General features: G+C 35.4%; 50 protein-coding genes (2 of these 50 running past the window's edge). 38 read left to right on the forward strand and 12 right to left on the reverse strand.

The genetic code is table 11. The features are described from left to right. The 7 genes from BLT22_RS01630 to BLT22_RS01660 form a co-directional block, all read left to right on the forward strand. Nucleotides 1-1172 carry the end of a glycoside hydrolase family 31 protein gene (locus tag BLT22_RS01630; protein WP_091759962.1) on the forward strand. 1240 nt of this gene lie to the left of the window's left edge, so 1172 of the gene's 2412 nt are visible here — the last part of the coding sequence; its start codon lies off the left edge, out of view; its stop codon occupies nucleotides 1170-1172. 179 nt (nucleotides 1173-1351) lie between these two features. Then, a complete protein-coding gene (locus BLT22_RS01635) occupies nucleotides 1352-2179 on the forward strand; it encodes a Cof-type HAD-IIB family hydrolase (protein WP_091759964.1) in 828 nt (275 codons plus the stop codon). Between the two features lie 244 nt (nucleotides 2180-2423). After that, nucleotides 2424-4463 carry a methionine--tRNA ligase gene (metG, locus tag BLT22_RS01640; RefSeq protein WP_091759968.1) on the forward strand — a complete coding sequence of 680 codons (2040 nt, stop codon included), beginning with the start codon at nucleotides 2424-2426 and terminating at the stop codon, nucleotides 4461-4463. Nucleotides 4464-4586: 123 nt separating this feature from the next. Then, on the forward strand, nucleotides 4587-5354 hold the full coding sequence (locus BLT22_RS01645; RefSeq protein ID WP_087058748.1) for a TatD family hydrolase: 768 nt from the start codon (nucleotides 4587-4589) through the stop codon (nucleotides 5352-5354). A gap of 16 nt (nucleotides 5355-5370) precedes the next feature. After that, nucleotides 5371-5934: a ribonuclease M5 gene (gene rnmV, locus BLT22_RS01650; RefSeq protein WP_087058750.1), complete on the forward strand. Its 564-nt coding sequence runs from the start codon at nucleotides 5371-5373 to the stop codon at nucleotides 5932-5934. After that, nucleotides 5927-6832 (forward strand): 16S rRNA (adenine(1518)-N(6)/adenine(1519)-N(6))-dimethyltransferase RsmA, encoded by a 906-nt coding sequence (rsmA, locus tag BLT22_RS01655; RefSeq protein WP_087058752.1) that lies wholly within the window; start codon nucleotides 5927-5929, stop codon nucleotides 6830-6832. The genes rnmV and rsmA overlap by 8 nt, the downstream gene beginning before the upstream one ends. Before the next feature lie 522 nt (nucleotides 6833-7354). Next, complete coding sequence (locus tag BLT22_RS01660) at nucleotides 7355-7600, forward strand: Veg family protein (RefSeq protein WP_087058754.1); 246 nt, start codon at nucleotides 7355-7357, stop codon at nucleotides 7598-7600. Nucleotides 7601-7729: 129 nt separating this feature from the next. Here the strand turns inward: BLT22_RS01660 and BLT22_RS01665 are convergent, their stop codons facing one another. From BLT22_RS01665 to BLT22_RS01675, 3 genes are read right to left on the reverse strand one after another with little or no spacing between them, the layout of a single operon-like run. Continuing rightward, the gene (locus tag BLT22_RS01665) at nucleotides 7730-8131 is read right to left on the reverse strand and encodes a VOC family protein (RefSeq protein ID WP_091759971.1); all 402 of its coding nucleotides are present in this window, start codon (nucleotides 8129-8131) and stop codon (nucleotides 7730-7732) included. Between the two features lie 46 nt (nucleotides 8132-8177). Next, the gene (locus tag BLT22_RS01670) at nucleotides 8178-9293 is read right to left on the reverse strand and encodes an NAD(P)/FAD-dependent oxidoreductase (RefSeq protein ID WP_091759974.1); all 1116 of its coding nucleotides are present in this window, start codon (nucleotides 9291-9293) and stop codon (nucleotides 8178-8180) included. After that, nucleotides 9283-10407, reverse strand: a complete 1125-nt coding sequence (locus BLT22_RS01675) for an ammonium transporter family protein (protein WP_091759979.1) — start codon at nucleotides 10405-10407, stop codon at nucleotides 9283-9285. The genes BLT22_RS01670 and BLT22_RS01675 overlap by 11 nt, the downstream gene beginning before the upstream one ends. Nucleotides 10408-10649: 242 nt before the next feature. Between BLT22_RS01675 and ispE the strand changes: the two genes are divergently transcribed. The 11 genes from ispE (at nucleotide 10650) to BLT22_RS01725 (ending at nucleotide 21429) form a co-directional block, all read left to right on the forward strand. Further along, complete coding sequence (ispE, locus tag BLT22_RS01680) at nucleotides 10650-11501, forward strand: 4-(cytidine 5'-diphospho)-2-C-methyl-D-erythritol kinase (RefSeq protein WP_091759982.1); 852 nt, start codon at nucleotides 10650-10652, stop codon at nucleotides 11499-11501. Nucleotides 11502-11650: 149 nt separating this feature from the next. Beyond that, entirely contained in the window at nucleotides 11651-12622 is a 972-nt protein-coding gene (locus BLT22_RS01685; RefSeq protein ID WP_236048745.1) for a ZinT family metal-binding protein, read from the forward strand. A gap of 184 nt (nucleotides 12623-12806) precedes the next feature. After that, nucleotides 12807-14345, forward strand: a complete 1539-nt coding sequence (locus tag BLT22_RS01690) for a metal ABC transporter solute-binding protein, Zn/Mn family (protein WP_143020612.1) — start codon at nucleotides 12807-12809, stop codon at nucleotides 14343-14345. A gap of 151 nt (nucleotides 14346-14496) precedes the next feature. After that, nucleotides 14497-15213 (forward strand): metal ABC transporter ATP-binding protein, encoded by a 717-nt coding sequence (locus BLT22_RS01695; RefSeq protein WP_091759986.1) that lies wholly within the window; start codon nucleotides 14497-14499, stop codon nucleotides 15211-15213. Next, the gene (locus BLT22_RS01700; protein ID WP_091759990.1) at nucleotides 15150-15968 is read left to right on the forward strand and encodes a metal ABC transporter permease; all 819 of its coding nucleotides are present in this window, start codon (nucleotides 15150-15152) and stop codon (nucleotides 15966-15968) included. The genes BLT22_RS01695 and BLT22_RS01700 overlap by 64 nt, the downstream gene beginning before the upstream one ends. Nucleotides 15969-16230: 262 nt before the next feature. After that, nucleotides 16231-16500 (forward strand): 30S ribosomal protein S14, encoded by a 270-nt coding sequence (rpsN, locus tag BLT22_RS01705; RefSeq protein ID WP_087057043.1) that lies wholly within the window; start codon nucleotides 16231-16233, stop codon nucleotides 16498-16500. Nucleotides 16501-16544: 44 nt separating this feature from the next. Then, nucleotides 16545-17582 (forward strand): CobW family GTP-binding protein, encoded by a 1038-nt coding sequence (locus tag BLT22_RS01710; protein WP_176935264.1) that lies wholly within the window; start codon nucleotides 16545-16547, stop codon nucleotides 17580-17582. A 20-nt stretch (nucleotides 17583-17602) separates the two neighbouring features. After that, nucleotides 17603-17728: a putative metal homeostasis protein gene (locus BLT22_RS12285; protein ID WP_171034356.1), complete on the forward strand. Its 126-nt coding sequence runs from the start codon at nucleotides 17603-17605 to the stop codon at nucleotides 17726-17728. Between the two features lie 12 nt (nucleotides 17729-17740). After that, entirely contained in the window at nucleotides 17741-17890 is a 150-nt protein-coding gene (gene rpmG / locus BLT22_RS01715) for a 50S ribosomal protein L33 (protein ID WP_091759996.1), read from the forward strand. 188 nt (nucleotides 17891-18078) lie between these two features. Then, nucleotides 18079-19164, forward strand: coding sequence for a GGDEF domain-containing protein (locus BLT22_RS01720; RefSeq protein ID WP_176935266.1), 1086 nt, complete (start codon nucleotides 18079-18081; stop codon nucleotides 19162-19164). Between the two features lie 24 nt (nucleotides 19165-19188). Next, entirely contained in the window at nucleotides 19189-21429 is a 2241-nt protein-coding gene (locus tag BLT22_RS01725; protein ID WP_091760002.1) for a glycosyltransferase, read from the forward strand. A gap of 149 nt (nucleotides 21430-21578) precedes the next feature. On the opposite strand, the gene BLT22_RS12175 is transcribed toward BLT22_RS01725, so the two are convergent. After that, nucleotides 21579-21743, reverse strand: a complete 165-nt coding sequence (locus BLT22_RS12175; RefSeq protein ID WP_371861787.1) for a hypothetical protein — start codon at nucleotides 21741-21743, stop codon at nucleotides 21579-21581. A gap of 208 nt (nucleotides 21744-21951) precedes the next feature. Between BLT22_RS12175 and BLT22_RS01730 the strand changes: the two genes are divergently transcribed. Next, the gene (locus tag BLT22_RS01730) at nucleotides 21952-25383 is read left to right on the forward strand and encodes a pyruvate carboxylase (protein ID WP_091760005.1); all 3432 of its coding nucleotides are present in this window, start codon (nucleotides 21952-21954) and stop codon (nucleotides 25381-25383) included. Nucleotides 25384-25631: 248 nt separating this feature from the next. Then, nucleotides 25632-26456: a pur operon repressor gene (purR, locus tag BLT22_RS01735; RefSeq protein ID WP_087057037.1), complete on the forward strand. Its 825-nt coding sequence runs from the start codon at nucleotides 25632-25634 to the stop codon at nucleotides 26454-26456. A gap of 56 nt (nucleotides 26457-26512) precedes the next feature. Here the strand turns inward: purR and BLT22_RS12290 are convergent, their stop codons facing one another. Beyond that, nucleotides 26513-26650 carry a hypothetical protein gene (locus BLT22_RS12290; protein WP_171034358.1) on the reverse strand — a complete coding sequence of 46 codons (138 nt, stop codon included), beginning with the start codon at nucleotides 26648-26650 and terminating at the stop codon, nucleotides 26513-26515. A 90-nt stretch (nucleotides 26651-26740) separates the two neighbouring features. Next, nucleotides 26741-27142, reverse strand: a complete 402-nt coding sequence (locus BLT22_RS01740) for a general stress protein (RefSeq protein ID WP_087060032.1) — start codon at nucleotides 27140-27142, stop codon at nucleotides 26741-26743. Nucleotides 27143-27435: 293 nt separating this feature from the next. Between BLT22_RS01740 and glmU the strand changes: the two genes are divergently transcribed. The 3 genes from glmU (at nucleotide 27436) to BLT22_RS01755 (ending at nucleotide 30496) form a co-directional block, all read left to right on the forward strand. Further along, nucleotides 27436-28809, forward strand: coding sequence for a bifunctional UDP-N-acetylglucosamine diphosphorylase/glucosamine-1-phosphate N-acetyltransferase GlmU (gene glmU / locus BLT22_RS01745; protein ID WP_091760008.1), 1374 nt, complete (start codon nucleotides 27436-27438; stop codon nucleotides 28807-28809). A gap of 111 nt (nucleotides 28810-28920) precedes the next feature. After that, nucleotides 28921-29895, forward strand: a complete 975-nt coding sequence (locus tag BLT22_RS01750; RefSeq protein WP_087060028.1) for a ribose-phosphate diphosphokinase — start codon at nucleotides 28921-28923, stop codon at nucleotides 29893-29895. Nucleotides 29896-30052: 157 nt separating this feature from the next. Next, nucleotides 30053-30496 (forward strand): NusG domain II-containing protein, encoded by a 444-nt coding sequence (locus tag BLT22_RS01755; protein WP_087060026.1) that lies wholly within the window; start codon nucleotides 30053-30055, stop codon nucleotides 30494-30496. A gap of 61 nt (nucleotides 30497-30557) precedes the next feature. Here BLT22_RS01755 and menA read toward each other — a convergent pair whose 3' ends face one another. The 3 genes from menA to BLT22_RS01770 form a co-directional block, all read right to left on the reverse strand. Beyond that, nucleotides 30558-31499, reverse strand: a complete 942-nt coding sequence (gene menA / locus BLT22_RS01760) for a 1,4-dihydroxy-2-naphthoate polyprenyltransferase (RefSeq protein ID WP_091760011.1) — start codon at nucleotides 31497-31499, stop codon at nucleotides 30558-30560. A 2-nt stretch (nucleotides 31500-31501) separates the two neighbouring features. Then, on the reverse strand, nucleotides 31502-32572 hold the full coding sequence (locus tag BLT22_RS01765; RefSeq protein ID WP_091760014.1) for an FAD:protein FMN transferase: 1071 nt from the start codon (nucleotides 32570-32572) through the stop codon (nucleotides 31502-31504). 136 nt (nucleotides 32573-32708) lie between these two features. Then, complete coding sequence (locus BLT22_RS01770; RefSeq protein ID WP_091760018.1) at nucleotides 32709-33257, reverse strand: FMN-binding protein; 549 nt, start codon at nucleotides 33255-33257, stop codon at nucleotides 32709-32711. A gap of 339 nt (nucleotides 33258-33596) precedes the next feature. On the opposite strand from BLT22_RS01770, the gene BLT22_RS01775 reads away from it, so the two are divergent. From BLT22_RS01775 to BLT22_RS01785, 3 genes are all read left to right on the forward strand, one after another. Next, nucleotides 33597-35438, forward strand: coding sequence for an NAD(P)/FAD-dependent oxidoreductase (locus tag BLT22_RS01775; RefSeq protein WP_087060018.1), 1842 nt, complete (start codon nucleotides 33597-33599; stop codon nucleotides 35436-35438). A gap of 107 nt (nucleotides 35439-35545) precedes the next feature. Next, nucleotides 35546-36526 carry a polyprenyl synthetase family protein gene (locus tag BLT22_RS01780; RefSeq protein ID WP_091760022.1) on the forward strand — a complete coding sequence of 327 codons (981 nt, stop codon included), beginning with the start codon at nucleotides 35546-35548 and terminating at the stop codon, nucleotides 36524-36526. 15 nt (nucleotides 36527-36541) lie between these two features. Continuing rightward, nucleotides 36542-37084 (forward strand): Gx transporter family protein, encoded by a 543-nt coding sequence (locus tag BLT22_RS01785; protein WP_087060014.1) that lies wholly within the window; start codon nucleotides 36542-36544, stop codon nucleotides 37082-37084. Between the two features lie 161 nt (nucleotides 37085-37245). Here BLT22_RS01785 and BLT22_RS01790 read toward each other — a convergent pair whose 3' ends face one another. Next, complete coding sequence (locus BLT22_RS01790) at nucleotides 37246-38022, reverse strand: helix-turn-helix domain-containing protein (protein WP_176935268.1); 777 nt, start codon at nucleotides 38020-38022, stop codon at nucleotides 37246-37248. A gap of 110 nt (nucleotides 38023-38132) precedes the next feature. Here BLT22_RS01790 and BLT22_RS01795 point away from each other — a divergent pair, with 110 nt between their 5' ends. Further along, nucleotides 38133-39485 (forward strand): MATE family efflux transporter, encoded by a 1353-nt coding sequence (locus BLT22_RS01795; RefSeq protein WP_091760028.1) that lies wholly within the window; start codon nucleotides 38133-38135, stop codon nucleotides 39483-39485. Between the two features lie 279 nt (nucleotides 39486-39764). Here BLT22_RS01795 and BLT22_RS01800 read toward each other — a convergent pair whose 3' ends face one another. Then, nucleotides 39765-40745: an L-lactate dehydrogenase gene (locus BLT22_RS01800; RefSeq protein WP_091760031.1), complete on the reverse strand. Its 981-nt coding sequence runs from the start codon at nucleotides 40743-40745 to the stop codon at nucleotides 39765-39767. 356 nt (nucleotides 40746-41101) lie between these two features. On the opposite strand from BLT22_RS01800, the gene BLT22_RS01805 reads away from it, so the two are divergent. The 4 genes from BLT22_RS01805 to celB all read left to right on the forward strand — a co-directional run bounded on the left by BLT22_RS01805 (nucleotide 41102) and on the right by celB (nucleotide 47413). Further along, complete coding sequence (locus tag BLT22_RS01805; protein ID WP_236048744.1) at nucleotides 41102-43057, forward strand: S9 family peptidase; 1956 nt, start codon at nucleotides 41102-41104, stop codon at nucleotides 43055-43057. A gap of 250 nt (nucleotides 43058-43307) precedes the next feature. Beyond that, nucleotides 43308-44882 carry an aspartate 4-decarboxylase gene (gene aspD, locus BLT22_RS01810; protein ID WP_091760037.1) on the forward strand — a complete coding sequence of 525 codons (1575 nt, stop codon included), beginning with the start codon at nucleotides 43308-43310 and terminating at the stop codon, nucleotides 44880-44882. A gap of 193 nt (nucleotides 44883-45075) precedes the next feature. Beyond that, nucleotides 45076-45621: a GNAT family N-acetyltransferase gene (locus BLT22_RS01815; RefSeq protein ID WP_091760040.1), complete on the forward strand. Its 546-nt coding sequence runs from the start codon at nucleotides 45076-45078 to the stop codon at nucleotides 45619-45621. 454 nt (nucleotides 45622-46075) lie between these two features. Then, entirely contained in the window at nucleotides 46076-47413 is a 1338-nt protein-coding gene (gene celB / locus BLT22_RS01820; RefSeq protein ID WP_091760043.1) for a PTS cellobiose transporter subunit IIC, read from the forward strand. A 390-nt stretch (nucleotides 47414-47803) separates the two neighbouring features. On the opposite strand, the gene glmS is transcribed toward celB, so the two are convergent. Beyond that, the gene (glmS, locus tag BLT22_RS01825; protein ID WP_091760046.1) at nucleotides 47804-49612 is read right to left on the reverse strand and encodes a glutamine--fructose-6-phosphate transaminase (isomerizing); all 1809 of its coding nucleotides are present in this window, start codon (nucleotides 49610-49612) and stop codon (nucleotides 47804-47806) included. 430 nt (nucleotides 49613-50042) lie between these two features. On the opposite strand from glmS, the gene BLT22_RS01830 reads away from it, so the two are divergent. The 7 genes from BLT22_RS01830 to mfd form a co-directional block, all read left to right on the forward strand. Next, nucleotides 50043-51503, forward strand: coding sequence for a PTS mannitol transporter subunit IIBC (locus tag BLT22_RS01830; RefSeq protein ID WP_091760049.1), 1461 nt, complete (start codon nucleotides 50043-50045; stop codon nucleotides 51501-51503). A gap of 125 nt (nucleotides 51504-51628) precedes the next feature. Next, complete coding sequence (locus tag BLT22_RS01835; RefSeq protein ID WP_091760051.1) at nucleotides 51629-53719, forward strand: BglG family transcription antiterminator; 2091 nt, start codon at nucleotides 51629-51631, stop codon at nucleotides 53717-53719. A gap of 17 nt (nucleotides 53720-53736) precedes the next feature. Next, on the forward strand, nucleotides 53737-54180 hold the full coding sequence (locus tag BLT22_RS01840) for a PTS mannitol transporter subunit IIA (protein WP_091760054.1): 444 nt from the start codon (nucleotides 53737-53739) through the stop codon (nucleotides 54178-54180). After that, nucleotides 54180-55331, forward strand: a complete 1152-nt coding sequence (locus tag BLT22_RS01845; RefSeq protein ID WP_091760057.1) for a mannitol-1-phosphate 5-dehydrogenase — start codon at nucleotides 54180-54182, stop codon at nucleotides 55329-55331. Before BLT22_RS01840 ends, BLT22_RS01845 begins: the two co-directional genes overlap by 1 nt. A 194-nt stretch (nucleotides 55332-55525) precedes the next feature. Beyond that, nucleotides 55526-55927: a hypothetical protein gene (locus BLT22_RS01850; RefSeq protein WP_087056876.1), complete on the forward strand. Its 402-nt coding sequence runs from the start codon at nucleotides 55526-55528 to the stop codon at nucleotides 55925-55927. 149 nt (nucleotides 55928-56076) lie between these two features. Next, the gene (pth, locus tag BLT22_RS01855; RefSeq protein WP_087056875.1) at nucleotides 56077-56637 is read left to right on the forward strand and encodes an aminoacyl-tRNA hydrolase; all 561 of its coding nucleotides are present in this window, start codon (nucleotides 56077-56079) and stop codon (nucleotides 56635-56637) included. A 65-nt stretch (nucleotides 56638-56702) separates the two neighbouring features. Next, nucleotides 56703-57671, forward strand: partial view of a transcription-repair coupling factor gene (gene mfd / locus BLT22_RS01860; RefSeq protein ID WP_236048743.1) — the start only. It continues 2574 nt past the right edge of the window; only the first 969 of its 3543 coding nucleotides appear in the window; it begins with the start codon at nucleotides 56703-56705; its stop codon lies off the right edge, out of view.

The raw sequence follows: 57671 nt of genomic DNA on the forward strand, positions 1-57671 counted from the left end.
TTCAGCCTTATTTCACATCAACTGCTTCAAATGTAGGGTATAATTGGTGGAGCCATGATATTGGTGGCCATATTGGTGGAGTGAAAGACAGTGAACTATTTATCCGGTGGGTACAGTTTGGCGTCTTTTCTCCAATTAATCGACTGCATAGTCAAGACGGAGAGTTCAGTGGAAAAGAACCTTGGCGTTATGGGTTGAAAGCTGAAAGAATTGTGACCCAGTTTATGCAATTACGACACAAACTGATTCCTTATTTATATACAATGAATGTTTTAACCCATACAGATAACTTTCCGTTGATTCGTCCGATGTACTATCACCATCCGAGAGAAGAAGAAGCATATGAAGTGCCAAATCAATATTTCTTTGGGACACAGTTGCTAGTTGCACCTATTACAACACCACTACGAGGAGATTTACGTCTTGCACAAGTCAAAACATGGCTCCCAGAAGGTATGTGGATTGATTTCTTTAATGGACGAATGTATGAAGGTGGCAGGGTATTAGATGTCTACCGTCCGATTTCGACAATGCCGGTTTTTGCCAAAGCAGGTGGAATCGTTCCTATGGATCAATCTTTTGATAATAGCGTAGATAATCCTCAAAAAATGGATGTACGTATTTTTGCTGGAGCTGACGGTAGTTTTACAATGTACGAAGATGATGGTCTAGGTAAAAATGATGAACATGCTACGACTAAATTTTCTCTGAAATGGCACGAAGAAGATACTGATTGGTCTTACTTCCAGATTCAAGAACCAGAAGGAGACTGGGAATGTCTGCCGGAAAAAAGACAGTACACTTTGACATTTGTGGGGTTCTCATACGATGAGGTTCCTGAAGTATATGTAAAAGACAAATTAGTGGATGTCAATTTTACTAAAAGAGGGAAATTTACTACTGTTGAAATTCCTGAACAAGAAATTGATTCCTGGTATTTCGTTAGATTTAGAGGAGTATCAGCTAAGAAAAATGATATGTATGGAGAAATTTTCAGATTTTTAGATCGTGCACAATTATCGACTAGCTTGAAAGAGAAAATTTATACGACTGTTCGTAAGAGTCGAAATAGTGCTAGAGTGATTAGTGGGCTACTTGCTTTGGATATTGATCCTGATTTACTTGAAGCACTAAGTGAATTGATTTGGGCTAATCCAGGAGATATAGAGTGATAAAGGAATGACACAAATTAGGGACTAGAGTGAAATCTAGTCCCTTTTGCTTCTTATGAAAACAAAGTATACAATAATGGTAAGAAATTTCTACCCCAATTTATTTGTATATTGAAAGACACTTTGCGATCCAACGTGATATAGTGGTAAAAATCCTTTTTTAGAAAGCGAGTTTATCTATGAAGAAAGTTGTGTTTTTTGATATTGATGGCACACTGGTCTCAAGACAAAATTATATCCCTGAATCTACTAAAAGAGCGATCAAAGAACTTAAAAAACGGGATATTTTACCTGTTATTGCAACGGGTCGTGCGACTGTGTTGTTAGAGGAAGTTAAAGATGAATTAGAGATAGACAGCTATATTGCAATGAATGGACAATATATTGTCCTGGAAGGTAAGCCTATTTATACTAATCCTATTTCGGAGGATCTACTAGTCAAGTTGATGGAACAAGCTTCAGAAGATAGAAAAGGGATTGTTTTATGTGGGACGGAAGATATTTTTAGTAATTCAATCATTTCTTTAGTACAAAGAAGTTCGATATTGAAAGTACTCAAAAGTATAGGGAAAATTATTCCTAATAAAATTCAGATGTCCTTATTCAGCCGTTTGATTCGTAAGCCACCCAAACCCGAAGATTATAAAGGAAAAGATATCTGTCAAGTAATTCTTGAAATTCGAGAACAAGACGAAGCTGCTTATAGAGAGAATTTTCAAGAGCTTCATTTTACGAGATCAAACGATTATACAATTGACGTAATCAGTTCAGGAGTTTCTAAAGCTACTGGAATAGAGCGAGTAATTCAAGCGCTTGGTGTTGATCTAGAAAACACATATGCTTTTGGAGATAGTCTGAATGACTTAGAAATGATCCAATACGTTGGAACAGGTGTCTCTATGGGCAATGGTTGGGATGAACTGAAAAAAGTGGCTGATATGATAACAGCAGATGTTTCAGAAGATGGAATCGAAAAGGGTCTGAAAAAGTTGAACTTGATTCCTTAAAACAATTGTTAGAATGACTGTTCTCTTTAAGAGGACAGTCATTTTTAAATAAAAAAAACAAAATATACATTTCAGGATGAAGGTGTTTTTCGCACCTTCATTCTGCTGTTTTTGTATGCTATACTATTTAGGTATATCGAACAGGGAATACTTATTTAAGAAGAATTATCATGCTGCTGAAGCAGTACTTCAATAAATAAAAACTTATGAGTTATAGAATCTAATTATCTAGGAGGACACAGAATTGTCTGAACAAAATTCATTTTATATTACTACACCAATCTATTATCCAAGTGGTAAATTGCATATAGGAAATGCTTATACGACCATTGCTTGTGATGTAGTGGCTCGCTATAAGAGGCTACAAGGATTTGATACTTTTTATCTAACAGGAACTGATGAACATGGACAGAAAATCGAAACAAAAGCTCAAGAACTTGGTCAAACACCTCAGGAATATGTAGATGGTATGGCAGAAGGAATACAAGAGCTTTGGAAGACACTTGCAATTACAAACAATCAGTTTATTCGTACCACGGATTCTTACCATAAAGAAGTTGTTGCAAAGATTTTTGAGAAATTATTAGCGCAAGGGGATATTTATCTAGGAGATTATGCAGGCTGGTATTCTGTTTCGGATGAAGAATTCTTTACAGAAACACAACTAGAGGAAGTTTACCGTGATGCAGAAGGTAATGTGACGGGTGGAATTGCACCAAGTGGACATGAAGTAGAATGGGTGAAAGAAGAGTCTTATTTCTTCAAGATGAGCAAATACGCAGATCGTTTACTTGAGTATTACGAAAATCATCCCACCTTTATCTTGCCAGAGTCAAGAAAAAACGAAATGATTAATAACTTTATTAAACCTGGATTGGAAGATTTAGCGGTGTCTCGTACCACATTTGATTGGGGAATTCAGATTAAATCAAATCCGAAACACGTTATCTACGTATGGATCGATGCACTGACAAATTATATTACTGCATTAGGTTATGACCCCGATTTAGGTGGGTTTGACGATCAACCGGAACAATTCAAAAAATTCTGGCCGGCTGATGTACAAATGGTTGGAAAAGAAATTGTACGATTCCACACGATCTACTGGCCAATTATGTTGATGGCGCTGGATCTCCCGTTGCCGAAACAAATTTTTGCGCATGGCTGGTTATTAATGAAAGATGGAAAAATGTCCAAATCAAAAGGAAATGTTGTTTATCCTGAATTTTTGGTAGAACGTTATGGACTAGATGCATTGAGATATTATTTAATGCGAGAAGTAACATTTGGCAGTGACGGAATTTTTACGCCCGAAGAGTTTGTCAATCGAATGAATTATGATTTAGCTAATGATTTAGGGAATCTGTTGAATCGTACAGTTGCAATGATCAATAAATATTTTGATGGACATGTGCCGACGTATAATGGTGACGTTACGGAGTTTGACGAGATTCTTCGTCAGACAGCTACTCAAAGTATCACAGAATATAACCAGCATATGGATACCATGCAGTTCAGTTCTGCTTTAGCTTCGGTCTGGACATTGATCTCACGTACAAATAAATATATAGATGAAACAAAACCTTGGGTATTGGCTAAGGAAGAAACAAGTCGTGAAGAATTAGGGAGTGTCATGGCGCACTTAGCTGAGAGTTTAAGAGTTGCAGCGATTCTATTACAACCAGTACTAGTAGAAACACCAGCGAAAATTTTTGAACAATTAGGTATAGATAAAGAAAATTCAGGATGGGATACAGTAGCGTTTGGACAGTTTCCAGCGGATTCTAAAGTCACGAAAAAAGGCGAGCCAATTTTCCCTAGATTAGATAGAGAAGAGGAAATCGCAGCTATTCAAGAAGCAATGTCTGGGAATGCTTCGAGTGTAGAAACGAAAACTGAAGAAGAAAACTGGAACCCAGAAGAAATACAGCTATCATCTGTTAAAGAAAAAGAAATCAAATACGATACCTTTGATAAGGTAGAGTTGAAAGTTGCTGAGATCATTAGTTGTGAGAAAGTTGAAAATGCAGATAAGCTATTGAAGTTTCGGTTAGATGCAAATGATGAAGGTGGACATCGTCAAATCTTATCAGGAATTGCTGAATACTATCCTGAATTTGAGCAGTTGATTGGCAAAAAAGTCGTGATTGTTGCGAATCTGAAACCACGGAAAATGCGCGGAGAAATCAGCCAAGGTATGATCTTGTCTGCAGAGGATGAAGATGGAAATCTGACTATTGTCGACGCACCGGCGCATATGCCTAATGGATCCATCGTTGCTTAAACTTTTATGAATCAGACAAAGAGCTAGGCTAAACCCTAGCTCTTTCATTTGTTTTTAAAAGTGCATCTAAGTGAGGCATCTGGTAGTATGAAGATAACATAGTATAAAGGAGAAGATCATTAAATGTTTTTTGATACACATACTCATTTAAATGTAGATAAGTTCAAAGGTGAAGAAGCAGAATTGATAGCAGAAGCAAAATTGCATAATGTAAATAAGATGGCGATAGTAGGATTTGATGCCCCTACTATTGAAAAGTCATTAGAATTAAGTCGTGATTATGAAGATGTTTATTCTATTATCGGCTGGCATCCAACGGATTCTGATACGTATACAGATGAGATAGAACAGATGCTGATTCAAAAGCTGCAGTTACCTAAAGTTGTTGCAATGGGAGAGATGGGACTCGATTATTATTGGGAAAATGTTCCTAAAGAGATTCAACATGAAGCATTTAGACGGCAGATCAGAGTAGCTAAACAATTGAATCTTCCGGTTAGTATCCATAACCGTGATGCAACAGAAGATACGTATAAAATCTTGAAAGAAGAAAAGATCGAAAAAATCGGTGGGATTATGCATAGTTTTAATGTTAATACCTATTGGATGGAAAAATTTCTGGATCTTGGTATGCACATTTCATTAAGCGGTGTCGTAACATTTAAGAATGCGCCTGAAGTTAAAGAAATAGCTAAAGCAGTACCTTTTGATAAATTACTGATCGAAACAGATGCACCATACCTGTCTCCAATGCCTTATCGTGGCAAGAGGAATGAACCGAGCTATGTACGTTTTGTAGCAGAAGAAATTGCCCGGTTAAGAGATATTTCTATTGATGAAGTTGGAGATCAGACTACTATGAATGCTGAAAAGCTTTTCAGATTAATTTAGATAGGAGCTCCAGATTTTGAAAAAGATCAATGAAGTGATTGTCGTTGAAGGAAGAGACGATACGAAGCGCATTCGAATGGCGGTTGATGCAGATACAATCGAAACCAATGGTTCAGCGATTGATGAAGAGACATTAACTAAAATCGAACATGCTCAAAAGAAACGCGGAGTAATTGTTTTTACAGATCCAGATGTGCCTGGGGAAATGATTCGTAAAACAATCTCAAGAAGAATACCAGGTGTGAAACATGCTTTTTTAAATCGTGAAGAAGCAAAACCGAATAAAAAAGGTAGTTTAGGAATCGAACATGCTTCTATTGAAATAATTCAAAAAGCACTAGAAGGATTATATAATGAGCGACCAGAAGCTGAACCAACGATAGATCGATTATTTTTACTAAATGAAGGACTAATGGGAAAGCCCCATTCTAAAGAACTTCGAATAAAATTAGGGAATGAATTGAGAATTGGTTATACCAATGGAAAACAATTGGAAAAAAGATTGAATATGTTTGGGATCACACAAGAAAAAGTTGAAAAAGCTTTAAAGAAGATCAGAAAGGAGGAAGCAAATGAGTGAGTATAAAGATATTGCAACACCAGCTCGAACCAAAGCTATATTAGATAAATATCGGTTATCTGCCAAGAAAAGTTTAGGTCAGAATTTTATAGTGGATACGAATATATTAGAAAAAATTGTAGCTACTGGATCAATCGATAAAGAAACAACAGTAATCGAAGTCGGTCCGGGAATTGGCGCTTTAACGGAACAGATTGCGAAGAAGGCAAAAGAAGTCATTGCTTTTGAAATTGATGACCGACTGCTTCCTGTTTTAGAAGATACGCTATCACCATATAATAACGTGAAAATCATTCATCAAGATATTTTGAAAGTAGATATGAAAGATTTTGAAAAAGAATACCTAAAAGAAGCAGAACGGGTTGTTGTCATTGCAAACTTGCCTTATTACGTAACGACGCCCATTATCTTAAATTTCTTAGCATCATCACTTCCAATAGACAGTATGGTACTGATGATGCAAAAAGAAGTAGCCAATCGTTTATCAGCAATTCCGAGTACCAAAGCATATGGATCATTATCAATAGCGGTTCAATATTATATGGATGCAGAGGTCGCTTTCATCGTGCCTAAAACAGTATTTACTCCGCAACCGAATGTGGAGTCAGCAGTCATTCGGTTATCACGCAAAGCGATTCCCGAAGTTGTCGTCAAAGATGAAAAGGTCTTTTTCCAAGTAACTAGATCGGCCTTTGTCCAAAGACGGAAAACACTTTGGAATAATCTTCAGAGCGCATATGGGAAAGAACCAGATATAAAAGAGAAACTTCAAAAAGCTCTGGACACTGCCAGGATTGATCCGATTAGAAGAGGAGAAACTTTGTCACTTAAAGAGTTCGGCCGTCTTTCAGATGCGATAGTTACTCAAAATCTTGAGTTTCAACAACAAAACAAATAATCATTTTATAATTTATTTACAATGAAGACTTTCTTATAAAAAGAGAGAGTCTTCTATTTTTTTACAAAACAATATAGATTCATTGATTAAAGAGAAAATAGTTCGGATATAAGGAATTGAATAAATACGTAATAGCTATATCTTATCGTGTGATAATAAGGAGATTAGTCACTTAATAAATAAATTATCTAATTATTTTAAAAAAACAAATAATTTTGAAGAGGAATATATTAACTTGAGAATTAAAGATATAGAAATAGGTTAAACTGTAAATTTATTGTTAAGTTAACATGTTTTTTGTGTTCAGGTAAATGAATTGATGGAGATGTTCATTAATTTTTTACTTAATCGATTATTTTAGACACTTATTAAGTACGCTAGAGATTATTATTTAGGGGAGATTATTAGAAAAAAACCATTTTTAAAAACTGTATTGGAAAAAACCTTTTCCTTTCAAATAAACTTTTAATTTTCGGTTTTTTGTGTTATACTTAATTTATAACTTTGTGAGGTGAATAGATTATGCCAATTACTATAGCAAGTATTAAGCAAAATCTTGACGGTCAGTTAGGTAAACAAATCAAATTGACAGCTCAAGCCGGACGGAAGAAAACCACAGAACGTAAAGGAATACTGACAGATACATTTCCAGCGGTATTTATTGTGGAATTAAATAAAGATGAAAATGCATTTGAACGTGTTTCATATAGTTATGCCGATGTCTTAACACAAACTGTTGAATTAGAATTTTTAGGAACTGAAGTTTAATCAAATTATTTAAATATGTACTTAGCTTATGAATTAAAGCCCGATTGTGAGGCTTTTTTTAATACCTGAGGCCAGACATGAAAAATAAAAAACTGTCTATCACTTTGTTTGTTAGTGATAGACAGTTTTTTAGTCTTTTGGAGCTACTACTTCAACTTTGATCCTATCTGGATCTTCAAAGTAAACAGCATAGTGCATATTTCCTCCAGCGTACGGATGCTGATCTTTGTATAGAACATTAATTCCGCGATTTTCTAAGCGAACCGTTAAGTCATCGATTTGTGCGCGTGATTCTCCATGAAAAGCAAGATGATTCAATCCTACTCTACATCTATGATAAGGGATATCTAAAAAACGTTCCTCAGTTTGAACGAATACGATGTAGGTTTCGTCCAGTTTCCAGCTTCGGCCTTTTTCCCATTTTTGAAAGGGTTTATATCCTAACGCTTCAAGCAACCATCCCCAAAACTCAACCGTGCGATCTAAATCTGAAACATATAATTCTAGATGATGTAGTACTCCTTTTGACATCTTCAGTTCTCCTTATCACTTGATACCTTTAATGATAACATTTATATCAGCAAGCGCAATCCGTTTCGCAACAAGATAAGTCGTTCAAGAACATCTGGTAATCTTTGTACAACTGCAGTTCTGCTTCATCTATCGAGATACCTTCTCTAGAAGCAATTTCATTTGCTATAAAAGCAAAACGCTGACGGTATTTATAGATAAAACATAAGATTACGCCTTCGTGCTCCACTTGAGAGCCAACCATGAACAAATTCGGCGATAGCGTAGACTCATCCCATTCATTTAAAACTGCTCGATTTCCTTTTACATCAAAATAATCTTTGATTAAAGGGGACTTGACATTGGAAAACCCAGTGGCAAGAATGGGCGGCGTTTCTGACATAAAAACAGTACCATCGTCTGTAGTCAGATAGTAGCTCTGTTCAAAGGGCGTGATTTCCTTGATTTTCACTCCTGAATGAATGGTAATTAAGTCAGCATATTTTCTGTAACGGCCTTTTGTATACAAGGACAAAGATTGACTAGGATCAGATGATTCTGAATCTATACCAGCAGTATGTGTATAAATGATGGAACGTTTACCACGACGGGCTAATTGAATCGCTGCATCAAACCCAGATTCATTTCCTCCAATAATAGAATAAACAGATGAATCTTTTAAATGAGTATAGTCTCCTAAGTTAGTATAGAAGATTCCATGTTTACTGCCAATAACTTTATTTACATCCGGATAGGCAACATCTCCTAAGGCCACAATTAAATAATTTGTTTCATAATCGTTTTGTTCACTTGATAGTAAATAACCATCTTCTTTTTTGTGAATTTTGAGGATTGTTTCATTCGTTATAACAGGTATCTGAAAAAATTCAGCTACTTGCTGTAAATAGTCTGCGTAATCAACACCGGATAGATGCTCTTTATCAATAAACTTTCCTGGAGAGGTATCTGGAGTAATAGCATTATAATCAGGAAATCCGAAACCGTTAGTATTAAAAGAAGGGGTGATAAATCGGGTTTCAGTATTCCAGTCAAGAAAAGATTGACCGATCTCGCCTTTATCGATAACTTGTATATCTTCAATTCCTAGACGCTTCAAAGCAGTAGCAGTTCCGATACCGGCTGCGCCTGCTCCGATGATTGTCACAAGTGACTTAGTTTTCATAAACGATTTCCTTCTTTCTAAATAAGATTAATTTTGTAAGTGATATAGAAAATTGTGCACCTATGAGTGAGATTAGTAGCGTAAAAGCTAGTCCCAAAAGTTCTATTAACGGAAAATTAGTTAAGTTTCCTCCTGAAACCAAACCAGTCTGGCCATTAGGTGTGAAAATTGGATTAGCAAAAAGTATCAACCCAATTGTTCCAATTATTCCACCTATTCCATTCAAAATAAATGAATCGACAGGATCGTTAATGAGTGACTGATTGCGGTAATAACAAGTAATCAAACCACTGATGATAGAGGTAAATAAAATGGCAAGAGGAGAAGCGTACCCGACTAAAGCGGTACTTGTAACTAAACCGACCATCATACCAGTCAGCAAGTCTTCACTGACCACTGATTTCCATTGGAGTAACAGGTAGCCCGACGAACCTCCGATAATAGCTAAAATTGTGTTCAAAATAACTAAGCCAGTTAACTCGTTGACTGTTCCCAAAGGGCCTAAATTGAATCCAAACCATCCAAAGCAAATTAAAGTAGTTGCAATATAATTTACTGGCAGATCCGAACTTCTTTCTTGTACTTCAAGGGGGTCGTCAGTAAATTGATGTGCCAAAAGTAAGCTCGTTACACCAGCCGTAATATGAACTACTAATCCTCCTGAGAAGTCCAGAGCACCTAACTGACTTAAAAATCCATTAGTATTCCAAAAACTAAAAGCAATAGGTACGTATACAACAAGCAGCCAGATTGGAATAAAGACTGTAAAAAATTTCCAGTCGACTTTGTGTATTAAGGTACCTATGAACATGCCGGCTGCATATAAGAAAAAGCAGGCTTGCAATACCATATTTAATATGAGAGGTCCGTCTCCTTGTTGGATACTTGAGAAATAAGAATCGATGCTTGAAAAAAAAGAACTTTCAATACCAAAAGTAAGCACATAACCAAATAGCATCCAAGCCATAAAAGCTGTAAACAGACCGACAGATGTCATAGTGAGTGTTTCACTGATGCTGGTCTCTTTCGAACTGCTTCCGTATAGAATAGGGACACTAAACAACATCGGCCACATAATTAGAATACATAAAACGACAAAAAGTATATCTACCACTTTGTTTTTCACTCCTAAATTTATTTAAAACGTAACGATTACGATTTAGAATCCAGTATAGCATACCTTGTCAAGTGAATGTTTGAGGGCTTTTATTTATAGAGGTAGTTTATAAAATAAATAATTAGCCGGTTTAGAGGTTATAAGCGTCTTCTTTTTATATTTAACATGAATTTCGATAAACTGTATTTAAAGAACAGAGCAAGTTAGGAATAAAAATATGTTTAGAAAGGAGAGAAGAATTGGAAATTGTAGAGAAAGCACCGGCAAAAATCAATTTGACCTTAAATGTATTAAATAAAAGACCAGATGGATTTCATGAAATGAGAATGGTTATGACCTCCGTTGATTTGTCAGATCATCTTACATTTAATGAACGTAATGACCAGCAGATAACTTTAACTTCAAATGCTGCATTTATACCCCTGAATAGAAAAAATATTGTATATCAAGCAGTTCACTTATTGAAAGAACGATATGAAATCCAAAAGGGAGTTGATATTAATATTGATAAGCAAATCCCTGTAGCTGCTGGACTGGGAGGAGGGAGTAGTGATGCTGCAGCCACTTTGAGAGGGCTTAATCGTCTCTGGGAGCTTGGGCTTACTCTAGAAGAACTAGCGCTTATAGGAGAACAATTAGGTTCTGATGTGCCTTTTTGTATATACAATAAGACAGCTTATGCAACAGGGAGAGGAGAGGTGATCAAACTAATCCATGAGATTCCACAGTGCTGGGTGATTTTAGTGAAGCCTCCTAAAGGTATTTCAAGCTGGACTGTTTTTGAAGAATTAGACTTAGCATCACTTCCTCATTATAATCACGATAAGATGATTGAGGCCATTAATGAGAATAATTACGAAGAAATGATTCGATACGCCGGAAATGCTCTGGAAGAAATCTCTGGAAAATATCGGCCTGATATCAAAATGATCAAAGGAAAGATGGAAAAGTTTGGAGCAGATGTAGCGATTATGAGTGGCACAGGTCCTACGGTATATGGGTTGACGCAAAAATACTCAAAAGCACAGAGAATTGTTAATGGATTGAAAGGTTTCTGCAGAGAAGTGTATCTGGTTAGAACATTGAAATAATAGAGAATTAAGCTAGGTTGTGTATCTGAAAAAAAGATGCACACCTTTTATTTTTTGAAAAAGATTATTGACAGAAAGTTCTTTTCCCTGTAGTATTTTAAATCGTAGCGATTACGATTTGCAAAAAATGGAAGAGGATGAGGATATAAGTGAATAGATTGGTTAAGTTTTCAGGGATTTTATCTGTAGGAATGCTTCTAGCAGCATGTCAGGATACAGGTGCAAAAGATGCAAATGGAGAAAATGCATCATCAGATAAGAATAGTCAAGAGAGTGCTGAAACAAGTGCAGTAGCTGTTGAAGGGATAGCAGACCACTATCATACAGGAGACGAAGTAGAACTAACTGCAGTACCAGAAGAAGAGACAGAGCTTACAAGCTGGCAATGGTATATAAAAGAAGATGAAGCAAGTGACTGGGAAACTATAGCAGGAATGACTTCTGATGTCTTCTCTAGAGAAGCGACAATCAGCGGGTTACAAGTTAAAGCGGAATTACTTAATGAAGAGGATAAAGCAGTTGCAGAATCAGAACCAGTTGAAGTAGTAATAGATGACCATGGGGCAAATGATGAAGTCGGAAGAAGAATTTATAATGGGTTCTTCTATAATGATGAGATTGAAGACCGTACATTAGCGGATTGGGAAGGCGAATGGCAATCGATTTATCCATATTTTGAAGCTGGAGATTTGGATGTAGTATTCGAGGACAAAGCAAGCCATAGTGATACAATGAATGCTGAAGAGTATAAAGAATATTACAAAATAGGATATGTAACAGAAGTTGACGGTATGAAAATTGAAGACAACAGCTTCACTTTCCAAAACGCCGACGGAACTGAAATGACAGCGGAATATGATTATGATGGCCATGAAGTGCTTGAATATGAAAGAGGAAATAGAGGTGTCCGCTTTATTTTTACTCGCGTAGGTGGATCAGAAGAAATGCCACAGTACATTCAGTTCAGTGATCATTCTATTGCACCGCAAGATGCTACTCACTTCCATATTTACTGGGGAGACAATAAACAAGAATTGTTAGACGAAGTAGATAACTGGCCGACATATTACCCCATAGACTGGAATAAGGAAGACATTGTAAGAGACATGTTTGCGCATTAAGAAAGTTTATAAACTTTCCATTGACTTTGACAGGTGAAAGGTGATAAAGTTTAAATCGTAATGTATACGATTTTGACTTGTTTAAACTAATTTTATAGATAAGTAATTTGGATATAGTGCTACTTTCAGTTTTTTGAAAGGGCGCTGTATTCATGTAAAAGGTAAGCTAAAAGGAGAATTAAATATGAAATATAAATGGTTAAGATCTGCAATGCTGACACTGGTTGCAGGAACAGCGTTGACAGCATGTTCAACTGGAGAGACTGAAAAAAATTCTGCTGAAGAAGACAAAGTATCGATTGTTACTTCATTTTATCCAATGTATGAATTCGCAAGTCAAGTAGCTGGTGATCGAGCAGACATCACAATGATGGTCGGTGGCGGGGATGATCCTCATCATTATGAACCCAGTGCCAAAGACGTTGCCACTGTCAATGAAGCTGACTTATTTGTTTATAGTAGCCCGGAAATGGAATTTTGGACAGAAAGCCTGTTTGAAACAGTTGAAAATGATGATTTGAAAATTGTCAGTGCAGCAGAAGGAATAAATCAGCCTGTACACTCTGAAGAAGAGCACGATCATGCTGAGGAAGAAGTTGAAACTGGAGCCATTACAATTAAAGGTGCAGCCGAGCACTATCATAGTGGGGATATGGTCGAATTAACAGCGGGAATGGAAGGGAACACTTCTCTAGATCATTGGCACTGGTACACTCGTTCTAACGAAGAAGCAGAGTGGGAAAACATTCCAGATGAATTTGATTCTGAATTGAGCTACTTGGTTCTTGATGAAAATTTTGAAATTAAAGCAGAGCTTTATGGTGAAGATCATGAAGTTTTAACTGAATCAGAACCTGTTACCATAACAGTAGATAATCATGAAGGTGAAGAAGCGCATGATCACGAAGCTGAAGTTACAGAAACATCAGGAGACGTAACAATTGCCGGTTTAGCTGGACACTACCATACTGGTGATACAGTAACGATCGTAGCTGAGACAGAAATTGAAATCAGTGAATGGCAATGGTCAACACGTGAAAACGAAGAAGCAAAATGGTCCGTTGCCTCTGATCAGACAACCGAACAATTTAGTGAAGAAGCAGGTACAGAAGGTTTCGAACTTCAAGGAGTCGGACTTGATTCGGAAGGTAATGAGGTTGTAAATACTGGAACAATAGAAATTATGGTTGAGAATCATGAAAATGAAGATCCACACAGCTGGCTTGACCCAGTATTGGTTCAGGAACAAGTCAATGAAATTCGTGATGCACTGATTGAAATCGATCCTGAGGGAGAGGAAATATACACGGAAAATGCTGCAAACTTTAACGATAGATTAAAAGCTCTTGACCAAGAATTTCAAGAGGCATTCGAAGGAGCAGAAGACCGTACATTCGTTGTTCAACATCAAGCGTTTGGATATATTGCAGAACGTTATGACTTAGAACAAATCGCAGTTGGAGGTTTATCTACAGAAGTAGAGCCGAGCCCTTCAAGAATTGCAGAAATCGGCAAGTTGGTTGAAGAGTACAATGTACCAGTAATTTATTACCAGCAAGGCTCAGACTCATCAATCGCTCAGACGATTGCTTCTGAAACAGGCACAGAAACAGCCGTTCTTCATGATCTGGAAAGTCTTTCTGAAGAACTTCAATCAGAAAACTTGGGCTATATCGAAGCAATGGAACAAAATATCGAATCCTTGAAGTTAAGTATCAAGTAAACTAAATAAGAAATCGTGAGGACCACCTTTTAGGCTTATACAGATAAAAAGCGTGTGTCCTTTTGTTCCTTTAGAATATCTATTGCAATGCTCACAGTATTAAAGTAGAATACCGAAAGAGAGCGCAACGCTCTATGGAGAGGGTGTAAAAATGCAATATATAGAAGTAGATGATCTTGCTTTTCATTATGAGAATGAACCCGTGCTGGAGAACATTTCTTTTGAAGTGAATTCTGGAGAATTTGTTATGCTGACTGGCGAAAATGGCGCGGCCAAAACAACGCTTTTACGAAATATACTTGGACTATTGAACCCATCTAAAGGGAATGTAACCTTATCAAAGAAAAATAGACACGGCAAAAAGCTGGTCGTTGGATATGTACCGCAACAAGTAGCTTCTTTTAATGTAGGGTTTCCAAGTACTGTACTGGAGCTTGTGCAGTCGGGACGTTACCCTAGGGGGAAATGGTTTAAAAGATTGAACACTGAAGATAAAGAACATGTTCGTCGTTCGCTGGAATCAGTTGGAATGTGGGAAATGCGCAATAAAAAAGTTGGAGAACTATCTGGTGGTCAGAAGCAACGTATATCGCTAGCGCGCGTTTTTGCTACGGATCCCGACCTTTTTGTCCTGGATGAACCAACTACTGGTATGGATGTTCAATCGAGAGAAGAATTTTATAAGTTATTAAAACATAACAGTGAAGTGCATGGTAAAGGCATCTTGATGGTGACACACGATCATGACGAACTGAAACAATATGTAGATAAACATATTGAACTGATCAGAAAGGAGAATTCACCTTGGAGATGTTTTTCTATGGATTTATGCAAAGAGCCTTCCAAGCATCATTCCTCATTTCATTAATAGCGCCTATACTTGGTCTGTTCTTGATCTTGCGTAGACAATCTCTGATGGCAGATACTCTTTCACATGTTTCTCTTGCCGGAGTTGCTTTAGGAATGCTGATAGGCGTAAACCCAACGGTCACGAATATTCTGGTTGTTGTTGCGATCGCTATTTTATTAGAATACCTCAGACTGATCTATCGCTCTTATTCAGAGATTTCAATCGCTATTTTGATGTCTGGTGGGATGGCTGTGGCATTAGTTTTAATGGGATTGAATGGTGGCGGTGCTACCTTGACAGTCGACCAGTTTTTATTCGGGTCGATCGTTACGATCAGCCAGGAACAAGTCTGGATGCTGCTTACCTTAACAATCATTATCGGGATACTCTATTCAATTTTCCGTAAGCCAATGTATATTCTGACATTTGATGAAGACACAGCCTTTACTGCTGGACTACCAATTAAATTAATGTCTATTTTATTTAACGTATTAACGGGTGTAACCATAGCAGTCATCATGCCAATCGTAGGAGCGCTGCTAGTATCTGCAATACTGATTTTACCAGCCGCTATTTCGATGCGTCTAAGCAAAAGTTTTACAGGGGTTATATTGATTGGAATTGTGATTGCTGTTTTTGGAATGATTACAGGGCTCATATCTTCTTACCAATATGGAACACCACCGGGAGCAACGATTACGCTAATCTTTATAGGCGTATTTGTAGTCACGCTCGTTTTTGAAAAGTTTAAAGTAAAGAAAAAATCAATCTAAATAAAGTTCAAATCAGTGCAGATTTCTAGGGCACTGATTTTTTTCTTTGAACCTAAACATATAACTTTAAAACAAAGAGGAGCGGCGAATAAGTAGTTAAACAGATAGATTTATATTCAAATGAGACATTTTCAAGAAAGATTCCTTTCATAAGGAATCTTTTTTTGCTTGAATCGGAAAGATAGGCTTGACGGAAAGCGGAAAAGAGGGTAAGATGTAAAACGTAACGTTTACGATTTAGAATAATTATGGAGGGATAATATTGGCTAAAAAAAGTAAAATCGAAAAACACAAACGACAACTTCGTACCGTAGAGAAATATGCAGCCATTCGAAAAGAATTGAAAGAGAAGGGGGACTATGAAGGACTCTCGAAACTACCTAGAGATGCTTCCCCAACAAGAATTCAAAACCGTGACAGATTAGATGGTCGTCCGCATGCGTATATGCGTAAATTTGGTTTATCCCGAATTAATTTTAGAAAATTAGCGCATGAAGGAAAGATTCCTGGCGTTAAAAAAGCAAGCTGGTAATCTGTCGAATCTGAAGTCACAAGCAGATTGAAAGGATGATTTATTTGCAAAAAATACCTGTTACGATTATCACTGGGTTTTTAGGATCTGGTAAGACGACTGTGATCAACCAGTTGCTCCAGCAACCTCATCAGGAAAGAATTGCAGTGATCGTAAATGAATATGGAGAGATTGGCGTAGATCATCAGCTCGTCATTAATAGTGAGGAAGAAATTTTTCAGATGAACAATGGCTGTCTATGTTGCACTTTGAGATCTGACCTGTCTAACGTTTTGCATTCGATTCTTGAAGTTTCAAAGGAACAGGAGACTGTTTTCGACCGGATCATTATCGAAACAACAGGTTTGGCGGAACCTGGCCCGATTGTTCAAACCTTTTTCCGTCTTCCTTATCTACAAGAGTATTTTGTGATTGATAGCGTGATGACTCTGGTCGATGCCGTTAACGGACTTCACCAGATTGCACATTACGAAGAATCTGTTGATCAGATTGCTTTTGCAGATAAAATATGGCTGACAAAACTGGATGAAGCAGACAGTCGCGCAGAGTATTTTTTGAGACAAAAATTAGTATCATTGAACCCACATGCTGAAATTGAGAGATTAGACAAGACTGATTTACCTTTTGATCATTTTTTTGGACAGCAGCTTTTCGAGGCTGCTAATCTTAGCCATTTGGATGAAGCAAAAGAAGACAGCTGTGAAATCAATCAAACGGATACTCACTTTCATGATCATGAAGAGTCGGGTGAACATCATCACAGTCATACTCATGCAATAACCAGTATTTCCTTAAGAACAGACCGGCCCCTGCATCCAGTTAGGCTAGACGAATGGATCAGCGAACTCGTCATGACATTCAATATGGATCTTCTGAGATATAAAGGAATCTTGCAATTATATGATGAACCCAACAAAATAGTCTATCAAGGAGTCAATATGGCGATGCAGTTTTATCGAACAGAACCTTGGGAAAATGAGAACCGGGAATCTGTACTAGTATTAATAGGAAAAGATTTACCCGAAAAAGAAATAAAACGTTCATTTAAAGCTTGCATTATGGACGAAGAACTGATTAAATAAAGAGAGGAATGTTTATCAACATGCCTGAAAAAACTGACTTAGCAACTGCACGCAGAATGATGAAAAGTCCTAATAAGAAAACAGCCAGACGTGGACTTAAAATAATTAAAGAAACAAAACGCTTAAAAAGAGGCTTGAAGAAATAGGAGGTTTGACCCATGAGAGTTAATATTACTATGCAATGTGTTGAAACAGGAGAAAGACTGTATATCACAACGAAGAATAAAAGAAATAATCCTGAAAGACTTGAATTAAAGAAATATTCTCAGAAACTACGCCGTAAATCATTATTTAGAGAAGTGAAATAATCTTTCTTATATGAAATTTATAAATAAACTTTGAAGCTACTAGTTAGCTCAAAGTTTATTTTTTTCTTTTTTATTAAAAAAATGTTACAATTTTGTTGATAGTTATTTATTAGTATAAAAGTATATATTTATTTATTAGAATTTAAAAAAGTAAGAGTCTGAAATAGTGGCACTTTATGGAGGATAATATGGCGATAATTGAAGATTTGTTTATCAATGTTTGTATAGTTACAACCCTTGTATTTGTGTATATGAAAATTAGATGGGGTCATGCAGATAAAAAGAAAAATATTAGAGTTTCGTATTTGATCGATGGGCTATTAGGTGGAATTCTGGGGTTAATATTAATGGAATTTTCGATTAGAGTTACAGATGAAACTATTGTGGATTTAAGATATATTCCGATATTATTAATGTTGCTTTTTGTCGGGAAACAGCCAGCTTTTATTACAACTTTCTCAATTACTCTTTTTCGTTTTCTGTTTGGATTTAATCTTTCCTCATATACTGCAATTTTTTTTAACGTTACCATAATAATCGGATTTTTAATTATAGATAATTTAAAGAAAAAGGAAGAAGATTTTTTAGTTAAGGGTATGTATATGGTCGTCTATTCTAATATTGTGATTGTTTTTTTCTTATTTTATTTAATTCGTGATATAAGTGTGTTAATACCATTATCTATTATATACTTTATCGTTTCTACTATAGGTGGATTTATTTCAATTTTTTTAATGAGATATTTACGAACTTCGGAATATCTATATAAGAAATATGAAAGTGAATCTACGATTGACTTTCTAACGGGGCTGAAAAATGTAAGAAATTTTGAAGATCTTTGGAATTATTCTATAAAAATGACAAAGCAAAAGGAAATACCTCTTTCGTTATTGATGTTAGATATTGACCATTTCAAAAATATTAACGATACATATGGTCATGGCAATGGAGACTTTGTGCTGATGGAGATCTCTCGCATAATGGAAGAAGCAACCTCTGAAATAGGGACTGTTTTCAGAAAAGGAGGGGAAGAATTTGCTATTATTCTTCCTGGGGTGGCTAAAAATCAGGCATTAGATATAGCAGAAAAAATCCGGGTTACAGTTGAAAGACATCAATTTAGCATAGATAAGAATACAAGGATTATGGTGACAATATCTATTGGATTAATTAGTTATCCAGAAACGACAACAGAACTGGATCTTATGGTAGAGGATGCAGACGCTGCTTTATATCTTGCGAAAGACAGTGGAAGGAATCAAGTCGCTTTTTAAATTGTTTAGAAAGGAAGGTTTAAAATGATTGATTTTCAATTTATTTACTTAATAGTTGTAGTTGCAATTTTAATAGCTTGCTATAAATATGGACGAGAAAATCAGAATGTCTTGAGAATAAGTATAGTATTTTTTCTGTTTTTTCAAGCGGCCTATTTGTTATGGAGAACCTTTTACACACTTCCGACACTTTCAATAATAAGTATTATGGCAGGTCTCTTACTTCTTTTTACGGAGTGGATGGGATATTTGCAAAGTATTGTTACTTCAATTTTATTCTGGAAAAAAAATAAGAGAAAAAAAGTTTTCCTCTCCTCTTTTGAACTACTACCCACAGTAGATGTAATGATTGCTACTTATAATGAACCAATTGATCTTTTGAAAAGAACGATAGTTGCAGCTCAATTAATGGATTACCCGGATCATTTGTATGAAATATTAGTTTGTGATGATGGGCGTCGTGAAGATGTTAGGAAGCTTTGCGAAGAATTGAGTGTTCAACACATTACTAGAAAAGACAATAAGCATGCAAAAGCAGGAAATCTAAATCACGCTATGGAAGTCTCTCAAGGAGAGATTATTGTAACAATGGATGCAGATATGATTCCTAAAGTTAATTTTATGAAAGAAACATTAGGGTATTTTTCTGATCCCAAAGTAGCATTTGTCCAAGCTCCGCAAGCTTTTTATAATGATGATCCTTTTCAATTCAATCTTTTTGCTAGTGATCGAGTTAATAATGAACAAGATTTTTTCATGCGAATGTTAGAGGACAAAAAAGATCGCTTTAATGCTACTATGTACATAGGAAGTAATGCATTATTCAGGAGAGATGCTTTAGAAAAAATCGGAGGATTTGCTACAGGAGTTATTACTGAAGATATGGCTACTGGAATGCTGATACAAGCAGATGGCTGGCAAACTGTGTTTGTAAATAAAGTTATTGCAGTTGGATTAGCACCTGAAACTTATAAAGACTTGTTAAAACAGCGAGATAGATGGTGTAGAGGGAACATTCAAGTGATGAGAAAATGGAACCCTCTAAAAGCTAAAGGGTTATCATTTATGCAAAAGTTACTTTATTTAGATGGGATTCATTACTGGTTCTTTGGAGTATATAAAATTGTTTATTTAATTTCACCGATTTTATATCTTGTCTTTGGTATAGTAGTTTTAAATGCAACTTTTTTAGAGCTGCTAATTTTTTGGATTCCAGCATTTTTGTCGGCGCAAGTTTTTGCTAGTATAATTTCTGATAAAAAAAGAACAACAATGTGGACAAATGTTTACGATTCAGCTTTAGCACCTTCAATGGCGTGGTCAGTTTTATCAGAAGCGTTTTTAAAGAGGAATGTTAATTTTAATGTTACAAGAAAAGGAATTCAAACAAGTGAAAGACAATTTTTATGGAGAGCGAGTGGTTTCCATATTGTCTTAGGTGTTCTGTCTATAGTTGGAATTTCTAGGGTTATTCTATCTTTAATTGCACCTGAGATGGTTTCACTTAATCCGAATAGTGTGTTGATTAATTTGTTTTGGGTATTTTATAATCTGATTGGAATTGTAATAGTTATTATGATTTTTTTTGAAAGACCAAGATATAGAACAGCTGAAAGATTTGCAGTTGCAAAAAAAGCTGTAATTGAAAAAGAAAATGAGTCAAAATTAATAAAAGTTGAAGTTGCAGATTTGAATGAATATGGTGCTCGCTTAACAGTGAATGAGTATATGATTAAAGGGAAACTTGAAAATATTAAATTAAGAATTCAAGATGGCCCAACTATAGAAGCTGAGGTGCGTTGGATTGATAAATATGCTTCGGGACATATAGAAATTGGTATACGGTTTAAAGAATTGAGTCAAGAGCAATATAGATTTATAATAAAAACTGTTTATAGTGACATCAAGAAAATAATTGGAGATAAAAGTTATAAGAACGCAGGCGTTGTTCCAACAGTTATTGGATTTTTTAGACAAACTAAAAAAGTACCAGCAGCAAAATCAAGATTGTTGCTACGAGAAAGAACCAAAGCAAGAGGGATTATAACATTCAAGCATTTAAAATATTCAGCCTCTATTGTTGATTTAAGTGAAGAAGGCACCCAGATCAGAACAAAAGCTAAATTAAAAGTAGGAGATAAAGTTAGTTTAGAGGTGCCAGAAAAAAATCTAGTAGATTATTTTGGTGAAGTTCGTTGGGTAAAGCGTTCTATTAATAATTATTATGCTGGAGTATTATTTAAAAAGAAAACTGAAGAAGAATAGTATTCAAAAAAAGGGTGCAATATCAGGAAAGTCAATGGGACTTTCTAATATCTGTAGCCTTTTTTTAATTATAGATTATTTCATTGAACGTTCATCTGGAACAATATGTTTCTTGAGTAACCAAGAATGGAAGAACCACTCAAAAACTGTTATTCAGCTGAAATAACTAGCCTTTCTAATAAGTCTCCGATAACATAAACCATCACTGATATGATGACGCCCCCAATTACAGCATCCACAATCGGGATATTCCATTGTAAGGAAAGAATGATCCATGCAATTAAGATAATTGCGCTTGCTTTAACCTGTTTCACTCCGCGCCCCTCCTTTTAATTAAGATAAAATTATTTTGTAACTAATATTTTGATTAAAAAAATAATAGAACTTGTTCTTTAAAGACTATCTTAAAAAATTAGTTAGAAAATTTTATCCAGATTGTTAAACTTATTGATATAAACTCTGGTAAAATGGTAAAGTGATAAAATATTCATGGGAAGAAATTAAAGATTAGAGGTGAAAGCATTGAAAAAAGTACTTGTAGCAAATAGAGGCGAAATTGCTATTCGAATTTTTAGGGCGCTGACTGAATTAGGAATTAGTACAGTAGGCGTCTATGCTCAGGAAGATGAAAAAAGTGTTCATCGGTTTAAAGCAGATGAGGCATACTTAGTTGGAAGAGGAAAAAAACCAATCGATGCTTATCTAGATATAGAAGGATTAATTCATATTGCGAAAGATTCTGGAGCAGATGCAATCCATCCAGGTTATGGATTTTTATCTGAAAATCTTGATTTTGCGAAAAGATGTAAAGAAGAAAATATTACGTTTATTGGACCGACAACTACTCAATTAGATGTTTTTGGAGATAAGTTAAAAGCTAAGCAAGTAGCTCTTGAAGCAGGAATACCAACAATCCCTGGCACAAAAGATCCGATTCATTCTATTAATGAAGTGATTGAATTTGCTAATCACAATGGGTACCCAATTATTATGAAAGCAGCACTTGGCGGCGGCGGAAGAGGCATGCGCGTCGCATATAATGAATCAGAAGCTGTAGAAGGATTTAAACGTGCACAAAGCGAAGCCATCGCTGCTTTTGGACGAGGAGATATCTATGTAGAGCGATATATTCAAAATCCTAAACATATCGAAGTACAAATTTTAGGAGATACTCATGGGAATTTAGTTCATTTATATGAACGAGATTGTTCAGTACAAAGACGTCATCAAAAAGTTGTTGAAGTAGCACCTTGTGTAACTTTAACGGAGGAAGTCAGAGAACAGTTATGTCAGACAGCAGTTAAATTAATGAAACATGTAGGATACGTGAATGCTGGAACTGTCGAATTTTTACTTGAAAATGACCAATTTTACTTTATAGAAGTAAACCCAAGAGTTCAAGTTGAACATACTATTTCTGAAATGGTTACAGGGATAGATATTGTTCAGTCTCAAATTTTGATTGCGCAAGGAAAAGATCTACATAAAGAAGTAGGTATTCCTTTACAAAAAGATATTCATCTTGTAGGTGCTGCAATTCAATGTAGAATTACGACTGAAGACCCGTTAAACCAATTCTATCCTGATACTGGAAAGATCAATACCTATCGATCACCAGGTGGTTTCGGAGTAAGGTTAGACGCGGGAAATGGATTTCAAGGAACCGTCGTCACGCCATTCTTTGACTCCTTGCTTGTTAAAGCTTCTGTTCATGCAGTAAACTTTCCTGGAGCGATTCAAAAGATGAGTCGGGTATTAAAGGAATTTCGTATCAGAGGCGTTAAAACAAATATTCCATTCTTGGCAAATGTGGTTAAACATCCCGATTTCATTAGTGGAGCAGCATCAACTACATTTATTGATCAGACTCCTGAGTTATATGAGTTCCCTAAAGGTCAAGATAGAGGAAATAAAACGTTACATTATATCGGAAACGTTACAGTTAATGGGTTTCCAGGAATCGGGAAAATTGAAAAGCCCCCATTTGAAATACCCAGAATGCCAGATGAACTGATTATTCCAAACAAGCAAATGACCAGTCCGAAACAATTGCTAGATCAGAAGGGACCAAACGCTGTAGCAAAGTGGGTAAAAGAAAAAGATGCTATTCTATTGACGGATACAACTTTCCGAGATGCACATCAGAGTTTACTTGCTACTAGAATGAGAACAAAAGATATGCTTGCGATAGCAGAGCAGATGGAAAAAGGGATTCCTGAGTTATTTTCAGTAGAAATGTGGGGAGGAGCGACTTTTGATGTTGCCTATCGATTCTTAACAGAAGACCCTTGGGAACGATTGAAAAAATTGAGAAAAAAAATGCCGAATACACTCTTCCAAATGCTTTTTAGAGGGTCAAATGGTGTTGGTTATGAAAACTATCCTGATAATGTTTTGGAAACTTTCATTCAAGTAGCGGCTAAAAATGGGATAGATGTTTTTCGTATTTTTGATAGTCTAAACTGGATTCCTCAAATGGAAAAAAGCATCCAGTATGTTAGAGATAACAACAAAATTGCAGAGGCCACAATTTGCTATACGGGAGACTTAAATGATCCTTCTCAAACAAAATACACAATGGATTATTATAAAAATATGGCAATTGAGCTAGAACAAATAGGGGCACATATCATTGCCATTAAAGATATGGCAGGTTTATTAAAACCACATGCTGCTTATCGCTTAATCAGTGAATTGAAAGAAGTAATTGATATACCGATACATCTGCATATGCATGATACAAGTGGAAATGGTGTCTACACGTACGGAGCTGCAATACGAGCGGGCGTTGACATAGTTGATGTTGCGCAAAGCGCTTTGAGTGGAAAAACAAGTCAGCCAAGTATGGGTAGTTTGTACTATGCACTGGAAAATACTGCCAGAGAACCTGAAATTAATATTGAAAATGTTGAATATATAAATCGTTATTTTGAAGACGTTCGTAAATTCTATTCTGTTTTCGAAGAAAGTATGCCCGCTGCATCAACGGAAGTATATAAGCATCAGATGCCTGGTGGACAATATACTAACTTGAAACAGCAAGCTAAAGGTGTAGGCTTAGAAGATAGATGGGATGAATTGAAAGATATGTATGCTGTCGTGAACAAAATGTTCGGGGACATTGTTAAAGTAACGCCTTCTTCAAAAGTGGTTGGAGACATGGCTTTGTTTATGCTCCAGAATAATTTGACAGAGCAAGATATATTCGAGCGAGGAGAAACTTTGAACTTTCCTAAGTCTGTGATCAGTTTCTTTAGAGGAGATCTTGGAAGACCTGAAGGTGGATTTCCTGAACAGTTGCAGAAAATTATTCTAGGAGATGAAAAGCCAATTGAAGGTCGCCCTGGAGATTATAGAGAGCCGCTAAATTTCCAAACGGTTAGTCAAGAACTAAAAGAACAACTTGATCGCGAACCAGATATTGAAGAGGTCCTTAGTTATGCCATGTATCCACAAGTCTTTAAAGACTATATTTATTTCCAGAATATATATGGAGATATAACGAAATTTGATACACCATCATTCTTTTATGGTATGAGAACTGGAGAACAGATTGAGATTCGTATCGAAAAAGGTAAAACACTTATTATCAAGCTTAATCAAATTGGAGATCCGGATTCGGAAGGGAATAGAGTCCTGTACTTTGAACTCAATGGTCAGGGTCGACAGATAGAAATCAAAGACAAGAGTATCACAAATACAAAAGCAGTGCGTAAAAAGGCCGAACCTTCTAATAGAGGTCATATTGGAGCAACGATGCCAGGCTCTGTATTACAGATACTAGTCACTCGTGGAGATAAGGTCGAAAAAGGTGATCCGATTGTCATCACGGAATCCATGAAAATGGAGACAACTATTCGCTCGGGAATTTCAGGAAGCGTAGAACATTTATATGTCACTGAAGGTGATCAGATTGAAACTAGTGATTTGTTAATCGAAATTGAAGCAAAATAAATAAATTAAAAGCAAATTGTCATATAGTGAATCTTGTGTGGGTGCAACTCTGCTATTCGATTCTTCAAGTAATTGAAGTTGAATTTACATTAAGCTGAGTGAAATTCAAATACAAGATTCACTCTTTTTGTTAAAAATTCCGAACATTTTATAAAAAAATATAGAAATTGCTATGTTTTTAATATAATAAGATGTAGAATAGATAATAAGGAAAAAGAATGTACGTTAATTAAACGAGGTGTCTGTAATTGAAAATAAAAAGAAGTGAAAGACTGATTGATATCACGCATTACTTGCTTGAACATCCCCATACATTAGTATCACTTACGTTTTTCTCTAAGCGCTATGAGTCTGCGAAATCTAGTATTAGTGAAGATCTAACCATTGTAAAAAAAACCTTTATTGAACGTGGAATTGGAATTCTTGAAACGGTGCCTGGTGCTGCTGGTGGCGCAAGATATATTCCTAAGATGAAAGAAGAAGATATAAAAGGAATTATTCAAGAATTATGTGATGAGTTGAACCATTCTGAGCGACTTCTTCCTGGAGGTTATGTTTATTTATCTGATATGCTGGGTCAACCAGATTGGTTAAGAAAGATCGGAAGAGTCATCGCTTCTTTTTATATGGATAAGAAAATTGATGCGGTTATGACTGTTGCAACAAAAGGTGTGCCAATTGCACAAGCTGTAGCAACTTATCTCAATGTTCCGTTTGTGATTGTACGTCGTGATTCCAAAGTAACGGAAGGTTCGACCGTTAGTATTAATTATGTATCGGGATCTTCTTCTCAAAGAGTTGAAAAGATGGAATTGTCTCGACGTAGTTTAAAACGTGGCTCAAGAGTTCTTATTGTGGATGACTTCTTAAAAGGTGGAGGTACAGTCAACGGTATGAAGAGTCTGATTGAAGAATTTGATGCAGAACTCGTTGGAGCTACTGTGATTGCTGAGAATATTTACCAAGGTGTTCGTTCAATCGACAATTATACCGCTTTATTGAAAGTGAAAAGTGTGGATGTTGAAAGCAGAACAATTCAAGTTGTTCCTGGTAACTTTGTTGCTTCTTTATAAAGAATAATAAAAGATAAAAAGGAGCTGCTTGGGCAGCTCCTTTTTCTGACTAACTATTAGAGTAAATCATCTGATCTTTTAGTCTTTTTATCATTTATGGTCTCGTTATTACTTTGACCTTGAGTATCTTCAAGTTCAGGAGGGGTACCTTCTGATTGCTCAGGTTCTAGTGGAGGCTGTCCGCCATCTGTCATTCCTTCAACAGCCCCTTCAGTAGGGAATCCTGTCATCGTAGTATTAGAAGGAGAAGTTTCAGTTTTGCTATGAACTTCATTTATACTGCCTTATTGAGGTGCAGTTCTGCTGGAATTACCAGAACGATCAGCTTTGAAATTGTTAACTACAATAACAATTTCGCCTTTGATGAGATTATCTCTATATCGGTAAAGCAATTCGTTATCCGCAGTGTAATTAGGATCATCAAAATGATGATCTTCGCGAATTTTGAATGCATCTTTGATAGATTGCCAGAAGTTTTTATCACCTTCGTGAGATTCTTCTGGATCACTCATATTTGGTTCAGCTACATCAATATCTTCTGGATTATCCAAGCTCTCTATTCTCTTCAGATTTGTAAAAAGTGTAATTTCATCTTTTAAATAACCGTCTGCCAGGAGTCTCTTGATCACTTTGATTACTTCATCTTCTGTTTTATAACTACCTATAACCGTCTGTTTTTTTTTCATATTTATTCCTCCTAATAGTACCTTTTAAAAATAAGTTCTATTTGTAAAGTTGATTTAGATATAATTGTGACGAAAATGTGTCTAAGACGATATGGTACTAGTATAAAAGTACCGAGAGTATTCTACAAACAAAACAACTTAGAAACTTGAAAAGATAAGGAAGGTAAAGTATCATATAGTAAGTATTCTGTACAATAAAGTTAAACATTAAGCACATGGATAAAATTTGTAATGTGGGTTAAACAATGCATCAATTTAATCTAAGACATAATGAATAGAATGGGAGTACGAAAGTGAGTAAACGATATGCAGTAGTTTTAGCAGCAGGTCAAGGAACTCGAATGAAATCGAAATTATACAAAGTTATGCATCCTGTCATGGGAAAACCGATGGTTGGACATGTTGTAGATGCAGCACTGGAAGTTGAAATGGACAAAATAGTTACAGTTACTGGTGTTGGTGCGGAAACTGTTCAAGAATATTTGAGAAATAAAAGCGCTTATGTACTGCAGGAAGAACAATTAGGAACAGCACATGCAGTGAAACAGGCAGCTTCTATCTTGAAAGATAAAGAAGGCACTACACTTGTGATTTGTGGAGATACCCCGTTATTGACTTCGGAAACATTAAGTGGGTTAGTAGATTTTCATGAAAGTGAAGGAGCTAAAGCCACTGTATTGACAGCACATGCAAATGAACCATTTGGATATGGTCGTGTAATTCGTTCAAACAATGGTGCGGTTATGAAGATTGTAGAACAAAAAGACGCATCAGAAGAAGAAACCAAAGTGCAAGAAATCAATACAGGTACTTATTGTTTTGATAATAAAGCATTATTCAATGCTCTAGAAAAAGTAACCAACGAAAATATTCAAGGAGAATATTATTTACCTGATGTAATTGAGATTCTAAAAAAACAGGGAGAACTAGTTGCGGCCTTCCAATTGGATAATATGGATGAAGCGCTAGGAGTGAATGATCGTGTTGCTTTAGCACAGGCCCATAAATCAATGAAAGAGCGAATTAATGAACAGCATATGCGAAATGGTGTATCAATTATTGATCCAGCAAATACGTATATTGAGAGTAATGTAAAAATTGGACAAGATACAGTTATAGAACCTGGGGTTTATCTTAAAGGAAATACAGAGATTGGCAGAGATGTTCTTATTGGTGCTCATTCAGTAATCGCAGATAGTAAGATTGGAAATAATGTTAAGATCACAAGTTCAACGATTGAAGAATCAATTATGGGAGATAACAGCGATATCGGACCAAACAGTCATTTGAGACCCCAAACGATTTTAAAAGAATCTGTCCATATCGGAAATTACGTGGAAGTGAAGAAAGCAACGATTGGTAACAATACGAAAATTGGACATCTAACTTATGTAGGAGATGCAGAATTAGGTGAAAATATTAATATAGGTTGTGGAACTGTTTTTGTAAATTATGATGGGAAGAATAAACATAAAATCAATATAGGTGATAACGCGTTCATTGGATGTAACGCTAACTTGATTGCTCCTGTGACTGTTGAAAAGAATACGTATGTGGCTGCTGGTTCAACTATTACAGATACTGTTCCAGAAAATGCTTTGGCAATTGCTAGAGCTCGTCAAACCATAAAAGAAGGATATTTCACTAAAATGCCACAAAAAGATTAGAAGTCTCTCTATAAAAGCGTTATTATTAAATAAGAATATTGATTTATCCCGCGCTTCATCATAAACTAGTAAATGGGAAAAATAGAAACGCATAAAAAATTGGAGGCCGACATGTCCGAACATTATTCAGATCCAAAACTTAAGATTTTTGCTTTGAGTTCTAACGTGCCACTTGCAGAAAAAATTGCAAAAGACGTTGGAGTAGAATTAGGAGACGTATCTGTAAAGAAATTCAGCGATGGAGAAATACGCATCAATATTGAAGAAAGTATACGTGGAGATCACGTTTATTTGATTCAATCAACATCAGCTCCAGCAAATGATCATTTAATGGAAGTGCTGATTATGATTGATGCTTTAAGAAGAGCGAGTGCGAAGACAATTAACGTAGTTATCCCATACTACGGTTATGCAAGACAAGACAGAAAAGCAAGATCTCGTGAACCAATTACAGCTAAACTAGTAGCGAATATGATTACACAAGCTGGAGCAGATAGAATATTAACGCTTGATCTTCATGCTTCTCAGATCCAAGGATTCTTTGATATTCCTGTCGACCATTTGTTAGGGGCATCATTGCTTGCAAACTGGTTTTTGGATAAAGGGTTAGGTGGAGAAGATACAGTTGTTGTGTCCCCTGATCACGGTGGAGTAACCCGCGCACGTAAATTAGCTGAATTCTTAAAATCACCATTAGCAATTATTGATAAACGTAGACCGAAAGCAAATGTTGCAGAGGTGATGAATATCGTTGGGAATGTAAATGGAAAGACTGCTGTACTGATTGATGATTTAGTTGATACAGCCGGCACGATTACTTTGGCTGCTGACGCACTGATCAATCAAGGAGCAAACGAAGTTTATGCTTGTGGAACGCATGCTGTATTCTCCGGACCAGCAATTGAAAGATTAGAAGCATCACCAATAAAAAAAATGGTCGTTACAGATTCAATCAACCTATCTGAAGACAAAAAGATCGATAAAATTGCTCAGGTAAGTGTTGGAGAGCTTATGGGGCATGCTATTAAACGCATTCACGAAAACCGCTCAGTAAGTCCGTTATTTGAGAAAAAATTTAAAAAATAAACTAAAAAGATAAGATAAGAGGCACTACTCTGACTATATAAGTTAAAGAAATTTCCAAATAATTATTGATCTTTTGAGTATACAATAATTTTCTGAGGACTTTATGTTAGTATAGTGTCTTTTGTTTGCTTATCAGAGAAAAGGAGCCGTTCCAGTCATGCTTGATAAAATTAAATTCCATTTGAGCAAAATGAAACCCCTAGATGCTGTCATCATTGTATGTCTTTTTGTGGCATCCTTTATTCCTCATGTTGTTTATGGTATTCAATTGAGTCAAGTAGATGAAGATGCTTTAATTTATGCGACGGTTAAAATATCTGGAGAAGAAGTTTATCGTGTAGAGCTTTCTGAGGATACCCCGCATGAAACAATGACCTTTTACCCTGCAGATAATCAATATAATATTATTGAAGTAGATGGAACGCGCATACGGAATAAAGAAGATAATAGTCCAGATCAGATTGGTGTCAGAAAAGGTTGGATCAGCCAACCCGGCGAGACCGCAGTAGTGCTGCCGCATGAATTGATTATAGAAATTCATGCAGAATCTCCCGATGGAAAAGAAATTCAAGAAGATGATGAGGTTATTATTCCCCTCTGATATAGTTAAAAATCCTCTGACAGATTGGATAATCGTCAGAGGATTTTTAATTTGGAAAAGTCTATTTGATCAAAATGCTGATACCTAAAAGAATGACTTCTACTCCTGAGAATAGAACTAAATTTTTGATAGCAATGACAAATGTTTTTTCCTTTATTTGTTCATGGTTAAACGTAGCTAAATTTTTATGAATTGGAATAAGCGTTAATAACACAAGTAAAAGGATTGGATGTAACCAATTTACTAAAACAGAAATTATTATAATCAAGTAAGCCGCATAGACGAGCAGGTTAAAGAGCTGTATACCCGCTTTTTTTCCAATATAATAAGGTAAAGTATATCGGTGATTAGAGATGTCCTGTTCAAGATCACAAAGATTATTAGCTAACATAATATTAGCTATTAAAAAGACAGTTGGTAAAGACACGAAAAAAATAATCAATAAAGCCCATAAATTTCCTGATATACTAAATTGAGGTAAATGAAGACTCAAATTCAGTAATACATCATTATCTACATTGACAAATGCAACAATAAAAAAGATACCAAAGCCCATTGTTAATCCCGATATAACTTCACCTAAAGGCATCCTTGAAATTGGTACAGGACCGAAAGTATAAAAAATTCCAATTAGAAAACACAATCCACCTATAAAAAGCAAAAGCAGACTAGTCCGAATTACTAAAATGATTCCTAGAAGTGAAGCTAGAGTTAACATACTAAGGATTAGATAAATGACAAGTCTTTCTGACAATTTAGCTTGACCGATAATATTGACTTCTTCTTTATATCCGGTAGCTTTTGCTTTTTGATAGTCCATTAAATTATTGATGGCAGTAGTGGTCATATCGAATAGAAGCATAGCCGTAAAGAAAAGGAGTGAATTGGTTAAATCAAAAACCTGGAAATAATATATAGTAAACAGAAGGCCCAATATGAAAGGGAACAAACTGGCTAATTTAGTTTTGATTTCTACTAGGTCTAAAAACGTTTTTGCCGTCATGATTAATCTCCATTCATTAATGTAAAATCATCATTTTTTAATTTAAAGTCTTTTAAGCCATCTGAGAGATATACTTCTTTATCTTTCGTAACAAAAACAGCGTCAACGCCATCTAATTGATTCACATACTCCAATCCACCATCTAAACCTTTTGAAAATAAAGAGGTGGATAAACCATCACCATCTATAGAGCTAGTTGTTACCACGCTTACTCCAGCAAGCTCATTATCAAAAGGGTATCCTGTTTCTGGATTCATTAAGTGATGGTATTTCTTACCATCGACTTCAAGAAATCTTTCATATACACCGGAAGTTACCATAGATTGATTACTTAAAGGTATTGAACCAATGATTTTTCCACGTTCTTCAAAAGGATCTTGGATACCAACTTGCCATTTTTCCTTTACGTCTCGAGGACTATTACCCATAACAAAAATATTGCCGCCTAAATCGATAATGGCAGTTTCAACATCGTTATCTCTTAAGACCTTAACAGTTTCATCTGTAATAAATCCTTTTGCTATTGCTCCCAGATCAATTTTCATTCCTTCTTGAGAAAGGTAAACCGTTTGATTCTCTTCGTTTAACTCTACCTGCTTATAATCCACTAAAGATAATGCCTTTTCAATTTCATTAGGCTCAGGTACTCGAGCATCAGGATAGCCAATTCGCCACAAGTTTGTAATGGGTCCAATAGTAAGATCGAAACTGCCTTCTGTTTTTTCGCTGTAGGTGAGAGCGGAATTTATAAGAGCAAATAAATCACTTGAAACAGAAACAGGTTCTCGACCAGCTGATTCGTTGATCGCTTTGATCATAGAATGTTCTTCTTCGTCTTCAGTCGTAATGAATTCGGCTAATTCTTTTATTCGATCAAACGCTTTAGATAATACTTCTTCTTTTCCTTGATCATAGATTGTAACACGTACAACGGTTCCCATTAAGAATTCTGTTTCTTCATATGGTTTGTCAGCTAGTGTGCGCTCGTTTTCAGTGCTATCAGAGCCACAGCCGCTAAGAATAAGTATCATAGATAATAATAAAAATAGTCGAGTGTGCATTCTCGGTTTCATATAAAAACTCCTCATTATAAGTGCAGGCTTATTTAATCTAAATAAAAAATGAGCCTTAGATTTATCTCTAAGACCCATTGTATTTATAGAATCACTTTATTGCAATATTTAAATTGGACTTAATACAAAGTCTTTTTTATTCTGCAGCTGCGTTATCTACTTCGATCATTTCAGTATTGCCTTCTTCAGCAGCATCAACTAATTCTTGAGAATATTTGATAAAGCTATCTGATGAATGAGTAGCACCTGATACAACATCTACTTCAGAAGGATCTTGTACTTCTACTAACTGATTGTTTAATTCAGGAAGATAATCTGCTGGACCAGTGCCAACTTTTTCTGACATTGCTTCTTGGTAGCCTTCGTCTTCTGATTTTAAATCGCCATCTTCATTTTTGTAGTCATAGTTTGATTCAGTAATTTTTCCGCCATCTACTGTCATATCGAAAACTACACGCCAGCCATTTTCATCGAAGTTTTTTTCTTCTAATGAATAAGTACCGTCTTGTAATTCACTTGCAGCTGATTCTTCAGTAGTTGAATCCTCAGTGTCAGTAGCAGTTTCTTCAGTAGCTGAATCCTCAGTAGATGATTCTTCAGAATCATCTGAATTGCCACATGCTGCCAAAATTAATGTTGATGCAAAAAGTGTTGTTGCGAATTTGAAACTTTTCATGATTTCCATGGTGTCCCTCCAATAGGAATTTAGTTTTAGCTTACGAGCATTTACTCGCTTGCAAATTAATTTACAAACATAGTATACCTTTCTAGTTATCGTTTGTCTATACTTTCACAATAAATTATTTTTATTTATCTATTTTTTAATATAATTTTCATATAAATAGAAAGCCTATTCATGTTTAATTATATGCTATTTTAAAAGTTTTGAAATAATTTAAAAATAGTCTAGACAAATGCTTATTGATTACGTTATAATTAATTCGGAATAATTGTGAAATGATTATCAAATTATTTGATGTTGGAATCACAATAGAATTAGCTATTATAAAAGGAGTATACCAATATGCCACAGATTAACATTGTTGTTGTTGGAGGCGGGTTTGCAGGGGTATCTGCTGCAAAATCACTCTCGAAAAAATTGAAGAAAAATAGTGATGTAGTGATCACATTAATTGATCGTCATCCTTATCATACTTACATGACTGAATTACATGAAGTTGCAGGTGGGCGAGTAGAACCTAGTGCTATTCAATATGACTTACAGCGCTTATTCTCTAGAAGAAAAAATGTTCAGTTAGTGACAGATAATGTAACAGACTTGGATCATCAGAACAAAACAGTTATTACTGAAAATGGTCAATACTCATATGATTATCTTGTATTAGGTATGGGGGGAGAAGCGAATGACTATGGGACTCCAGGCGTTAAAGAAAACGGATTTACTCTCTGGTCTTGGGAAGATGCAGTTCGCATTCGCCGTCATATAGAAGATACAGTAGCTGCGGCTGCCATAGAACGAGATGCTGAAAAAAGAGCAGCTATGTTACGTTTCGTTGTATGTGGTTCTGGACTAACGGGTATTGAAATGGTTGGGGAACTAATTGATTGGAAACCAGTACTTGCGGACAAGTATCACATCGATGAAAGTGAAATTGAATTGGTCGTCGTAGAAGCATTACCGGAAATATTGGCAACTATTCCTCGTGTTAGTTCAAATAAAGTAGAAAAATATTTAACGAAGAAGAAAGTTCGTATCTTGAAAAATGCTCCAGTTGTGAATGTAGCTCCAGATAATGTAGAATTAAAAACAGACGAAAACTTACCAACGCATACACTAATATGGGCGGCTGGAGTTAAAGCTAACACAGATACTGACGAATTTGGTGTAGAAAAAGCTAGAGCTGGAAGATTAGTTGCAAATGAATTTATGGAAGCTAAAGGTTTAGAAAATGTTTATGTCATTGGAGATCTTGTTTATTATGAAGAAAATGGCAAACCTACTCCACAAATTGTACAAGCAGCTGAACAAACAGGCCATACAGCAGCTAAAAATATTGCAGCAGCCATTCAAGGTGGAGAAAAACATCCACATGAATCTAATTATCAAGGAACGTTAGTTTCTGTAGGGTCCACATATGGGGTAGCTTATTTATTTGATAAAATTCATTTAAGTGGATTCTTTGCAATATTAATGAAACACATTGTAAACCTTAAGTATTTTGTCGATATTAATTCTCTATATTATTTAGTACAGTATATATTCCATGAATTTTTCCATATTAAAAACAAGCGTAATATTTTCCGCGGGCACTTATCACGGTATGGAAATGTATTATGGAGTGTGCCTTTAAGGGTGTTTTATGGGAGTATGTGGCTAGTAGAAGGTCTCAAAAAAGCCTTCGGATTGCTCGGGGCAGAGAGCTGGTTTGGAGATTACGTTGCCTTGCCTTTCTCTTGGTTGCAAGATCCGGCATCCGGTGCATCTGAAGTAGTGGAAGAAACAGTTGCAAAACCAGTATTTGGACTAAGCTATGCATATGGAGAAGAACCGATGATGATTTTTAAAGAAGCTCCAGGCTGGTTTGAAAGCATTATGAAAATAATGATTCCTAATACAGAAATGGCGTTATTCTTCCAGAAATTTATGACTTGTGTTGAAATTGCTATAGCTTTAGCACTGATCTTTGGGTTATTTACTTGGTTGACAAGTGCCGCAACAATTGGGCTTGTAATATCCTTCGCTCTTTCAGGTATGTTCTACTGGATTAATATCTGGTTTATCTTTGTTGCAATTGCATTGATGAATGGATCAGGACGTGCATTTGGGTTGGATTACTATGTTATCCCATGGATTCAGAAAAAAGCTGGATCATGGTGGTATGGAAAAGAAAAATCTCTGTATTAACCCTTAACGTATAGTTGAATATTGAGTATAATAGTAGAGAGAGGAGGCAGGTTTGCAGACTTGCCTCCTCTCTCTATCTAAGTTATTTTAGTTTAAAGGAGAAATATATGAAACTGCATCCAATGTGGGATAATTACCCTCAGGTAGCAACTGAATTGGAACAAGTAAACGGACTAATTGAACAATCAGTCCGCATGAGAAATAAGGAAGTAGAATTTGTATTAAAAGATATGCTTGATTCGGGAGGGAAGATGGTGCGCCCGGCTTATACGCTCCTGTTTTCTACTTTTGGAGCTGATCATAATCCCAAACGCGCTCAGGCATTAGCTGCATCCATTGAAGTGCTGCACACAGCGACCCTGATTCATGATGATATTATCGATGATGCATCACAAAGAAGAGGGAAAGTTTCTTTACAATCTAGATATGGAAAAAGCGCAGCGGTCTATGCTGGAGATTATTTATTCACAGTTTCATTTCGTTTAAGTGCACAATATGCTAATACGGTTAATCAGTTTGAAGTAAATACTCGGGGAATGGAACGAATACTGATGGGCGAATTAGATCAGATGAATTTGTATTATAAGCAAGATATGACCATTCGTCAGTATCTAACACAAATTTCTGGTAAAACAGCGCAGTTATTTGCATTGGCCTGTTATACTGGAGCATTAGAGGGGGGCCAATCTGAAAAAGAGTCAAGAAATGCTTATTATATTGGAAGCCACATTGGCATGGCGTTTCAGTTATTAGACGATATTTTAGACTATACACAAAGTGCAGAAGACTTCGGAAAACCAGTTTTAGAAGATGTAAGGCAAGGAATCTATACCGCTCCCCTTATTTTTGCTATGCGTAAAAATCGTTCTAAGTTTGAGCCTTTGCTATCGAAACAAGATCAAATGACAGATGAAGATATTAGAACAATTAAACAGTGGGTTCTTGAATTTGAAGGGGTAAAAGAAGCCAGACAAATAGCGCAGAAATATACCGAAAAAGCTTTAAAACGAATAAAAAAATTACCAGATACACCAGAGAAAAAGATCATTGAGAAAATAACACTGCAGTTGCTTCAACGTAATCTTTAGAATAAGGTGCTGAATATGACAAAAAGCCAAAAAATGATCTATATCGCTTTACTCGCTGCTCAGGCAGTTGTCTTGAGCTTGGTGGAAAGAATGATACCATCACCTTTTGCTTTTGCGCCAGGAGCCAAGCTCGGAATTGGAAACCTCATTACCATTATTGCCATTTATACTTTACCATTTAAAGATAGCTTTACTGTAGTTTGGATGAGATTGCTCATGACAACATTGCTTGGCGGAACGTTATCGACGTTTCTTTACAGTTGTGTCGGAGCACTTTTAAGCTATATAGGAATGCTAGTGATTAAGTTACTAGGATCAAATAAAGTAAGTGTTATAGGTGTGAGTGCAACAGGAGGTATCTTGCACAATCTTGGGCAATTAATTGTAGCAAGTACGATTGCCCAATCTTGGACAGTTCTCTTATATCTACCGATACTATCCTTTATGGGCATAATGGCTGGGATAGCAAATGGTATTATTGCAAATTACATGATGGCACATATTAATACTTTGAAATTCTTCCGAAAGAATCAACTTAAGAATAAAACATCGCACTAAAATAAATTAAAAGATAAGAAAAGTCAAACATTCCACTGAGTAGACAGAATGTTTGGCTTTTTTATAAATGTTATCCAAAGATAAGGGGGAATTTATACAGTGATAATTAAATTAATCCAGTTAGATAAAAATAAATAAACATACTGAGCTTGATTTTTTCGCTATTTGATTCTAATTTGTACAGTTAAATGAATTGATTTTTTTGAAAGAAGTAATGTATGGATGTCTTCAATTGTTATGGCTTGACCTATCGGAGTGTATCCTGCTTTAGTACATTGCTGATAAACATAAGTATAAGCTTTGTTTAATGCTTGATAGTTCTTTATCTCGGTATTGCAAGTGAAATAATCACCTTGTTCTAGAGTATGTGTCTCTAATTTCTCTAACCCTTTATTTTTATCTTTAGAGAATAGACAAAGTTTTTGAGCTTTTCCCTCTAATAAAGTCAAAAACTGCTGCTCGTGGTATCGGTAATCAATTGAATACTTGCTTACAAAATCGTAAACATCTTTTTCATGCCTTTCTACAGTCATATCCTCATCAATAATATAGAGTATTCGTTCAGAACAATGGATAACTTCTGAAAAAGAAGATGAATTGCGTATTAGGTGCTTTTTGAAATTACTTAAAGTATCAATCTGACTAGTTAATTTTTTAATCTCTAGTTCTACTTTCTCCGTTGTATTATCCAGTATTTCAATCAAATTGTTGTCTGTTTTCCGATACATAAATTCCTTTATTTCCGGAATTGACACGCCTGTATTTCTTAAAGTAGTAATGAATTCAAGGATATCGATTTCTTTGTAAGAATAAAGGCGATAGCCATTTTCATCTTTGTGATGGGGAGTTAGAAGTCCTTTTTTCTCGTAAAAACGAATTTGAGAGGTAGATAAGTATAATAAATTGGCCACTTCTCCTATAGTTAATAACTTTCTCAAGATAATCACCTATTCTCTTCTTGACATTAAACCTAGTTCAACGTTTAGTATATTACTTATATGCTTAAACAGCAAAGCGAACTTTAAGATGATTGGATAGGGGAATATAAATGTTGCTGAATAAAAAAGTGGATTTAGGGAAAAGTAGTATTTATAAAGTATTTTTATTTTATACAATTCCGTCTGTATTTATGATGATTGTACAGACCATGGCGTACTTTGTTGATTCAGTATTTGTAGGAAGATACATTGGTTCGGAAGGGCTTTCAGCAATTACCTTGGTCATGCCTGTGGTGATTTTTTTTGCAGGGTTTGCTATGATGATTGGCATTGGTGGAGTTACTTTGGCAGGTATTGAGAGAGGGGCAGGAAATAAGGAGAACAGCAATAACCTATTTAATGTCACCATGATGTTGACGCTTATCTCTGGAGTAGGGGGAGCTATTATTTTATTTGTGGCTTCTCCCTTGTTGATGGGATTATTGTCAACTACAGGAGAAACTAAGGTGTTTGCTATCGAATATGCCCGTTATACGAGCCTATTCATTCCTTTCTTTTTATTGAATTTTGTAATTGGTTTCTTTTTGAAATTAGATGGAAAACCGCTGTTAGTTACTGGAGTTATGTTTTTGGGTGCATTATTAAATATAGGATTAGATTATATGTTCATTGTCTACTACCAGTTTGGAATGAGAGGTGCTGCAATGGCAACAGGGTCTTCTCAAGCATTCTCCTTTTTCATTTGTCTTGGAATTTTAGTTTGGAACTCTGACTGGTCATTTAGCAAACCTGTTTTTCATGTAATGGAAATTCAGAGAATTTTTTATAATGGCTTCTCTGAATTTTTAACAAATATCACAATGGCTGTGATAAGTGTTATTTTTAATGTCATCATTCTCAGAAGAATAGGTGCTATGGGGATCGCAGCGTTTGCAGTAGTAATGCAGCTGATGGAATTTGCGAGAGCATTAGGGTATGGAATCGGAGAAGGCAATCAGAATATCTGGAGCTATAACTTTGGATCCTATCAGTATAACCGTGTTCATACCATAAGAAAAATGGCTATAACGGTCAGCGTTATAATCGGTGTATTGATGGCATGCGGTGCTTTCGTATTTGGTGAAGAGATATCCCAAATTTTTGTTTCTGAAACAGCAGTAAATACGTTATCCATAGAAATTCTTAACTACGTCGCTGTCGCTCTTATTTTTGTTGGATTTAACATAATACTACCAACTTACTATACAGCTATAAATGATCCTTTTCATTCTGTTTTGCTAACGGTATACAGATCGTTTATCGGCCCTTTAATCGGTCTCTTGGTTTTACCGTTGATTTTCGGAAATGATGGAATCTGGCTTACATTTATCTTTATGGAAGTGACTGCTTTTGTTATCGGTATAGTTCTATTGAAGAAGTATCCGTTAGGAAAAAACAACAAAAAGTGGAAAGTTTCTGAATAGTTTTTTATCAAGTAAATTTTAGAAGAAAAGCAGACTGAAAGACCAGTACTGCTTCATTTCATACTTTCTATGCTTGGGCTCATGGTACCATATGCTTAACGATGATTAGATATGATAGTAAAGGAGCTCAGTTTTTTGTTTCGAACTCCTCTTTCTGAGGGATCGATCGGATTCCCTTTCACACTTTCTATATCTATATCTATATAAAAGAAAAATAGCAGGTAAAAACCACTGTCGTGGTCTTTACCTGCTATTTTAGTACGTTTATAAGTTTAAAATTTATTTGTCAAAAGATAAATCAGGACATCTTTCAAGAACCTCATTTAAGTGAGTACGTATAGTGTTAGCAGAATGTTTCATTTTCTCTTTTTCAGAATCATTTAAAGGAATTTCGATGATTTTCTTAAGTCCATTACGATTAATAATAGCTGTTGTTCCTAAATAGATTTCTTCTTCTCCGTATTGACCTTCTAAATATACTGATAATGGTAATACAGCATGTTCATTATTCAAAATTGCTTTAGTGATTCGAGCTAAAGCAACTCCGATTCCATAGAAAGTTGCGCCTTTTTTCTCAATGATCGTGTAGGCAGCATCTCTAACAGAAAAGAAAATTTCCACAAGAGCTTGTTCATCTGTATTAGGATTATTTTCTACCCATTCATTAATTTGTAAACCTGCAACGTTAGCATGAGACCAAACTGGGAATTCAGTATCACCATGTTCACCAATAATATAACCATGAACATTTCGCACATCTACATCAAGTAAATTAGCTACAGCTTGACGGAAACGGGCGCTATCTAAAGAAGTACCTGTACCGATTACTTGTTCTGCAGGAAGACCAGACCATTTGTAAACTGCATAAGATAAGATATCTACTGGATTAGCTGCAACAAGGAAAATACCGTTAAAGCCACTTGCCATTACACTCTCTACTACGCTTTTTGTAATACGCAGATTTTTTTCAGTCAAATCTAAACGAGATTCACCAGGTTTTTGGCTAGCTCCTGCTGTATAAACAATTAAATCAGCATCTCCACAATCAGCGTAATCTGCAACATAAAGTTTCATTGGAGCAGTAAAAGCTAACGCACTACTTAAATCCATTACATCGCCTTCAGCTTTTTCGCGGTTAACATCAATGATCCCTAATTCTTGTCCGATGTTCTGATTTATCAGAGAATAAGCATAACTTGATCCGACGGCACCGTCTCCAATTAATATGATTTTTTGTTGATCTTTTGAAGTTTTCAAAATAGGACACTCCTTTTTAAATTATAAGTTCATTATATCACACATTTCCTATGAAAAACTGTGAATTAAGGTAGGAATTATGATTAAAATTTTGTTAATTAAAATATAGAGAATATTTCTTTATATGTTATTTGATAAATCATTAGATGGTTATCATAAAATGATATTGACTATAATTAAATAAAGTGGCAGAATTGTATTAAGTTATTTATTAATGAAATAATCAATTAGTTAATTAAGCCAATTTCAAGTAATGATTGCGTTTACGCAAGAAAGCACTTGATGAAATTATACAAAAAACTATATTGTAGCTATAATTTAATTATTTTCAGTATTATATTAAGGGATGGGATGAGTATTTGAAGACAATTATGGGAGAAAGTTTATTTGAATTAAAAACTGTTTCACAACCGGTAGTGTTTCAAGATAATGTATTTTTTGTTGAAACAATTATGGATAAAGAAGAAAATGAGTATCGCACTTCTATCTATAGTGTAGATCAAAATACAAAGGAGCGAGTTCACTGGGGAGATAGCGGTTCTGCTAATATAGGTATCAGTATTTCTCCAAATGGTAAATGGTTAGCATATGTATCTAATAATACAAAGAATAAAAAGAAACAACTTTTTTTAATTGGTCTAAAAGGCGGATCGGCTATGCAGCTGACTGAAGAAAAACAAGGGATTACTAATTATGAATGGAACAGCAACGGATCCGGTATTTATTACCAAACTGCTCAAAAAACAGAGGAAAAGGAAGAGGAAGTTAATAAAAAGGTACCTCAACCCCAAATAATCACCAAACTTGAATATAAAATGGACGGTACGGGGATTATTCCAACTGATTTAACCTATCAAATTAAAAAAATAGAAATTGCTACAAAAATTAAACAACTGATTCTGGAAAAAGATCGTCCTATTGGGTTGAGCTATGTTGCTAAAGATGAAAGCTACCTATTATATGTTGATAAACTAAATCCTGAAGATGAATGGGTTTATGGAGGAAGTATTTATAAGTATGTATTGTCTACAGATATCACTACGATGTTGACTAGCTCTGTGCCTGATGGAAGCTTTCAATTCTTAGAAGCAAATGAAGCAGAAGATTTTTATCTATTATCTGGAAATGATTTTGAGTTCGCCTTTGTTTCACAGACGAAAATTTATGGATATGATGTAAAGACCAGTAGAATGAGTTGTCTGACAGAAAACCTTGATGCAGAAGTAGGGGATACGATTATTGGAGACTTTCAGCAGAATGTCTCGGACTTTCCAGTAAAATGGATCAACAATGAGGAATATTTGTTCCCGATAACAGAACATGGGAAACTTCAAGTCTACAAAGGGGACAAGAAGGGTAAGTATGAAAAACTAGTTGATGAAAAGTTTCATTTAACGGGAGGAGATTTAACAGGCTCTGAAAATATTATAGCCGTAACATACTCAACGTCCGTAAAGCCAAGCGCAGTGGGACTGCTGGATCTAAGTACTGGAAAAATTGAAGTGCTTTATGATCCGAATGCTGATTTTGTATCTGAACATATGATTGTCGAACCAGAAATGTTCTGGTACAGAGGAGCGGATGATTGGAAGATTCAAGGTTGGTATATGCCGCCGATAACTCAAGAAGAAAAACATCCAGCTATTCTATATATTCATGGTGGACCGCAAGTGAACTATGGTGAAACCTTTTTCCATGAAATGCAGAAGTTATCTGGCCAAGGATATGGAGTTATTCTGTTGAACCCGCGTGGAGGAAATGGGTATGGTCAAGAGTTTGTAGCCTCAATCCTAGGAGATTATGGTAATAAAGACTATGAAGATCTGATGATCGGTACAGATTATGTATTAGAAAAACATCCGAATATTGATAAAAACAATGTGTATCTAGCTGGAGGTAGTTATGGTGGTTTTATGACTAACTGGATTGTTGGACATACAAATCGTTTCAAAGCGGCTGTCACCCAACGTTGTATTTCTAACTGGATCAGTTTTTACGGAACGAGCGATATTGGCCCCCATTTTGTAGAATTTCAATTACAGCAAGACCTGAGTAACATGGAAGAATTATGGAGAATGTCCCCACTTGCGTATGCTCAAAAAGTCGAGACACCACTATTGATTATTCATGGAGAAGAAGATCTTCGATGCCCGCAGGAACAGGCGGAACAGATGTATATTGCAATGAAGAAGAAGGGGGTAGAAACGAAGCTGATTACCTTCCCTAAATCTAGTCATGGATTATCTAGGATGGGGTTGCCGAATTTACGACTTGAACGAATGGATGCTATTTCAGGTTGGTTTGAACAGCATTAAATAGGAAATTTTAAAGAAGATGGACTTTATATTAATTATAAAGTCTGTTTTTTTGATATTAATCAAAAAAGTCGATAAATATTGCTAAAACAGTAAAATAATAAATAGTTTAAAATATTGATCTTTAAATGAGAATTTGGATAAATTCCCTATAAACCAGCCTATAAACTTGGGTTTGCTTATTTTGTTTGTTATACTCAATCACGGATGAGAGAATAAAAAGAAAAATAAAAAACTTAGGAGTGGAATTTTGAAGCAAGATCTAGAAAGTTTAAGTCCTTTTGAATTGAATTTATATTTGGAAAATCGTATGCAGAATACCCCTAATACGAAAGAATTTTTAAATGCAGGTAGAGGGAATCCTAATTGGACAGCCCCGATTCCAAGAGAAGCTTTTTTCTTATTAGGGGAATTTGCCACGAAAGAAACGATGATCACTGAAAACAGTCAGATCGGTGGAATGATTAAAGAGCAGAAGGAACAATCAAAACGATTCGAATACTTTTTATCTGAAAAAGAGTCGAGAGGTGCAACCTTGCTGCAGAATATCTGGGAGAACGGCACTCATTTGATGGGAATGCCTAGAAATCACTGGTTGAAAAACATGCTCGATTATGTGATAGGAGATAACTATCCGCATCCCGAAAGAGTTTTGAAATCTTGTGAAGAACCGATCAAACAGTATTTGCATCATGAATTGTTTGATGCTAAGAGTTCGCCTTTTGATATTTTTGCAGTAGAAGGTGGTACTGCGGGGATAGTATACACGTTTAATTCACTCTTCAATAATGCTTTATTGGAAAAGGGCGATACTATTGCACTTTTAATCCCTACATTTGCACCATATATGGAAATTCCGGAGTTGCCGGAATATGGATTTAATGTGGAATATATTTGTTCTGAATTAATGGATATTGATGGACATACTAGTTATCAATTTACTAAAAATGAATTGGATCGTTTACGTGACCCAAATATTAAAGCAGTATTTGTTGTAAATCCAAGTAATCCTACAGCAAATGCAATTTACGGGGACTCAATTTCACAGCTGGAGGACATTGTAAAGCAAGATAATCCTGAATTGATGATTCTATCTGATGATGTATATGGAACATTTTTAAATCAGTTTACTTCTTTATTTACCGTGCTGCCCTATAATACTGCTTGTATCTATTCTTATTCTAAATATTTTGGTGCGACAGGATGGAGAATTGGGACAATTGCAGTTGCAAAAGAAAACGTGTTTGATAAAAGATTAAAAGCATTACCTGAATATAAAAAAGCGCAGTTGAATCATAGATACGAAACATTGACTTCAGAGCCGGAAGATATAAAATTCATTGATCGTCTGGTAGCGGATAGTCGTTCGGTTGCGCTAAATCATGCCGCCGGGCTTTCATCTCCGCAGCAAGTGATGATGACCCTGTTTAGTCTTTATGCTTTGTTGGATAGAGAAGATATCTATAAAAGAGAAGTTATCAATATTTGTCAAGAACGTGGGAAACTCCTTTATGCATCACTCGGGATGACCATGCCACTGAAGGAATTAAATACAGCTTATTATTGTGAAATTGACTTCGAATGGTGGTTGAAACAAAAATATGAGACAGAATTTGTCGAGTATATTCAAAGACGTTGGACAATGACTGACTTAGTCGCTCGATTAGTAGAAGAAGAGCAGTTGATGTTGTTGAAGTCTGAAGCGTTTGGTTCAAGCAAATGGACAGTCAGAGTTTCGCTGGCTAATTTACCTACAGAGACTTATGCTGAAGTTGGTAAACGTATTACTAATATGGTGGAACGAATGTATCAATCATGGAAATAAATAGGTGAATAGGAAAAACGTGTATAAGATAATAGGGTTAATCTGATGCACGTTTTTTCTTTTAATCGATATGTAAATAGATACAAATTAGAATGAACGAATAATAATTTAAAGAAGAGATGTATGAGTAAATACAGATGAAATAGACTTTTTGGTAGTATAGGAAAAGGAAAGTGGTAGAAGGAGTGAAAACGTGGAAAGGTTAAGAGACCAGGAAATAGTAGTTAGAAGTATAAAAGAAACAGATTTGAAAACATTGTGGACACTGATCTACAAAGAAGAAAATCCCGAATGGAAGTTATGGGATGCACCTTATTATGAGCATCATTCGAAATCATATAAAGAATTTCTAAGCGAAAAAAATAGTTGGATAGGTAATAATCAAAAGAAAGTGGTTGAGATTAATAATCGAATTGTTGGAACAGTTAGTTATTACTGGGAACATCAACCATCAAAATGGCTCGAAATGGGGATAACTATATATAAACAATTAGACAGAGAAAAAGGGTATGGGACTCGTATATTGAAATTATGGATTCAGTATTTATTTGATACGTTAGATCTAGTTAGGATAGGGTATACAACTTGGTCAGGAAACTATCGTATGATTCATATAGGAGAAAAATTAGGAATGACAATGGAAGGCCGATTGAGAAAAGTACGTTATTGGGACGGAGTATATTACGATTCTATTCGTATGGGAATATTGAGAGAAGAGTGGGAAGAGCTAAATAAATAATTATACAAAAAGTCTTATCAGAAATGAGTGTTTACTCTTTTCTGATAAGACTTTTTGTTTTGAAGAAAAATTTATTGGGTAATTGATATAGAAAATCTAAATAAAAGAAAATAATTTAAATTTTTCTTTTTTAAAAATGTTGTTATACCAAGTATGTAATGGATTACATAAGAAGAATGCTGATTTTAAAGCAAAGAAAACGCTTGCTAAAGGATGGGAGAGGAAATATAATATAGATATGAAAAGGGTTACAAAATGATTGGTTAGATATTTCGTAACCAGATTTAAAAAAGCGGAATAAAATTTAGTAGGTAAAATATCTTTGATGAGATACTTTATCCAACTTTTGAAAAGGAGGAAAAGAAGAATAGTGTTACATAATTATGCATCTGCTTAATTGTGTGAGTTTGACCTGAAGATACTCAGAATGTATAAAGGAAAGAAGGTATTATATATGGAAAAAGCACTAAATAAATTATCAGATATACTATCACCAATTGCTTTTAAACTGGATGCTAATAGATATTTATCAGCAGTCAAAGCAGGATTCTTTGGAGCTATGTCATTACTCATTATTGGATCAATATTTTTGCTTTTCGCTAATATCCCAATAGAAGGATATCCTGAATTTATGGAAGGGGTTTTAGGATCTAATTGGGATACTTATTTTATGGTCCCTTATAATATGACTATGGAAATCATGACACCTTTTGTTATGGTAGGGATAGCAAAATCTTTGGCCAACTATTATAAAGTCGATGATATTGGAGCAATATTATTTGCTTTAGTCTCATTCTTTATTCTAACTCCATCAATTGTGACCGCGGAGGGTGCTACTGGTATCCCAACTCTGAATTTAAGTGCTAGTGGATTGTTTGTAGGTATGATAGCAGCAGTTCTTTCTACTGAGATATACCGCTGGGTTATTCAAAAGGGCTGGATCATTAAAATGCCTGATTCAGTACCATCAAACGTAGCTAGATCTTTTTCAGCACTTGTTCCTGGACTTATTGTAATTATTTTATTTAATTTTGTTCGTATTGGATTTAGTTTTACTCCATATGAAACAGCACATGCATTTATTTTCCAAATTTTACAAACACCTCTATTAGCATTGGCACGTACGTTGCCTACCACATTTATTATCTTTATATTTGAAGGGTTGCTATGGTCCTTTGGTATTCATGGTTCTAATATTATTGGAGCTGTTATGAACCCGATCTGGTTAAACCTGACAGCTGAAAATGCTGCAGCACTTAAAATAGGGGCAGAATTACCAAATATCATTAATGCTCAATTCTATGGAAACTTTGTAAAAATCGGGGGAGCAGGAGCAACACTAGGTTTGGCCTTATGTGTATTAATGTTTGCTAAGTCGCAACAATATAAGACATTAGGTAGACTTGCAATTGTTCCGGGATTATTTAATATTAATGAACCGCTAATTTTCGGACTTCCAATTGTATTGAATCCGGTAATGATTATTCCATTCTTGATAATGCCATTATTGATGGCCGGGATGACTTATGCAGCAATGGCCATTGATCTAGTACCGTATACTAATGGAGCGAATATTCCCTGGACGACGCCCCCAATTATTTCAGGATTCTTGTTAAGTGGATGGCGAGGCGCTGTGTTACAAGTCTTCCAAATAGGAGTCAGTGCAGTAGTTTATTATCCATTCTTTAGAATTATAGATCAAAAAGCATATAAATTAGAAACAGATGGAACAGACGGAATTGAGCAAGTAGAAGCTGGAGCTGTACAGGCAACGCAACCTACAGAAGCTTAATTTAGTTGATTTAGTTTCCAGGAACCACTCTCTGTTTGAGTGGTCCCTGGAATTTTTTATTTTAGATAAGTCAGTTTTTCTCCGTAATCGTATTGTCAATAAAATAGATACGCTGTATAAAGTGCATCAAATTTACCATTCGCTTCATTTTTTTAGCGAACTAGGTATGTTTGAAAATGAAGATATCGAAGAATTATCTAAAACAATTAAATAAATGATCATTTTGGTAAATGGATATGAAGAGTATGTATTAAAAATTTCAATTCTCCTCAAAGATTGATGTCATCAAAAAAAACCACTAAATAAGTAAAAGGTATCCTACCATCCTTGAACTTTTTAGTGGTTTTTTTATAAAGATAATCCTGCGAAATGTCTTACGTATTATTCGATTTATTCAACGGTTACTGATTTTGCTAGGTTACGAGGTTTGTCAACATCATTTCCACGGTGCAATGCTGTATAGTAAGCAATCAACTGTGTAGGAATAACGCTGATTAGTGGAGTTAATAGATCATGTACTTTTGGAAGAACATAAGCATCCTCTTGACGATCTAAACCTTCCATAGAAATAATCATACTATTTGCTCCACGAGAGATTACTTCATGAGCATTTCCACGAGTATGCGGTCCAGAGACTTTATCCGTGATAATTGAAATGACCGGTGTATTATCTTCGATCAACGCAATTGTTCCATGTTTTAATTCTCCTGACGCCCAACCTTCAGCTTGAACATAAGAAACTTCTTTAAGTTTTAAAGCAGCTTCCATTACTACATAGTAGTCGATTCCTCGCCCAATATAGAATGCATTCTTGCTGGTGCTCAAGTGAGTAACAGACAAACGTTCGAAAATTTCATGGTCATCAATGACTGTTTCAATAGCATTTGCAATGATTCCTAATTCATGAGCTACATCTAATGGAGAATCTACACCGTTATATTTAGCTACACATTCTGCTAAGATAGCGAGAACAGCAATTTGAGCAGTGTAAGCTTTAGTAGAAGCAACGGCAATTTCAGGCCCCGCATGTAATAATAAAGTGTGTTTAGCTTCACGAGATAGAGTAGATCCCGGCACATTCGTAAGTGTTAATGAAGGGTAACCAGCTTTATTAACTTGAACCAGTACTTGGCGACTATCTGCTGTTTCCCCAGATTGAGATAAGAAAATAAAGAATGGTTTCTTAGTCAATAAAGGTGTATTATAAGCAAACTCACTTGCTAAATGAACTTCTGTAGGGGTACCGGTTATACGTTCAATTAATTGTTTGCCGACCCAACCAGCGTTATAGCTTGTTCCACATGCTATGATGTAGACACGATCGCTTTCTTTTATTTCTGACAATACAGATTCATTGATTTCTAGATCGCCATTTTCATTTTGATATTGCTGGATTAGTTTACGCATTACAGCAGGTTGTTCATCAATTTCTTTGATCATATAGTAAGGGTAAGTGCCTTTGCCTAGATCATTAGCATCAATGTGGGCTGTATAGCTGTCGCGCTCGATAATTTCCCCTGCTAGGTCTTCAATTTTTATGGAGTCTTTAGTCAGAGTGGCAACTTCTCCATCCATCAATTCGATGAACTGATCTGTTTCACGAACCATTGCCATTGCATCTGATGAAATAACGTTGAATCCTTCGCCAGTACCCAATAGTAGAGGAGATTTATTTTTAGCAGCGTACAATGTATTCGGGTTTTCGTTATCAACTAAGGCTAAAGCGTAAGAACCTTTTAAGGTAACAATTGCTTTTTTAAATGCATCAATCGTATCTAGTTCTTCTGATTCTACAAACCAAGCAATGAGCTGAACAATAACTTCTGTGTCAGTAGTACTATGAAAGTGTACATCTGCCAAATAAGCATCTTTTACTTCTTCAAAGTTTTCGATTACACCATTATGTACAATAGTGAAACGACCACTGGTTGATTGATGAGGATGTGCGTTTTCTACACTAGGAATACCATGAGTAGCCCAGCGTGTATGGCCAATACCAGAGAAGGCACTGATTGAGTTATCTACTTTATCACGTAAAGCAGCAATACGTCCCTTTTCTTTAAATAAATGACCTTGATTCGCTTCATCTGTAATATAGATACCCGCAGAATCATATCCACGGTATTCTAGTGTATCTAAACCGCTTAATAAAATTTCCTTCACATCTTTATTTCCAATATATCCTACAATTCCACACATATGCTTTCCTACTTTCATTTTTTTTAGGGGTATAGACCAAATGTTGATTGGTATATACTGTCTTTTTTAGTGAAAATCTTAATGCATGACAATATTATAACCATTCAAGCTGTTTGTCAAACTTTAAACCAATAAGATAATAAAATTGGTATACTCGGCATTTTCGGATCGAGTTATAGAGAGATTTGCTTAATTATCTTAAGCAAAAGAAACCAGACTTAATAAAATGAAGCGATTAGGTAAGAACTCTTTTATAAATAAAGGAACTCTTCATAATTCTTTATTTTATAAACAGCTCACTAATATGAATCTTGTCAATACAACTTTGACAAAGTCCACACTAGTAGAGCTAGTATTAAGTAAGCGTAGCGCTTACAATATGTTTATAAAGTTAAGCAATAAATAAACTATTAATAAAGGGGAGTATAACATGCAAGAAACAAAAAGTAGAGGTGGAAAGTCAGCAATTCAACGGTTAGGTTCTTACTTAAGCGGAATGGTCATGCCGAATATCGGAGCTTTGATCGCTTGGGGAATTCTTACAGCATTATTTATTCCAGATGGCTTCTGGCCAAATGAAGATTTTGCAACGATGGTAGGACCGATGATTAATTACCTTATTCCACTATTGATTGCGTATCAAGGAGGAAGCATGGTTCATGGACAGCGTGGGGCAGTTGTTGGGGTAATCGCGACAATGGGTGTAATCTTAGGAGCACCTGGGGCACCAATGTTGTTAGGCGCTATGGGGGTTGGACCTTTAGGTGGGTATGTCATCAAGAAATTCGATGACTTTTTCTCAGATAAGATCCCAACTGGATTAGAAATGCTAGTTAACAACTTTTCAAGTGGTATTATTGGATTCTTTCTAGCTTTAGCTGCCTTTGTTGCAATCGGACCAGTGTTTTTAGGATTGAATAATGCTATGGCTACTGGGGTAGAATGGATCATCGATGCGAATTTGCTACCTTTTGCAAACGTATTTATTGAACCAGCAAAAGTATTATTCTTGAATAACGCCATTAACCATGGAATATTTACTCCGCTGGGCGCACAACAAACAGCTGAAACAGGTAGATCAATTGTTTACTTGCTTGAAGCAAATCCTGGACCTGGTCTTGGAATTTTATTATCTTATATGGCTTTTGGTAAAGGTTCAGCTAGATCATCTTCATTTGGAGCTGTATTCATTCACTTTATTGGTGGGATCCACGAGATTTATTTCCCATACGTTTTAATGAAACCAGCAATGTTTTTAGCAGCTATTGCCGGTGGGGTATCCGGAACATTTACTAACGTTATTTTAGGAGGAGCTTTACGTTCTCCAGCATCACCAGGCTCAATTATTGCTGTGTTAGGAGCAACGGCTTCAGGGGCATATATTGCCGTTATCTCGAGTGTTCTAGTTGCAGCAGCAGCTTCATTTGCAGTAGGATCAATCATATTAAAATTAGATCGTTCTGATGAGAGCGAAGAAGCGTTGGATGAAGCAATTGCAAAAACTAAAGCGAACAAAGCGCAAGCTAAAGGACAAGCTACAGCCAATGGTGCTGGAGCAATAGGTTCAGGAGATGTAGCAACAGGAGTAGATGCAGTCGAAAATAATCATGTTAGCAAAATTATTTTTGCTTGTGATGCAGGAATGGGTTCATCCGCAATGGGTGCTTCCCTTATGAAGAAAAAAGTAAAAGAAGCTGGTTTAAATATAAGTGTAACGAATTCTTCGATCAATAACTTACAAGACGAAGAAGGATTACTGGTTATTACCCAAGAAGAATTGACAGAGAGAGCCTCTCAGCGTACGCCAAGTGCGGTTCATGTTTCTGTAGATAATTTCTTGGGCAGTCCCAAATACGATGAAATTGTACAAAAAATTAAAAATCAATCTTAATCGATAGAAAATCTATTTTGTAAGCACGAAAACCCTAAGAAAACAGTGGAGAAATTCACTGTTTTCTGTGTTTTTATAAATTAGGTTATGAAAATCCTTAAAAGAATTAAAGAAAACGAAAAGAGGTGAACGACCTGTACATCTCAAATAGAGAAAAAATAATATTAGAGCATTTATTGAATCAGAAGAATGGTGTAACAATCAAATATTTAGCTAATCGACTAAACGTAAGTACTAGAACGATCTATAGAGAAATTTCTAGTTTAGAAAGTACCCTTGCTCAGTACCAATTAAGATTACAGAAAGAAGAAGATGGTTATTATATAAAAGGGAATTCTAAATTCATTGAAGAATTGCAGTCGGAAATTTATAATGCTTCAGATGAATTAACCACTAAAAAGAGACAAAGCTTATTAATGATTAACTTGTTAATGGAACCCCATGAAATAAAGATGGAATCTTTAGCTTATGATCTTAAGGTCAGTGTGGGAACGATTCAGCAGGATCTTCAGGCAATAGAAGAAATTTTTAAAGAGTATGATATTCAAATTAAACGTAAAAAAGCTAGAGGAATTAAAGCAAAAGCTTCAGAATCTTCTCTAAGGTTAATTGTTAGCGGATTGATTGCTAGCGAATTAAATGAATATAATTTTTTTAAGTTATTTGATCAGAATAATTTGCTCCAGAAAAAGGTCATGAATAAAAATAAAAATCCTTTTTTGAAAGTTCTTGACCCAGCGGCTTTAGAAATTGTGTATAAGCTAGTCAAACAATATGAAGAATTTCAATTTGAAGAAGTAAATGATACTCAATTACAAAGCTTGATTCTATTTATCACTTTTTCAATTAAGAGAATCAAAGAGAATCAGTTGGTTGCACTGAAAGAAATCAATAAGCACACAGAAGAATTGAAGGTTCGGGAACGCAGTGAATCTATTTCTAGAGCATTATTAAAGGAAATCAGTGCCCAATACGGCTTGAGTCATATTCCACTTGAAGAAGTTGTTTTTCTAGCTCTCCAGATTGATGGGCTTAATGTTCCGCTTAGGGATGAGTTTTCAGATGATTATGATCTTCAATTGAGTTTTCAAGTTAGAGAACTGATTCGATCTGTTTCTGAGGAGATGCAAGTCCAATTTTATCAAGATGAAACCTTGTTTAAAGACCTGTTTGCACATATATCTGCTGCTATACAGCGAAATAAAGCTCCGATGCCAGAAGTGAATAATCCTCTGCTTGAAAAAGTCCATAATGAATATAAGGATTTAAGTTTGACAATAGAAGAGAAGCTTTCTAAAGAATTTCCGAATTTTGAGTTCCAGTTTAACGAATTATTATATGTGGTTATTCATTTTGCTTCAGCATATGAAAGAAATTCTAGTGCGCAGTTACTCAATGTATTAATAATTTGTTCAAGTGGAATGGGTACAGCGAAGATATTAGAGAGTAGACTCAGAAAAAATATACCTGAAGTGACAAATGTAGATGTATCTCGGATCTCACAGCTGCATCAACTGAATTACGAAAAGTATGATTTGATTCTTTCGACAATATTTCTTCAAGGTTTTGAAGAAGAATACAAAGTTGTCACTCCACTGCTAATGGACGATGAGCTTAAAAGTATAAGAACCTACGTCGGACAACTCCTACGTAAGAAGGTAAGAGAATTAAGAGATTCAGAAAAAGGCATGCCGAAAAAACAGGAGGACCATCAAAGTTTTCAAGATCTTTACGCAAAAATTGTTTCTGTTAAGCGTTTATTAGAGTTATTTGATTTAAAGGAGATAGCCTATTATAAAAACTTGCAAGAAACACTTTATCAAATCTGTCTAGGTCTGCCAGAAACAGTACTTGAAGATCCACGAGTAGTAGCACAAAAATTGGAGAAGCGTATGAATACAGCGCCGATTGGTATACCGAATACCGGAATAGGCTTGTTTCACTGTATTCACGAAACAATAAAAGAACCATCCTTTAGTATAGTCGATTTGCCACAACCATTTGACATTATCAATATGGAGCAGAAAAAGATGAAATTAAACCGGATTTTGTTACTTCTAGCTCCTGATCCTATGGATGCTTCAACACAGGATATGATGGGTACGATCAGTGCGTCTATAGTAGAAAGTGATGCCAACCTACATCTGTTTAATAATGGATCGAAAGAACAAATAGAGCATCATCTGAATCAACTATTTTTAGAAAAAATGAATTAAAAGAGGAGTAAAATAGCATGACAATTTTAAAAGAAGAGAATGTAGTATTAAATAAATCATTTTCAAATAAAGAAGAGGCAATTAGAGAAGCTGGGCGTTTATTAGTAGATGGTGGGTACGTTAAACCGAAATATATTGAATCCATGATCGAAAGAGAAGAAACAGTTTCAACTTATATGGGCAATTTCATAGCTATTCCACATGGGAGAGAAGATGCTAAGGAATTGATCAACTACACTGGAATATCAGTTGTTCAAGTACCAGAGGGTGTTAATTTCGGAAAAATTGGTGAGGATAAACTAGCAACCATCATTATTGGAATTGCAGGGGCTGGAGACGATCACTTAGAAGTTTTGTCTCAAATTGCTGTGTACTGTTCTGAAATTGAAAATGTCACGAAACTGGCAGATGCGAAGTCAGAAAAAGAAATTGTTCAATTATTAGGAGGTATTGAAGCCTAATGTTAACTGTACATTTTGGAGCCGGCAATATCGGTCGAGGATTCATTGGAGAAGTTTTAAATCAGAATCATTCAAAAATTGCATTTGTAGATGTAAATGAACAGGTTATTAACGCATTAAACAAAGAAAATAAATATACAATCGAGGAAGCCTCCGATGAGGGAACGCTTATTGAAGTAGACACTGTCTATGGAATTAATAATGCAAAAAATCCAACTGAAGTAATCGAAGCTATAGCAGAAGCGAAATTGATTACTACAGCTATTGGACCCAATATTTTACCATTAATCGCACCGTTAATTGCTCAAGGAATTCAAAAAAGAAAAGAGCTTCAAAACGAAACACCTATTGACATAATTGCTTGTGAGAATATGATTGGTGGTAGCTCTTTCTTGAAACAAGAAGTAATGAGTCACATTAAAGATGAAACGGTAGCCGAATACTTAGAGCAGTATGTAGGCTTTCCCGATGCAGCTGTAGACCGTATCGTTCCCCAGCAAACACATGAAGACCCACTGAAAGTTACTGTAGAACCTTACAAAGAATGGGTAGTAAGTTTGCAGGGAATGAAAAACACAGAATTGAAACTGAAACAAGTTCATTACGTAGAAGACCTGGCACCATTTATAGAAAGAAAATTATTTACAGTAAATACAGGACATGCAACAGTTGCCTATAACGGAGCTTTTGCTGGATATCAAACAATTGACGAATCATTAAAAGATGATAAAGTCCTTAAAGAGGTCAAGAATGTACTGCAAGAAACAGGCGCTTTATTAATTGATAAATGGGGATTTGATGAAAAAACACATACAGCTTATATTGAAAAAATACTATCCAGATTTCAAAATCCTAAATTATCTGACGATGTAACCAGAGTAGGTCGAACACCTATCCGGAAACTTGGGTATGATGAACGTTTTATTAGACCAATTAGAGAAGCTTATGAAAGAGGATTATCAGTTAATGCATTGGTTGCTACAGTGGCAAAAGCATTACGATATAATGATCTAAATGATTCTGAGAGTGTAGAATTACAAAATATGCTAAATGAAAAATCAGTTTCTTATGTTGTACAAGAGGTTACTCAATTAAACAACAAGGATATTCAAAAAAGAATTGTAGACAAATACGAAGAGATTTCTAAATAAGAACAACGAAATTGATACTAGGCTATCAAATAGTGCAATAGAATAAAAAATTTGCTTAAACCGGAGGTTCCTTTTAGGAGGCTCCGGTTTTTATGTCTATATATAAGACAAAGAATATTCAAAAGAATAAATTTTCATAAATTCTTAACACTTTACTGGTATAATATTTAAACAAGACAAAAGGGTGGGTTCTAATGCAATTTATTCAAAAATTAATGTTTTATATGAATGGTCGCTATGGAATGGATGAGCTTTCTAAGGTATTGATGGTAGTAGGGCTTATAGCAAACATATTATCTGGATTTTTTGGAGGGTGGCTCTTACAAGGCATAGGAATTGCTCTTATAGCTTACGCAATCTTGCGTGTTCTATCTAAAGAAAAAACAAATCGGTACAGAGAGTTTACTCGATACATTAAAGTGAAACAAAAGGTAATGACAAAAATACAGCGTTTGAAAAACAAGCAAGTACAACGAAAAGTCTATAAATACTATAAATGCAATAACTGTAAACAGAAAGTGCGTGTTCCTAGAGGGAAAGGGAAAGTTAAGATTACTTGTCCCTCTTGTCATAATCAATTTGTTAAAAAGACGTAGTAGTATCCTCAACTAGTAAAGCAAGAAAGATTTAATTCAGTTAGTTACTATGATATACTCAATTTAAAGAGTTCAAGAAAAAGTCTGAACGGATAAATCGTTCAGCTTTTTTGCATGTATAAGAAAATGCGAAGCAAGGGAGTTTGACGATGAAATTAGTCATAGGATTAGGGAACCCAGGAGCTAAATATAAGGAAACGAAACATAATATTGGTTTTATTGCATTAGATGAAGTTGCTTATCAACTAGGATTAGCGTTTAATAAAAGTAAATTTGATTCTGTTTATGCAGAAGGAAGAATTGGATCAGAAAAAGTTGTATTGATTAAGCCTCAGACTTATATGAATGATTCTGGAAGATCTGTTCGTCCGTGGATGGATTTTTATAATTTATCGGAAGAAGATATTGTAGTAATATATGACGATATGGATTTGCCAACTGGAAAAATTCGTTTGCGAATGAAAGGTAGCGCTGGAGGCCACAATGGAATTAAAAGTCTTATTCAGCATATTGGAACGCAGAATTTTAACAGAATCCGTATAGGTGTGGGAAGACCTTATCCAAATCAGTCTGTAATTTCTCATGTATTAAGCGGATTTGAAAAAGATGTTCATGAAAATATGCTGTCAGCGGTCAAAGTAACAGCTGATGCTGTTAAATACTGGTCAGAAGGAAAAACGTTCCAGGATACAATGACTAAATTTAATTAAATTAAAAATAAACTAAAAAAGATAGTATGAATTATTGTACGAATTTGAAAAGGAGAAGGAAACTATTGTCAACGATTACAAGTTTTTTATCAGAGAAATCCTCTGTACAAGAGATTTTATCAACTATTGGACAGCAAAAAACACAATTGATTACTGGAATCGCTGGATCTGCTAGAGCCTTGTTTCTTTCTTCTTTATTGAAAGAGAAACAAAAACAGATTGTGGTTATAACGCAAAACTTATATCATGCCAATCAATTGATGGCAGACTTCACTGGTCTAATTCCTGATGACCAGTTATTTGTGTTTTCAGTCGATGATATGATTCATGCTGAAATGGCGATTGCGTCGCCTGAAGCTCGGGCAGAAAGAGTACAAGCGTTAGATTATCTATTGTCGGGTAACCCAGGAATAATTATTGTTCCGCTTTCGGGAGTGAGAAAGTTATTACCACCGAAAGAAGTATTTCAAGCGTCTCATATCAATATTGAATTAGGTGCTGAAATCGAGTTTGATCACTTTGCTGAATCGCTTATAGGAATGGGATATAGAAGAGAACAAAAAGTTGCTGCGCCAGGAGAGTTTAGTATCAGAGGGGGGATTATTGATGTTTATCCACTAACAGAAGAAAATCCGGTTAGAATCGAATTATTTGATGTTGAGGTCGACTCCTTAAGGTTTTTTAATGCAGATACTCAACGCTCTATAAAAAATTTAAACAAAATTTCCTTAATACCCGCCACAGATTTTTTAGTTACAAAAGAACAAATGGGATTAGCAGCTGAAAAACTAAAAAAAGCATTATCAAAAAATCTAACAGCTCTAACAGATAATGAAGCCAAACAAAAATTAAGTAAACAATTGAATTCTATAATCAAAGGTTTAGAAACCGGAGAACTGACAGATGACTTAGTTAAGTTCAGAGATTATTTATATGAAAAGCAATCTTCTGTAATAGATTATATGAAAAATGATGCTATTTTAGTGATGGATGAATACCCTAGGATTTTAGAAAAAGATGCTCTTTTGAACGAA

It is taken from the genome of Marinilactibacillus psychrotolerans, assembly GCF_900101525.1.
Taxonomy (GTDB): Bacteria; Bacillota; Bacilli; order Lactobacillales; family Carnobacteriaceae_A; genus Marinilactibacillus; species Marinilactibacillus psychrotolerans.

Bases quoted from the DNA above. Each gene is read 5' to 3' on its own strand.
- BLT22_RS01635 (WP_091759964.1), top strand. From the start codon at position 1,352: ATGAAGAAAGTTGTGTTTTTTGATATTGATGGCACACTGGTCTCAAGA.
- BLT22_RS01645 (WP_087058748.1), top strand. From the start codon at position 4,587: ATGTTTTTTGATACACATACTCATTTAAATGTAGATAAGTTCAAAGGT.
- rsmA (WP_087058752.1), top strand. From the start codon at position 5,927: ATGAGTGAGTATAAAGATATTGCAACACCAGCTCGAACCAAAGCTATA.
- BLT22_RS01660 (WP_087058754.1), top strand. From the start codon at position 7,355: ATGCCAATTACTATAGCAAGTATTAAGCAAAATCTTGACGGTCAGTTA.
- BLT22_RS01665 (WP_091759971.1), bottom strand. From the start codon at position 8,131: ATGTCAAAAGGAGTACTACATCATCTAGAATTATATGTTTCAGATTTA.
- BLT22_RS01670 (WP_091759974.1), bottom strand. From the start codon at position 9,293: ATGAAAACTAAGTCACTTGTGACAATCATCGGAGCAGGCGCAGCCGGT.
- BLT22_RS01690 (WP_143020612.1), top strand. From the start codon at position 12,807: ATGAAATATAAATGGTTAAGATCTGCAATGCTGACACTGGTTGCAGGA.
- BLT22_RS01695 (WP_091759986.1), top strand. From the start codon at position 14,497: ATGCAATATATAGAAGTAGATGATCTTGCTTTTCATTATGAGAATGAA.
- BLT22_RS12285 (WP_171034356.1), top strand. From the start codon at position 17,603: ATGCCTGAAAAAACTGACTTAGCAACTGCACGCAGAATGATGAAAAGT.
- rpmG (WP_091759996.1), top strand. From the start codon at position 17,741: ATGAGAGTTAATATTACTATGCAATGTGTTGAAACAGGAGAAAGACTG.
- BLT22_RS01720 (WP_176935266.1), top strand. From the start codon at position 18,079: ATGGCGATAATTGAAGATTTGTTTATCAATGTTTGTATAGTTACAACC.
- BLT22_RS01725 (WP_091760002.1), top strand. From the start codon at position 19,189: ATGATTGATTTTCAATTTATTTACTTAATAGTTGTAGTTGCAATTTTA.
- BLT22_RS12290 (WP_171034358.1), bottom strand. From the start codon at position 26,650: ATGACAGATGGCGGACAGCCTCCACTAGAACCTGAGCAATCAGAAGGT.
- BLT22_RS01740 (WP_087060032.1), bottom strand. From the start codon at position 27,142: ATGAAAAAAAAACAGACGGTTATAGGTAGTTATAAAACAGAAGATGAA.
- BLT22_RS01750 (WP_087060028.1), top strand. From the start codon at position 28,921: ATGTCCGAACATTATTCAGATCCAAAACTTAAGATTTTTGCTTTGAGT.
- BLT22_RS01755 (WP_087060026.1), top strand. From the start codon at position 30,053: ATGCTTGATAAAATTAAATTCCATTTGAGCAAAATGAAACCCCTAGAT.
- menA (WP_091760011.1), bottom strand. From the start codon at position 31,499: ATGACGGCAAAAACGTTTTTAGACCTAGTAGAAATCAAAACTAAATTA.
- BLT22_RS01765 (WP_091760014.1), bottom strand. From the start codon at position 32,572: ATGAAACCGAGAATGCACACTCGACTATTTTTATTATTATCTATGATA.
- BLT22_RS01770 (WP_091760018.1), bottom strand. From the start codon at position 33,257: ATGGAAATCATGAAAAGTTTCAAATTCGCAACAACACTTTTTGCATCA.
- BLT22_RS01775 (WP_087060018.1), top strand. From the start codon at position 33,597: ATGCCACAGATTAACATTGTTGTTGTTGGAGGCGGGTTTGCAGGGGTA.
- BLT22_RS01780 (WP_091760022.1), top strand. From the start codon at position 35,546: ATGAAACTGCATCCAATGTGGGATAATTACCCTCAGGTAGCAACTGAA.
- BLT22_RS01785 (WP_087060014.1), top strand. From the start codon at position 36,542: ATGACAAAAAGCCAAAAAATGATCTATATCGCTTTACTCGCTGCTCAG.
- BLT22_RS01795 (WP_091760028.1), top strand. From the start codon at position 38,133: ATGTTGCTGAATAAAAAAGTGGATTTAGGGAAAAGTAGTATTTATAAA.
- celB (WP_091760043.1), top strand. From the start codon at position 46,076: ATGGAAAAAGCACTAAATAAATTATCAGATATACTATCACCAATTGCT.
- glmS (WP_091760046.1), bottom strand. From the start codon at position 49,612: ATGTGTGGAATTGTAGGATATATTGGAAATAAAGATGTGAAGGAAATT.
- BLT22_RS01830 (WP_091760049.1), top strand. From the start codon at position 50,043: ATGCAAGAAACAAAAAGTAGAGGTGGAAAGTCAGCAATTCAACGGTTA.
- BLT22_RS01840 (WP_091760054.1), top strand. From the start codon at position 53,737: ATGACAATTTTAAAAGAAGAGAATGTAGTATTAAATAAATCATTTTCA.
- BLT22_RS01845 (WP_091760057.1), top strand. From the start codon at position 54,180: ATGTTAACTGTACATTTTGGAGCCGGCAATATCGGTCGAGGATTCATT.
- BLT22_RS01850 (WP_087056876.1), top strand. From the start codon at position 55,526: ATGCAATTTATTCAAAAATTAATGTTTTATATGAATGGTCGCTATGGA.
- pth (WP_087056875.1), top strand. From the start codon at position 56,077: ATGAAATTAGTCATAGGATTAGGGAACCCAGGAGCTAAATATAAGGAA.